At 43.1% G+C, this 57,671-nt stretch carries 51 protein-coding genes, 1 rRNA gene and 1 other annotated feature (1 of these 53 running past the window's edge); of the genes, 48 read left to right on the forward strand and 4 right to left on the reverse strand.

Going from position 1 to position 57,671, the window contains the following annotated elements:
* From ABHC48_RS16750 to ABHC48_RS16770, 5 genes are all read left to right on the forward strand, one after another.
* A 23S ribosomal RNA gene (locus tag ABHC48_RS16750) occupies window positions 1-126 on the forward strand; the annotation flags it as partial.
* Window positions 127-572: 446 nt separating this feature from the next.
* Window positions 573-2,006 carry an MATE family efflux transporter gene (locus tag ABHC48_RS16755; RefSeq protein WP_243284587.1) on the forward strand — a complete coding sequence of 478 codons (1,434 nt, stop codon included), beginning with the start codon at window positions 573-575 and terminating at the stop codon, window positions 2,004-2,006.
* A gap of 93 nt (window positions 2,007-2,099) precedes the next feature.
* Window positions 2,100-3,653 (forward strand): sensor domain-containing diguanylate cyclase, encoded by a 1,554-nt coding sequence (locus ABHC48_RS16760; protein WP_195700224.1) that lies wholly within the window; start codon window positions 2,100-2,102, stop codon window positions 3,651-3,653.
* Window positions 3,654-3,694: 41 nt separating this feature from the next.
* The gene (locus ABHC48_RS16765) at window positions 3,695-3,949 is read left to right on the forward strand and encodes a kinase (protein ID WP_118583324.1); all 255 of its coding nucleotides are present in this window, start codon (window positions 3,695-3,697) and stop codon (window positions 3,947-3,949) included.
* Window positions 3,950-3,957: 8 nt separating this feature from the next.
* Entirely contained in the window at window positions 3,958-4,830 is an 873-nt protein-coding gene (locus ABHC48_RS16770) for an aldose 1-epimerase family protein (RefSeq protein WP_195700225.1), read from the forward strand.
* Here ABHC48_RS16770 and ABHC48_RS16775 read toward each other — a convergent pair.
* On the reverse strand, window positions 4,772-4,960 hold the full coding sequence (locus ABHC48_RS16775; protein WP_308768485.1) for a DUF6783 domain-containing protein: 189 nt from the start codon (window positions 4,958-4,960) through the stop codon (window positions 4,772-4,774). The two genes, ABHC48_RS16770 and ABHC48_RS16775, sit on opposite strands and share 59 nt — an antisense overlap.
* Here ABHC48_RS16775 and ABHC48_RS16780 point away from each other — a divergent pair.
* From ABHC48_RS16780 to ABHC48_RS16825, 10 genes are all read left to right on the forward strand, one after another.
* On the forward strand, window positions 4,925-5,020 hold the full coding sequence (locus tag ABHC48_RS16780; RefSeq protein ID WP_308768486.1) for a DUF6783 domain-containing protein: 96 nt from the start codon (window positions 4,925-4,927) through the stop codon (window positions 5,018-5,020). The two genes, ABHC48_RS16775 and ABHC48_RS16780, sit on opposite strands and share 36 nt — an antisense overlap.
* 29 nt (window positions 5,021-5,049) lie before the next feature.
* Window positions 5,050-5,238 (forward strand): DUF6472 family protein, encoded by a 189-nt coding sequence (locus tag ABHC48_RS16785; RefSeq protein ID WP_118583318.1) that lies wholly within the window; start codon window positions 5,050-5,052, stop codon window positions 5,236-5,238.
* A gap of 42 nt (window positions 5,239-5,280) precedes the next feature.
* Window positions 5,281-5,417: a sequence feature (ribosomal protein L10 leader region), on the forward strand.
* 30 nt (window positions 5,418-5,447) lie between these two features.
* Complete coding sequence (gene rplJ / locus ABHC48_RS16790; protein ID WP_118583316.1) at window positions 5,448-5,960, forward strand: 50S ribosomal protein L10; 513 nt, start codon at window positions 5,448-5,450, stop codon at window positions 5,958-5,960.
* A 67-nt stretch (window positions 5,961-6,027) separates the two neighbouring features.
* A complete protein-coding gene (gene rplL, locus ABHC48_RS16795; protein WP_118583314.1) occupies window positions 6,028-6,399 on the forward strand; it encodes a 50S ribosomal protein L7/L12 in 372 nt (123 codons plus the stop codon).
* A gap of 135 nt (window positions 6,400-6,534) precedes the next feature.
* Window positions 6,535-8,790, forward strand: a complete 2,256-nt coding sequence (locus tag ABHC48_RS16800; RefSeq protein WP_195700226.1) for a right-handed parallel beta-helix repeat-containing protein — start codon at window positions 6,535-6,537, stop codon at window positions 8,788-8,790.
* A 185-nt stretch (window positions 8,791-8,975) separates the two neighbouring features.
* Entirely contained in the window at window positions 8,976-12,830 is a 3,855-nt protein-coding gene (locus ABHC48_RS16805) for a DNA-directed RNA polymerase subunit beta (protein WP_195700227.1), read from the forward strand.
* Window positions 12,831-12,847: 17 nt separating this feature from the next.
* Complete coding sequence (gene rpoC / locus ABHC48_RS16810; RefSeq protein WP_195700228.1) at window positions 12,848-16,573, forward strand: DNA-directed RNA polymerase subunit beta'; 3,726 nt, start codon at window positions 12,848-12,850, stop codon at window positions 16,571-16,573.
* 445 nt (window positions 16,574-17,018) lie between these two features.
* On the forward strand, window positions 17,019-18,758 hold the full coding sequence (locus ABHC48_RS16815) for a serine/threonine-protein kinase (protein WP_187566463.1): 1,740 nt from the start codon (window positions 17,019-17,021) through the stop codon (window positions 18,756-18,758).
* Window positions 18,759-18,826: 68 nt separating this feature from the next.
* On the forward strand, window positions 18,827-19,630 hold the full coding sequence (locus tag ABHC48_RS16820) for a protein phosphatase 2C domain-containing protein (protein ID WP_148463545.1): 804 nt from the start codon (window positions 18,827-18,829) through the stop codon (window positions 19,628-19,630).
* A 60-nt stretch (window positions 19,631-19,690) separates the two neighbouring features.
* Window positions 19,691-20,923, forward strand: coding sequence for a hypothetical protein (locus ABHC48_RS16825; RefSeq protein ID WP_330608542.1), 1,233 nt, complete (start codon window positions 19,691-19,693; stop codon window positions 20,921-20,923).
* 277 nt (window positions 20,924-21,200) lie between these two features.
* Here the strand turns inward: ABHC48_RS16825 and ABHC48_RS16830 are convergent, their stop codons facing one another.
* Both ABHC48_RS16830 and ABHC48_RS16835 read right to left on the reverse strand, forming a co-directional pair.
* Entirely contained in the window at window positions 21,201-22,505 is a 1,305-nt protein-coding gene (locus tag ABHC48_RS16830; RefSeq protein ID WP_319017286.1) for a serine hydrolase, read from the reverse strand.
* Window positions 22,506-22,570: 65 nt separating this feature from the next.
* Window positions 22,571-23,356, reverse strand: coding sequence for an N-acetylmuramoyl-L-alanine amidase (locus tag ABHC48_RS16835; protein ID WP_226855256.1), 786 nt, complete (start codon window positions 23,354-23,356; stop codon window positions 22,571-22,573).
* 682 nt (window positions 23,357-24,038) lie between these two features.
* On the opposite strand from ABHC48_RS16835, the gene rpsL reads away from it, so the two are divergent.
* From rpsL to tuf, 4 genes are all read left to right on the forward strand, one after another.
* Window positions 24,039-24,458: a 30S ribosomal protein S12 gene (gene rpsL / locus ABHC48_RS16840; protein ID WP_117854826.1), complete on the forward strand. Its 420-nt coding sequence runs from the start codon at window positions 24,039-24,041 to the stop codon at window positions 24,456-24,458.
* A gap of 158 nt (window positions 24,459-24,616) precedes the next feature.
* On the forward strand, window positions 24,617-25,087 hold the full coding sequence (gene rpsG, locus ABHC48_RS16845) for a 30S ribosomal protein S7 (RefSeq protein ID WP_207664929.1): 471 nt from the start codon (window positions 24,617-24,619) through the stop codon (window positions 25,085-25,087).
* 17 nt (window positions 25,088-25,104) lie between these two features.
* A complete protein-coding gene (fusA, locus tag ABHC48_RS16850) occupies window positions 25,105-27,228 on the forward strand; it encodes an elongation factor G (protein WP_226837870.1) in 2,124 nt (707 codons plus the stop codon).
* Between the two features lie 155 nt (window positions 27,229-27,383).
* A complete protein-coding gene (gene tuf / locus ABHC48_RS16855) occupies window positions 27,384-28,577 on the forward strand; it encodes an elongation factor Tu (protein WP_117854831.1) in 1,194 nt (397 codons plus the stop codon).
* Window positions 28,578-28,835: 258 nt separating this feature from the next.
* Here tuf and ABHC48_RS16860 read toward each other — a convergent pair whose 3' ends face one another.
* Complete coding sequence (locus ABHC48_RS16860; RefSeq protein WP_015541737.1) at window positions 28,836-29,318, reverse strand: helix-turn-helix transcriptional regulator; 483 nt, start codon at window positions 29,316-29,318, stop codon at window positions 28,836-28,838.
* A gap of 232 nt (window positions 29,319-29,550) precedes the next feature.
* Here ABHC48_RS16860 and ABHC48_RS16865 point away from each other — a divergent pair, with 232 nt between their 5' ends.
* The 29 genes from ABHC48_RS16865 to ABHC48_RS17005 form a co-directional block, all read left to right on the forward strand.
* Window positions 29,551-29,745 carry a hypothetical protein gene (locus ABHC48_RS16865; RefSeq protein ID WP_055258613.1) on the forward strand — a complete coding sequence of 65 codons (195 nt, stop codon included), beginning with the start codon at window positions 29,551-29,553 and terminating at the stop codon, window positions 29,743-29,745.
* A gap of 11 nt (window positions 29,746-29,756) precedes the next feature.
* Window positions 29,757-30,842 carry a site-specific integrase gene (locus tag ABHC48_RS16870; protein ID WP_055258611.1) on the forward strand — a complete coding sequence of 362 codons (1,086 nt, stop codon included), beginning with the start codon at window positions 29,757-29,759 and terminating at the stop codon, window positions 30,840-30,842.
* Window positions 30,843-31,017: 175 nt separating this feature from the next.
* The gene (locus ABHC48_RS16875) at window positions 31,018-32,088 is read left to right on the forward strand and encodes an AAA family ATPase (protein ID WP_081020991.1); all 1,071 of its coding nucleotides are present in this window, start codon (window positions 31,018-31,020) and stop codon (window positions 32,086-32,088) included.
* A gap of 67 nt (window positions 32,089-32,155) precedes the next feature.
* A complete protein-coding gene (locus tag ABHC48_RS16880; protein WP_055258607.1) occupies window positions 32,156-32,395 on the forward strand; it encodes a hypothetical protein in 240 nt (79 codons plus the stop codon).
* Between the two features lie 174 nt (window positions 32,396-32,569).
* A complete protein-coding gene (locus ABHC48_RS16885; RefSeq protein WP_055258605.1) occupies window positions 32,570-32,797 on the forward strand; it encodes a DUF5348 domain-containing protein in 228 nt (75 codons plus the stop codon).
* 235 nt (window positions 32,798-33,032) lie between these two features.
* Window positions 33,033-34,451 (forward strand): plasmid recombination protein, encoded by a 1,419-nt coding sequence (locus ABHC48_RS16890; RefSeq protein ID WP_195700229.1) that lies wholly within the window; start codon window positions 33,033-33,035, stop codon window positions 34,449-34,451.
* A gap of 4 nt (window positions 34,452-34,455) precedes the next feature.
* Entirely contained in the window at window positions 34,456-34,830 is a 375-nt protein-coding gene (locus ABHC48_RS16895; RefSeq protein WP_055258600.1) for a TnpV protein, read from the forward strand.
* A 132-nt stretch (window positions 34,831-34,962) separates the two neighbouring features.
* Entirely contained in the window at window positions 34,963-35,286 is a 324-nt protein-coding gene (locus ABHC48_RS16900) for a PadR family transcriptional regulator (protein WP_055056227.1), read from the forward strand.
* On the forward strand, window positions 35,283-35,870 hold the full coding sequence (locus ABHC48_RS16905; protein ID WP_055056226.1) for a DUF2812 domain-containing protein: 588 nt from the start codon (window positions 35,283-35,285) through the stop codon (window positions 35,868-35,870). Before ABHC48_RS16900 ends, ABHC48_RS16905 begins: the two co-directional genes overlap by 4 nt.
* A gap of 220 nt (window positions 35,871-36,090) precedes the next feature.
* Window positions 36,091-37,146 (forward strand): helix-turn-helix transcriptional regulator, encoded by a 1,056-nt coding sequence (locus ABHC48_RS16910; protein ID WP_055281939.1) that lies wholly within the window; start codon window positions 36,091-36,093, stop codon window positions 37,144-37,146.
* Between the two features lie 965 nt (window positions 37,147-38,111).
* Window positions 38,112-38,456, forward strand: a complete 345-nt coding sequence (locus tag ABHC48_RS16915) for a DUF2116 family Zn-ribbon domain-containing protein (protein ID WP_195409869.1) — start codon at window positions 38,112-38,114, stop codon at window positions 38,454-38,456.
* 55 nt (window positions 38,457-38,511) lie between these two features.
* Window positions 38,512-38,877 carry an SdpI family protein gene (locus ABHC48_RS16920; RefSeq protein WP_243284588.1) on the forward strand — a complete coding sequence of 122 codons (366 nt, stop codon included), beginning with the start codon at window positions 38,512-38,514 and terminating at the stop codon, window positions 38,875-38,877.
* Window positions 38,878-38,929: 52 nt separating this feature from the next.
* Complete coding sequence (locus tag ABHC48_RS16925; protein ID WP_118583292.1) at window positions 38,930-39,118, forward strand: hypothetical protein; 189 nt, start codon at window positions 38,930-38,932, stop codon at window positions 39,116-39,118.
* Window positions 39,119-39,267: 149 nt separating this feature from the next.
* Entirely contained in the window at window positions 39,268-40,278 is a 1,011-nt protein-coding gene (locus ABHC48_RS16930; RefSeq protein WP_173716710.1) for a helix-turn-helix transcriptional regulator, read from the forward strand.
* Between the two features lie 416 nt (window positions 40,279-40,694).
* Window positions 40,695-41,240 carry a hypothetical protein gene (locus ABHC48_RS16935; protein WP_195700230.1) on the forward strand — a complete coding sequence of 182 codons (546 nt, stop codon included), beginning with the start codon at window positions 40,695-40,697 and terminating at the stop codon, window positions 41,238-41,240.
* A 77-nt stretch (window positions 41,241-41,317) separates the two neighbouring features.
* Window positions 41,318-41,737 carry an SseB family protein gene (locus ABHC48_RS16940; protein ID WP_243284589.1) on the forward strand — a complete coding sequence of 140 codons (420 nt, stop codon included), beginning with the start codon at window positions 41,318-41,320 and terminating at the stop codon, window positions 41,735-41,737.
* Between the two features lie 359 nt (window positions 41,738-42,096).
* A complete protein-coding gene (locus ABHC48_RS16945; RefSeq protein WP_195700232.1) occupies window positions 42,097-43,074 on the forward strand; it encodes a DUF2975 domain-containing protein in 978 nt (325 codons plus the stop codon).
* A gap of 149 nt (window positions 43,075-43,223) precedes the next feature.
* Window positions 43,224-43,454 carry a helix-turn-helix domain-containing protein gene (locus tag ABHC48_RS16950; RefSeq protein ID WP_118583284.1) on the forward strand — a complete coding sequence of 77 codons (231 nt, stop codon included), beginning with the start codon at window positions 43,224-43,226 and terminating at the stop codon, window positions 43,452-43,454.
* Entirely contained in the window at window positions 43,444-44,541 is a 1,098-nt protein-coding gene (locus ABHC48_RS16955) for a DUF6783 domain-containing protein (protein WP_195700233.1), read from the forward strand. The genes ABHC48_RS16950 and ABHC48_RS16955 overlap by 11 nt, the downstream gene beginning before the upstream one ends.
* Before the next feature lie 465 nt (window positions 44,542-45,006).
* Window positions 45,007-46,599, forward strand: a complete 1,593-nt coding sequence (locus ABHC48_RS16960) for a peptide ABC transporter substrate-binding protein (RefSeq protein ID WP_226837875.1) — start codon at window positions 45,007-45,009, stop codon at window positions 46,597-46,599.
* 175 nt (window positions 46,600-46,774) lie between these two features.
* Window positions 46,775-47,740 (forward strand): ABC transporter permease, encoded by a 966-nt coding sequence (locus ABHC48_RS16965; RefSeq protein WP_226820525.1) that lies wholly within the window; start codon window positions 46,775-46,777, stop codon window positions 47,738-47,740.
* A 2-nt stretch (window positions 47,741-47,742) separates the two neighbouring features.
* Complete coding sequence (locus ABHC48_RS16970) at window positions 47,743-48,666, forward strand: ABC transporter permease (RefSeq protein ID WP_226815283.1); 924 nt, start codon at window positions 47,743-47,745, stop codon at window positions 48,664-48,666.
* An 8-nt stretch (window positions 48,667-48,674) separates the two neighbouring features.
* The gene (locus ABHC48_RS16975; protein ID WP_118584033.1) at window positions 48,675-49,673 is read left to right on the forward strand and encodes an ABC transporter ATP-binding protein; all 999 of its coding nucleotides are present in this window, start codon (window positions 48,675-48,677) and stop codon (window positions 49,671-49,673) included.
* A complete protein-coding gene (locus tag ABHC48_RS16980) occupies window positions 49,663-50,640 on the forward strand; it encodes an oligopeptide/dipeptide ABC transporter ATP-binding protein (protein WP_148463621.1) in 978 nt (325 codons plus the stop codon). The genes ABHC48_RS16975 and ABHC48_RS16980 overlap by 11 nt, the downstream gene beginning before the upstream one ends.
* A gap of 159 nt (window positions 50,641-50,799) precedes the next feature.
* Window positions 50,800-51,561 carry a DeoR/GlpR family DNA-binding transcription regulator gene (locus ABHC48_RS16985; protein WP_148463620.1) on the forward strand — a complete coding sequence of 254 codons (762 nt, stop codon included), beginning with the start codon at window positions 50,800-50,802 and terminating at the stop codon, window positions 51,559-51,561.
* A 138-nt stretch (window positions 51,562-51,699) separates the two neighbouring features.
* Entirely contained in the window at window positions 51,700-52,446 is a 747-nt protein-coding gene (locus ABHC48_RS16990; protein ID WP_195700234.1) for a copper homeostasis protein CutC, read from the forward strand.
* A 690-nt stretch (window positions 52,447-53,136) separates the two neighbouring features.
* Window positions 53,137-55,686, forward strand: coding sequence for a transglutaminase domain-containing protein (locus tag ABHC48_RS16995; protein WP_195700235.1), 2,550 nt, complete (start codon window positions 53,137-53,139; stop codon window positions 55,684-55,686).
* Window positions 55,683-56,945, forward strand: coding sequence for a M28 family metallopeptidase (locus tag ABHC48_RS17000; RefSeq protein WP_195700236.1), 1,263 nt, complete (start codon window positions 55,683-55,685; stop codon window positions 56,943-56,945). Before ABHC48_RS16995 ends, ABHC48_RS17000 begins: the two co-directional genes overlap by 4 nt.
* Before the next feature lie 24 nt (window positions 56,946-56,969).
* On the forward strand, window positions 56,970-57,671 hold the 5' portion of the coding sequence (locus ABHC48_RS17005; RefSeq protein WP_195380326.1) for an alpha-L-fucosidase. The gene runs 621 nt beyond the window's last position; only the first 702 of its 1,323 coding nucleotides appear in the window; it begins with the start codon at window positions 56,970-56,972; the stop codon falls past the right edge of the window.

The raw sequence follows: 57,671 nt of genomic DNA on the forward strand, positions 1-57,671 counted from the left end.
CTCAAGATGAGATGTCCCATTCGAAAGAAGTAAACCCCCTTGAAGACGACGAGGTAGATAGGGCAGGGGTGGAAGTGTGGTAACACATGGAGCTGACTGTTACTAATAGGGTGAGGGCTTGACCAAGAAATGAGAAAGGCGGTTATAAAGTAACTGCCGGACTCACGCAGAGGTAAAATGATTCCATTAGGATGTAACATGTATGTAGTTTTGAAGGTACAGAACGGAAACGGTAGCCGGTTGGTTATCGTTTTTTTTGTTGTCTTTTCTTTACTTTTACCCTATTTTTTTTCTTTATATTCTGTTAAAATATTTTTTAAATCAATTCATAAAATGATATGAGTGTCAAAAGGTCTTTTGCCACTCATTTGATACTTCGGATTGCGACCCAGCTCCGCTGCTCCCGTAATCCTCCAAATATTCGAAATCCGCTGATTTACTGCGTAAATCGCTACTTTCTCATATTTGGCGTGTCCCAAGTTCAAACACCTTATCGTGCAAGCACGAACGGCTTTTTGACCATTTGACACTGGTATCATAAAATAACAGGTAACAGAATAGGAAGAAATAAGATGAAATCAACTAGAAACAGATCCAGACTGGCAGATCAGGGAACAAAAGAAATGCTGCCAGTTATTTTTTCTCTTGCGTGGCCAACTATGCTGGAACAGCTGATGCAGACTGCAGTACAATATATGGACACTGGTATGGTAGGCGTCCTGGGAACAAGTGCAACGGCCGCTGTTGGAGCTACCAGTACAGTAAACTGGCTGATTGGAAGTACGATTTCTGCGATCAGCATAGGATTTCTGGCATACATATCCCAGTCAATCGGAGCAGGAAAAAAAGAACAGGCAAAAAAAGCTTCAGGACAGGCTGTGCTGACAGTTGTGATCGTAGGAATATTTTTTACAATTCTGACAATGGGACTGAGCCGTAAAGTCCCTGTTTGGATGCAGGTAGATCCTTCTATTCAGAAACTGGCATCCAGCTATTTCCTGATCCTCTATGCACCGATGCTTTTTCGAACTGCGAACATTATTTTTGGAACTGTCCTGAGAGCAGTGGGCGATACCAAAACCCCTATGCAGGTAGGAATTGCCTTTAATGTTATTAACATTGTACTGAACTTTTTTCTTATATATTCCACCAGAACTGTGCTGATTGGTGGAAAAGAACTGGTGATCCCAGGCGCGGGATGGGGCGTTCAAGGTGCAGCAGCTGCGAGTGCTATAGCTTATACCATTGGAGGTATTGCAATTACGGTTAAATTATGGAAGCATACTGATATATCTCCAAAGGGTCAGAGCTTCCTGCCGGATTCTGCAGTTCTGCGCCCTTGTCTGAAGGTGGCTGTTCCAAATATGTTTCAGCGATTTGCCACGTCCCTTGGATATGTGGCATTTGCATCCATGATCAATTCTTTGGGCGAGACTGCAACGGCAGCCCATACTATTGCCAATACAGTAGAATCTGCTTTTTATATTCCAGGATATGGAATGCAGACAGCAGCGGCTACTCTTGCAGGAAATGCTCTTGGGGCCAATGACAATAAAAAACTCAACAGCCTTGCCAAGGCAATTGTGCCGTTGGAAGTGGGACTGATGGTTATTTCCGGAAGTCTGCTGTTTATTTTTGCGCCGATATTGATTAGGCTGTTTTCATCAGATGCGCAGGTTATCCGTCTGGGAAGTACGGTACTTCGTATGGTTGCTGTTTCCGAACCGTTTTATGGTGTACCTATTGTGATCGAGGGCATGATGCAAGGTGTGGGGAAAACAGTAACTCCCTTTATTTTCAATGTAGCGGGAATGTGGGGTGTAAGAATTCTGGGGACTTTTATCTGCATCCATCTTCTTGGACTGGGACTTGTGTCTGCCTGGGGATGCATGATAGGTCACAATATGCTTCTTTTTGTTTTATTCACTTTACATTATTTCAGCGGCAGATGGAACCCTATGAATAAAACAAAAGTATCCTTCCAATACAAGACTTGTAAAAAGTGACCAAAAATCACAAGCTTGACAGCAGAATATATAGGCTTTATACTGAAAAATAACGAATAAAAGCCGTCACGGCTTGGAATGGATGACGTTAATATGGAAAAAAGCGTGAAAGACAATCCTGAATACAAAATGAAACGGCAGGGAATGATCATCGGACTGGTCTGTCTTGCTGTGATGGTTTTTCTGACGATTTTTCTTATGAGCAGATATCGTCAAAGAACAGAGAAGATTTTTACAGAGCTTATGGAGGAATCACTTTTATCCACCCATTCGGAAGCACTGACAGAAATGGAGAATTTCCTGGCTGGTTCAACTGGAGCAGATAAGGTGGAGGAAGCCTGGGAGGCTCTGAACGAGGACGAGGGGAATGTGCTTCACTATGTGTGCAATTCAGATGGGAAAATCCTGGCAGGAGATATGCGGATTTTTGACATTGAATATACGGTGGCGACAGTGCTTCATTCGCAGCATGTGAAAGATAACAGTATTTCCCAGGTGGAAAAGTCCCTTAAAAAGCTGACCTATGGAGCACCCCATATTTTCACGGAGCTTGAGAAAACGGATATCTATCTGGTGGCATCCAAGTTGGAGGGCAGAGACTGTATTCTGTTTTCAGAATATCGTTCCGCCAAAATGAAGAATTATAAAGCAGTGCTCATCAATGGAAACCGCATGATTATTTTTACGCTTCTTGGATGCGCGTTGATCATGCTGCTTTTTACAGTACGATTCTATATGAAACAGCAGAAGAAAGTGATGAAAGGTCAGGCAAGGTACGACATTTTGTCGGAGTTTTCGGACACGGTTCTTTTTGAATATGACTGCCTGGAAAAAACATTGGTATTTACGCCAAATATAACGACTTTATTTGGACTGAAGGAAATCGGTCCGATCAGGCCTTTTGACAGTGACACAGATTTCACAATGGTTCATCCAGGTGATGTGGCGAAGGTAAAGGCACTTCTTTCCACAATTGGTGATAATTCTGATGAGATTGATGATTTTGTAATTCGTTTTAAGGATAAGAACGATAATTATCGTTGGGTGCGATGGATGGGCCGTCTGATACGAGGCCGTCTTGGTACACCACAGGCATTTCTGGGCAAGATTTCTGACGTTCAGAATGAGATGACCAGAGAACAGGATCTTCGTGAAAAAGCCTCTGTTGATGGTCTTACAGGCGCTCTGAACCGCAAGGCTGCAGAGCAGAAAATCAATACGCTTATGCAGGATAAAGAGTGTAAAGGTTACCTGCTTATGCTCGATATTGATGATTTTAAAACGGTAAATGATACAATGGGGCATGCAATAGGTGACCTTGCATTGATTACTTTGGTAAAACTTTTGAAGGAACATTTCCGTAGGGAGGATATTATCGGTCGTCTTGGCGGTGATGAATTTATTGTGTTTATGACAAATACAGAGCTTGCTTCGGCTGTTGAAGCAAAAGGTGCGGAAATTCTTGATATTCTGGCAAAGTCAGAGACTACACCACATTTTACCGTGAGTATAGGAGCGGCGGCTTATCCTGCAGCTGGAAACGACTATGAAAGCCTGTATCTGGCGGCGGATAACGCAATGTATGCTTCAAAGAAATCCGGTAAGAACAGAATTTATGTAGATAATGGTCAGCAGAAAAAAGAATGATCATAAGAGTATCGCTTTGAGACTAAAGGAAGGTGACAAAAATGCGGTTACAGATTGTACAGGATGCATTAAAAAAGAAGAATATCAAATACGAATATACAGAGATTGATGGCTGCGGAAGTCTTGATTTTCTGTTTCGAGGATTGAAATTCCATGTGTGGGAGTATGAGGACCGTGTCTGGGGGGCAGAGACAAATATTTATGAAGCAGGACGCAGTCAGGATATTGAGGGCAACTATGAAGAGGTCATTGCCAGAGAGATTTTATCATGGCCTGATATGATGCCAGGAAGTTGAGGAATGGAATGAAATACGAGATCAGCAATGAATTTCTTAAAGTGAAGGCCGACACAGAAGGTGCTATTTTGTGGTCCGTGACAGATAAGGACGGATTTGAGTATATCTGGCAGGGAGATGACAGATACTGGAATGAGCATGGTGCCAATCTTTTTCCCTATATTGCCAGATTATGGGAGAAATCCTACATATTTCAGGGGAAGACTTATCATATGGACATTCACGGTTTTGCCAAGGATTCTGTTTTCTCCTGTGAGAAAGCAGGGGAGAATGAACTGGTGTTTGCAATGGAAGATACCAGGGAAACTTTGGAACAGTATCCATTTCATTTTCGTTTTGAGATCCGATATCTGCTTGAGAAAAATACTTTAAAAGTTTTCTATTCGGTAAAAAATAAGGATGAGAAAACGATGTATTTTGGAATCGGCGGTCACCCGGGATTTAATATTCCGATGGAAGAGGGACTTTCCTTTGAGGATTATGAATTGGAATTTTCCAGGGCATGTGAGCCGCAGCGCATTCTTTTTTCACAGGAGTGTTTTGTGGAGGGGAAGGAGTCCTATGAACTTTTGGAGGGCAGACGGATTCCTCTTCGTCATAATCTTTTTGATGAAGATGCTATTGTGCTGGAGAAAACCTCTGGAGAGGTTCTGCTTCACAGTACGAAGGGCAAAAAGGCAGTGAAGGTATCTTATGTGGATATGCCTTATGTCGGTTTCTGGCATATGCCCTGCATGGATGCTCCTTATGTTTGCATTGAGCCGTGGTGTTCCCTTCCATCCAGACAGGGAATTACAGAAAATCTGGAGGAACAGAAGAATCTTATTTCACTGGAAGCTGGCAGGGAGTGCCAGATTTCCTGGACCATGGAAATTCTCTAGAGCGTGTCTGAAAAAGGCTTTCTGCAAGATGTGCGTCACAATTTGTGGGAGATTTTGACTGGATGAGGGCGCCGTAGCGGGCTACGGTAACCGAATTCAGGCAAAATCTCCCGCAAAGTGGGGCGTGCAGATTGTGGGAATGATTTTTCAAACACGTTCTAAAACGTGCAGATTGTGGGAATGTTTTTAAATACTCGCAAGGAAGGCAGGGTATGTAATATGAAAAAGAAGCAGGGGGCGAACTGCGAATATTGTGTAAACTATTCTTACGACGATGATTACGAGTGCTATACTTGTGATATGAACCTTGACGAAGATGAGATGTATCGTTTTATTACAGGAACCTATCACGATTGCCCTTATTTCCGCATGGGGGACGAGTACAGAGTAGTAAGAAAACAGATGTAAAAAAATTAAAATTACTATTGACAAATAAAATCGAACGTGGTATTTTATTACAGAACGCTGCCGAAGACAGTAGGTGCCGTAAGGCATAAGGATTAAAACGCCTACCGAGGACTAAGTATTCTTTCGTAAGAATTACGTTAAGCCTTGCTGTCTTACAGTAAGGCTTTTTTTGGCGGTATATCAAATTCTATAAGGAGGTGTACCATTTCATGGCAAAAGTAGAACTGAAACAACCAATCGTAGAAGAAATCGCTAACAATATTAAAGACGCACAGGCTGTTGTTCTTGTTGACTACAGTGGTCTTACAGTTGAGCAGGATACTATTTTACGTAAAGAGTTAAGAGAGTCCGGCGTACAGTACAAGGTTTACAAAAACACTTTAATGCGTCGTGCATTTGAAGGTACTCCATGTGCAGATCTTGACAAGCACTTACATGGAACAAACGCTATTGCAATTTCTGCAACAGACGCTACTGCTCCTGCAAGAATCCTTGCTAAATTTGCAAAACAGTATCCGGCACTTGAGTTAGTAGCTGGTATTGTTGAGGGTAACTACAACGATCAGGCAGGAATCCAGGCACTGTCCCAGATCCCGTCCAGAGAAGAACTTCTTGGCAAACTGCTTGGAAGTATCCAGTCTCCTATTACCAACTTTGCTCGTGTGCTTAATCAGATCGCAGAGCAGAAGGGTGGAGAGGCTGAGGCACCAGCAGCAGAATAATTTAAGTTTCTGTCGCTGAATCGAATCATTGATTCCACAAAAAATTTAAAAATGGAGGAAAATTATAATGGCAAAGTTAACAACAGCTGAGTTTATCGAAGCAATCAAAGAGTTATCTGTATTAGAGTTAAATGATTTAGTAAAAGCTTGCGAGGAAGAGTTCGGTGTATCCGCAGCAGCAGGCGTTGTTGTAGCAGCAGCAGGTGCTGGTGAAGCAGCTGAGGAGAAAGATGAGTTTGACGTAGAGCTTACAGAAGTAGGTCCTAACAAAGTTAAAGTTATCAAAGTTGTTCGTGAGATCACAGGCTTAGGTCTTAAAGAAGCTAAAGAAGTTGTTGATGGTGCTCCGAAAATGGTTAAAGAGGGCGCTTCCAAAGCAGAGGCTGAGGATATCAAAACTAAACTTGAGGCTGAAGGCGCTAAAGTTACTCTTAAATAATTTAGGTGTATTTAAGCGAACCATGCTCCCCGCAGAAGTCTGTCGTGCAGGCCACTGCGGGGATTTTTTTGTGTAACAGGAAATTCTGTTGGAGTTTCCTGCAATCAGGATTCTTTTTGTGCAAGGAGATTCTGAATGAATATAAAAATGTTTTTGACTGTAACATTACTGGGAGTATCTTTATATCTGGGAGGCAGTTCTGTTATATATGCTGAATCAGCAGAAAATGTGACGGAGAATTTTGAAGACAGCTTTTCAGATTGCGATCTTGAGCCAGAAATGGAAGAGGATGAGACTGGCTTCTATGGCGGAACAGCTGAGGTGGGATTTTTTTCAGCAGATGAGTCTGATAATGATTTTGAAGAGGAGCCAGAAGAAGCTCTGCTTACACCTGTACCTTCTGATAATGAACAGCAGATTCTGGCGACTATTCCAGAAGGCGCTGCAGTGGTGACTTTAGATGTGGCTGATGGAAGTGATATTACCGAAACTTTGAATACAGTGCTTCACTTTATGGGGCAGAGAGCTACAGATGAAACTCCTTGTACGGTAATCATTCCTCAGGGAAGCTATCTGATTTCCGGAACTATCCATATGTACAGCAATCTTACTCTTTATGCAGAAGGAGCTGTACTGACGAAATCCTGTACAGATAAGCATGTGGTCCTCAGACTGGGAGATGACATACTTTCTGCCGGAGGTTATGATGGATATCACAATATCACCATTGAAGGCGGAACCTGGGATCTGAATTACCCGGTTGTCGAAGATAAGGAAGGCACAGGCGGTTTTGTAGGCTTCAGGATTGGACATGCCAGACACGTAACTGTGAAGAACGTAACATTTCTAAACAATTTGAAATCTCATTTTCTTGAGCTGGCAGGTACGGAAGATGTAACTGTGACTGGCTGTACATTCCGGGGATATTGGCAGGAATATGAAGGCGGCGGACAGGAATGCATTCAGCTGGATGCATGTCTGGATTATATTTTTCCAGGATATCAGCCCTTTGACGGAGCTGTCTGTGAGAATATCAGGATTACGGATAACGTTTTTGAGGATGTGTTTGCAGGAGTGGGCAGCCACAGCATGATCTACGACAGGCCATACCGGAATATTGTGATTCAGGGGAATACCTTTCGAAATGTGAAAAAGAGAGCTGTCTGGTGCCTGAATTACGTGGATTCTGCTGTGGAGGACAATATAATAGAGAATGCAGGCGGCGGAGTGCTTGTGAGCTGCATGTATTTCCCGAATACCCATCTTATACCGGGAACTGTTGCAGGAATGGAAGGAAACCACCAGAATGCGGGCATTTCCGTGAAAAATAATCAGATTTCTATTTCTTCAGTGAGCCAGATCAATGGAAACATATGGAGAGGATATGGAATTGAAGTCCAGGGAGCCTGGGTAAGTGACAGCTCAAAGGCACAGGCTAAGGGAATTCCGGTAGGTATTTATAAGGAAAACGGTGTTGCGGTAAAGGGAAATATGATCACAGGGACTGGAAATGGAATTCGCCTTTATCTTGCTGATGGCTGTACAGTGGAAGATAATCAGTTGAAGCTGCAAAAAACTGCATCCTTTTCCAACATGGGAATTTATCTGTCTGCTTCTTCTAAAAATGTGATAAAAGATAATCAGGTATCAGGTTGTAAAAATGTAGGAATCTACGCTTATGACGGAGGAAAGCTGGGGACTCCATCCACAGAGAATCAAGTCCTGGATAATGTGATTTCAGGTATCGGCGGCGATGGAATTCTTATGGAAAATGGCTCTGACGGGTGTGAAGTAAGCCGGAACCGTATATCCTCCGGAAAAAAGAACGGAATTGTTCTCTGGGACAGCGAGGGCTGTCAGATCACAGCGAATCAGGTGAAAGGCTGTATGCTGGACGGAATATATGTGGAAAATATTGGAAATGCTGTTATAAAATCTAACAGGATTACGAATGTGAACGGCAGAGGAATCCAAGTGATCGCAAGTCAGACCGGAAAACTTTATGGAAATGCGGTTACTGGCAGCAGAAAATGCGGTTTATATGTAAGCAGGTCAAAGATTTCCGGAAACAAAAAGAACCGTCTGGAGAATAATGGCAGTACTTATGCAATTTATGCGGAAAACAGCACTGGAATCATTTCCGTGAAAATGCCCACTGCGTCTAAGATCACCAGAAAGTCAGTGAAGATCACAGGCAAAGCGGCGGGTGGAAAGAAACTTACAATTTATGCAGTGAGCAGAAACAAGAATAAAAAAATCGGCAGAGGAAGCATCAATTCCCGAAAGAAATATAATATTTCTATCAAAAAACAGAAAAAAGGAACGAAGCTTCTCTTTGTATTATCGGATAAATATGGAAACCTTTCTTATAGTAAGAGAAAAGTAAAATAAATTATAACTATTCAGCAATTACAAATAAAAAAACAAATGAAAAAACAACAGAAAAGTGCTTGACAGGCTTTTTTTGTTGTGCTATAGTGAAGAATGCTATATTATGGCAAGATATGCCTACTATGCTTATGCAGCAGAGCGGGCTGATGTTGTAATAAATAAAATAAAACAGGGGTGAAACGTCAATGGAAAAAAACAGAATTCGTTCTGTAAAAACTGGAAAAAGCATGCGAATGAGCTACCAGAGACAAAAAGAAGTCCTGGAAATGCCGAACTTGATCGAGGTCCAGAAGGATTCTTACCAGTGGTTTCTCGACGAAGGATTGAATGAAGTATTCGACGATATTTCTCCAATCGCAGACTACGGCGGAAAGCTCAGTCTTGAATTCATCGGCTTCACATTTGATGAAAAAGAGGCTAAATACACCATCGAGCAGTGTAAAGAACGTGACGTAACTTATGCCGCACCTTTGAAGGTTCGAGTGAGACTGATTAACAAGGAAACAGATGAGATCAACGAACACGAGATTTTCATGGGAGACCTGCCGATTATGACCGCGACAGGAACTTTCGTCATTAACGGTGCTGAGCGTGTTATTGTCAGCCAGTTAGTACGTTCCCCTGGAATCTATTATGCCATTGCACACGATAAAATCGGTAAGAGACTGTTTTCCTGTACAGTAATTCCTAACAGAGGAGCATGGCTGGAATATGAGACTGACTCCAACGATGTATTCTATGTGCGTGTGGACAGAACCCGTAAGGTTCCGATCACTGTACTGATCCGTGCACTTGGTGTTGGTTCCAATGCAGAGATCATTGATCTGTTTGGCGAAGAGCCGAAGATCCTTGCAAGTTTCACAAAGGATACTTCTACGAATTATGAAGAAGGTCTTCTTGAACTGTATAAGAAAATCCGTCCAGGCGAGCCGCTTGCAGTTGAGAGCGCAGAGAGCCTGATCAATGCGATGTTCTTTGATCCGAGAAGATATGATCTTGCCAAGGTCGGACGTTATAAATTTAATAAGAAACTTCATTTCAATAAACGAATTGTTGGTCATAAGCTGGCTGACGATGTGGTTGAGGGCTCTACAGGAGAAATTCTTGCAGAGGCTGGTACTATCGTAACCAGAGAACTGGCTGATGCCATTCAGAACGCTGCAGTTCCATTTGTATGGATCCAGGGTGAAGAAGACCGCAGAATTAAAGTTCTTTCTAACTTAATGGTAGACATGCATCACTATCTGCCAGAAATTGAGAACCTGGAAGAGCTTGGGGTTACAGAGTTAGTATATTACCCTGTACTCGAAAAAATTCTGGAAGAAAATGACACACTTGAGGACAGAATTGCCGCTATCCGCAGAGATATCCATGACCTGATCCCGAAGCATATTACAAGAGAAGATATTTTTGCTTCTATTAATTACAATATGCATCTGGAATATGGCATTGGAAATGACGACGACATCGACCACTTAGGAAACCGTCGTATCCGTGCGGTTGGTGAACTGCTTCAGAATCAGTACCGTATCGGTCTTTCCAGACTTGAGCGTGTGGTTCGTGAGAGAATGACAACACAGGATGTGGAGAGCATTTCCCCGCAGTCCCTGATCAATATCAAACCTGTAACAGCTGCTGTAAAAGAGTTCTTTGGATCTTCCCAGCTGTCACAGTTCATGGATCAGAACAACCCTCTTGGTGAGCTGACCCATAAGAGACGTCTTTCCGCACTTGGACCTGGCGGTTTGTCACGAGACAGAGCCGGATTCGAGGTTCGAGACGTTCACTATTCCCATTACGGAAGAATGTGCCCGATCGAGACTCCTGAGGGTCCAAACATCGGTCTGATCAACTCCCTTGCCTCTTATGCAAAGCTGAATCAGTACGGATTTGTTGAGGCACCTTACCGTAAGATTGATAAAACTGATCCTATGAATCCGCGTGTAACTGACGAAGTTGTTTACATGACCGCAGATGAAGAGGATAACTACCATGTAGCACAGGCGAATGAGGCACTTGACGCAGAAGGACATTTCGTTCGTAAGAACGTTTCCGGTCGTTATCGTGAAGAGACTCAGGAGTATGAGCGTCAGATGTTTGATTACATGGACGTATCTCCTAAGATGGTATTCTCTGTAGCTACAGCCCTGATTCCATTCCTTCAGAACGACGATGCGAACCGTGCGCTGATGGGATCAAACATGCAGCGTCAGGCTGTTCCGCTTCTTACCACAGAAGCACCAGTTGTTGGTACAGGAATGGAAGCAAAGACAGCTGTTGACTCCGGTGTTTGTGTGGTTGCAAGAAAGTCTGGTACTGTACTTCGCTCCACATCTACCGATATCAGCATCAAGAATGATGATGGAACAAAAGATGATTATCATCTTACCAAATTCATGCGCAGTAACCAGAGCAACTGCTACAACCAGCGTCCGATCGTTAATCAGGGCGAGCACGTTGAAGCAGGTGATGTTATTGCCGATGGTCCGTCTACTTCTCAGGGAGAGCTTGCTCTTGGCAAGAACCCTCTGATCGGATTTATGACCTGGGAAGGTTATAACTACGAGGATGCCGTACTGTTAAGTGAGAAACTTGTACAGAACGATGTTTATACATCTGTTCACATTGAAGAATATGAAGCAGAATCCCGTGATACAAAGCTTGGACCGGAAGAGATCACCCGTGATGTTCCAGGCGTAGGTGATGATGCACTCAAGGATCTTGATGAGCGCGGAATCATTCGTATCGGTGCAGAGGTTCGTGCTGGTGATATCCTTGTTGGTAAGGTTACTCCTAAGGGAGAGACTGAGCTTACAGCAGAGGAGAGACTTCTTCGTGCAATCTTTGGTGAGAAAGCACGCGAGGTTCGTGATACTTCCCTTAAGGTACCACACGGTGAGTATGGTATCGTTGTAGACGCCAAGGTATTCACAAGAGAAAATGGTGATGAGCTGTCTCCAGGAGTTAATCAGTCTGTACGTATCTATATCGCACAGAAGAGAAAAATCTCCGTTGGTGATAAGATGGCTGGTCGTCATGGTAACAAGGGTGTCGTTTCCCGTGTACTTCCGGTTGAGGATATGCCATTCCTTCCGAACGGACGTCCACTGGATATCGTGCTGAACCCGCTGGGTGTACCTTCCCGTATGAACATTGGACAGGTCCTGGAAATTCATTTAAGTCTTGCTGCCAAAGCACTTGGCTTTAATATTTCCACACCGGTATTCGATGGTGCAAACGAGAATGATATCCAGGATACACTGGAACTTGCAAATGACTATGTAAATACAGAAGATTTTGAAAAGTTCCGTGAGAAATACAAAGACATTCTGGCACCTGATGTAATGCAGTATCTGGATGAGAACAAAGCCCACAGAGCATTGTGGAAAGGTGTTCCGATTTCCAGAGATGGTAAAGTACAGCTTCGTGACGGACGTACCGGAGAGTTCTTCGACGGTCCGACCACAATCGGACACATGCATTACCTGAAACTGCATCATCTGGTTGATGATAAGATCCATGCCCGTTCCACAGGTCCTTACTCTCTGGTTACACAGCAGCCACTGGGTGGTAAAGCTCAGTTCGGTGGACAGCGTTTCGGAGAGATGGAGGTTTGGGCTCTGGAGGCATACGGTGCATCCTATACACTCCAGGAAATCCTGACAGTTAAATCCGATGATGTAGTCGGTCGTGTGAAGACTTATGAAGCAATCATCAAGGGTGATAACATCCCTGAGCCTGGTATTCCGGAATCCTTTAAGGTTCTTCTTAAAGAGCTCCAGTCCCTGGCATTGGATGTACGTGTGCTCAAAGATGATCAGACAGAAGTTCAGATCATGGAGAATGTAGATTACGGCGAAACCGATCTTCGTGCAGTTATCGAGGGAGATTCCCGCGGCCACAGAGGAGAGGAATCCTTCAGCAAACATGGCTATACCAAGCAGGAGTTTGACGGAGAGGAACTTGTTGATGTGGACGAGGACGAAGAAGAGGATTATGAATCCGAAATCGACGATTCCTACGATGATATCGAAGAGTAGAAAGGGGAAAAGAATACATGGCAGAATCAACCAATACCAATGAAACATATCAGCCAATGACTTTTGATGCCATTAAAATCGGACTGGCGTCCCCGGAAAAGATCAGAGAGTGGTCAAGAGGTGAGGTTACAAAACCGGAAACCATCAACTACCGTACCTTGAAACCGGAGAAAGACGGACTTTTCTGTGAAAGAATTTTCGGACCAAGCAAGGACTGGGAGTGCCACTGTGGTAAATATAAGAAAATCCGTTATAAAGGTGTTGTCTGCGACCGATGCGGCGTTGAGGTTACCAAGGCTTCCGTTCGTAGAGAGCGTATGGGTCACATTGAGCTTGCTGCTCCTGTTTCCCATATCTGGTATTTCAAGGGTATTCCGTCCCGCATGGGACTTATCCTGGATCTGACTCCAAGAACACTGGAGAAAGTTCTTTACTTTGCAAATTATATTGTACTGGATCCGGCAGATTCCGGACTCCAGTACAAGCAGATCCTTACTGAGAGAGAATATCAGGATGCCCGTGAGTCTTACGGAAATAACTTCCGCGTAGGCATGGGTGCTGAGGCTATCAAAGAGCTCCTTATGGCTATCGACCTTGAGAAGGATTCCGCTGAATTAAAGGCAGAGCTGGTTAAGGCAACAGGCCAGAAGCGTGCAAGGATCATCAAACGTCTTGAGGTTGTTGAATCTTTCCGTGAGTCAGGAAACCGTCCTGAGTGGATGATTCTTGATGTTGTTCCTGTAATCCCGCCAGATCTTCGTCCTATGGTACAGCTGGATGGTGGACGTTTTGCGACATCTGACCTGAATGATCTGTACAGAAGAATCATTAATCGTAATAATCGTCTGAAAAGACTGCTGGAGCTTGGTGCTCCGGATATCATTGTCCGCAATGAGAAACGTATGCTTCAGGAAGCAGTTGATGCCCTGATCGACAATGGTCGTCGTGGCCGTCCGGTTACAGGTCCTGGAAACAGAGCCCTGAAATCCCTTTCTGACATGCTGAAAGGTAAATCCGGACGTTTCCGTCAGAACCTTCTTGGTAAGCGTGTTGACTACTCCGGACGTTCCGTTATCGTTGTTGGACCAGAGCTGAAGATTTATCAGTGCGGTCTGCCAAAAGAGATGGCAATCGAGCTGTTTAAGCCTTTCGTTATGAAAGAACTGGTAGCAAACGGTACCTCTCACAATATTAAGAATGCCAAGAAGATGGTAGAGAAGCTTGAGCCAGCTGTATGGGACGTTCTGGAAGATGTTATCAAAGAACATCCGGTTATGCTGAACCGTGCACCTACACTGCATCGTCTGGGTATCCAGGCGTTTGAGCCGATCCTTGTAGAAGGTAAGGCTATTAAGCTTCATCCGCTTGTTTGTACCGCTTTCAACGCTGACTTCGATGGTGACCAGATGGCTGTCCATCTTCCACTGTCCCAGGAAGCACAGGCAGAGTGCCGTTTCCTGCTTCTGTCTCCGAACAACCTTCTGAAACCTTCTGATGGTGGACCGGTAGCCGTTCCTTCACAGGATATGGTCCTTGGTATTTACTATCTGACACAGGAAAGACCTGGAAATAAGGGAGAAGGAAAGTTCTTCAAGAGCGTAAATGAGGCAATTCTGGCATATGAGAATCAGGTAATTACTCTGCAGTCCAAGATTCTTGTCCGCTGTAGCAAGGTAATGCCGGATGGAAGCACTTTCACAGGCAACGTGCAGTCTACACTGGGACGTTTCCTGTTCAATGAGATCCTGCCACAGGATCTTGGATTTGTTGACAGAAGCATTCCGGGAAATGAGCTTCTTCTTGAGGTTGACTTCCTGGTTGGTAAGAAACAGCTGAAACAGATCCTTGAAAAAGTTATTAATACTCACGGAGCAACCAAGACTGCTGAGGTTCTGGACTCTATCAAAGCTATGGGTTACAAGTATTCTACAAGAGCTGCCATGACTGTATCTATTTCTGATATGACCGTGCCGCCGCAGAAGCCTGAGATGATCAAGGCTGCACAGGATACTGTAGATAAGATCACAAAGAACTATAAACGTGGTCTTATTACTGAGGAAGAGCGTTATAAAGAGGTTGTGGATACCTGGAAGAAGACTGACGATGAGCTTACTCATGCGCTTCTTTCCGGACTTGATAAGTACAACAACATCTTCATGATGGCTGACTCTGGTGCCCGTGGATCTGATAAACAGATCAAACAGCTTGCAGGTATGCGTGGATTGATGGCCGATACAACCGGACATACAATCGAGCTTCCTATCAAGTCAAACTTCCGTGAAGGTCTGGACGTACTGGAATACTTCATGTCCGCTCATGGAGCGCGTAAAGGACTTTCTGATACCGCTCTTCGTACAGCCGATTCCGGTTACCTGACAAGACGTCTTGTTGACGTATCTCAGGATCTGATCGTACGTGAGATGGACTGCTGTGAGAACAGAGCAGAGATTTCCGGTATGTATGTAAAAGGTTTCATGGATGGCAAGGAGGAGATCGAGAGCCTTCAGGATCGTATTACAGGTCGTTTCTCCTGCGAGACCATTAAGAATAAAGAGGGCGAAGTCCTTGTAAAAGCAAACCACATGATTACTCCGAAGCGTGCTGCACGTATCATGAAAGAGGGTGTAGACAACATTACCGGAGGTGCTGTTGAGCAGGTTAAGATCCGTACCATCCTGAGCTGTAAGTGTAAGGTTGGTGTGTGTGCGAAGTGCTATGGCGCAAACATGGCTACCGGTGAGCCGGTACAGGTTGGTGAGTCCATCGGTATCATCGCTGCACAGTCTATCGGTGAGCCAGGTACACAGCTGACTATGCGTACTTTCCATACAGGTGGTGTTGCCGGTGGAGATATCACACAGGGTCTTCCTCGTGTCGAGGAGCTTTTTGAGGCAAGAAAGCCGAAAGGACTTGCTGTTATCACTGAAATCAAGGGTGTTGCTACAATCAATGACACCAAGAAGAAGAGAGAGATCATCGTAACAGATCCGGAGACTGGTGATTCCAAGACTTACCTGATCCCATACGGTTCCCGTATCAAGATCATGGACGGACAGGTTATGGAGGCTGGTGATGAGCTTACAGAAGGTAGTGTAAACCCGCATGATATTCTTCGAATCAAGGGTGTTCGTGCAGTTCAGGATTACATGATCCGTGAGGTTCAGCGTGTATACCGTCTTCAGGGTGTTGAGATCAACGATAAACATATCGAGGTTATCGTTCATCAGATGCTGAAGAAAATCCGTATCGAGGATAACGGAGATTCCGAGTTCCTGCCAGGTACACTTGTTGACTTCCTTGAGTATGAGGAAGTAAATGAGAAGCTGGAAGCTGAGGGCTTACGTCCGGCAGTTGGAAAACAGGGAATGCTTGGTATTACCAAGGCATCTCTGGCAACTGATTCCTTCCTGTCAGCTGCTTCCTTCCAGGAGACCACCAAGGTTCTGACTGAAGCTGCTATTAAGGGTAAGGTTGACCATCTGATCGGTTTGAAAGAGAACGTAATCATCGGTAAACTGATTCCAGCTGGTACAGGCATGAAGTGCTACAGCGATGTAGAGCTTGATACAGGAATGCCGGAAGAGCCAGAAGAAATCGAATTCGATGAAATGGACGACGAGGATCAGGATGTGCTGGATGTAGCGGAAGACTCAGAAGAGCTGGAGACTGCTGAGGAGGCAGATCTTGCAGTGGATGAGGATACATTTGAGGATGAGGATTCTTCTGAAGACAGTGAAGAATAAACTATAAAATATGAAATCCCCCAGGGTGACAGAAATGTTGCTTTGGGGGATTTTTGTGTGACAGAGAATTCTATGGAACTTGCTGTTACACAAAAAAAGTCCAGTCTGGCAGGAACACACTGCAGCAGCAAGGTGAATTTTGCCCGAGACAATCCGCCGTAGGCGAAGGTAAGGGAAAATAGGATTGGTATTTTGTTGTGTGGGAAAAATATGGATAGAGGAAAATACAACCTGATCTATCATTTGTGGTAAGATTCCTGTATAATGTTTTATGTAACTATTCAGAAGGCAATATTCCGCGAGGTGTTTTTGTGGAACGTAGTTCACAGAAAACCCGAGAATAGCGGTGTAAAATCATGCAAGCCATGATTTCTGTGCATCGTGACGGGGAAGACTTGCCAGTCTATTTAAAAAGTCATTACCCATTCGAGGAGGGAGAACATACATGGATAAAGATGTTCCGGTTTCCGTCTGGCCAGAATGGAAACTTGTAGAGAAAATAGGGGAAGGCTCTTTTGGAAAAGTTTATAAAGCGAAGCGGACAGAACGCGGCCGTTCTTTTTACTCCGCCATCAAGATCATATCTATTCCGGGAAGTAAAGGGGAACTGGATAGTGTACGGTCAGAGATGAATAATGAGCAGTCTACCAGAGAATATTTTCGCAATCTGGTAGAGGACTGTGTTCAGGAAATATACACCATGGAGCATTTTTGCGGAAATTCCCATGTGGTTTCATTTGAAGATTTCAAAGTGGTGGAATATTTGGATGAGATCGGCTGGGACATTTCCATAAGAATGGAATATCTTACCAGTTTTATGGATTACTGCACAGGCAAGGAGCTTACTGAGAAGGAAGTGATCAAGCTTGGCTGTGACCTGGCTATGGCATTGATTTATTGCAGAAAATTGAATATTATTCACCGTGATGTGAAACCGGAGAATATTTTTGTGTCCAGATTCGGTGATTTTAAGCTGGGTGACTTTGGAATTGCCAGGGAACAGGCACATACTATGAGCAATATGTCCAAGAAAGGTACCTATTCCTACATGGCACCGGAGATTTACAAGGGTGAGAAGTACGACAGCAGTATTGATATCTATTCCCTTGGAATTGTATTATATAAATTGATGAATCAGAACAGGCTGCCTTTTCTTTCACTGGATAAGCAGTTGATTACATACAGAGATAAAGAGACTGCCCTTGCACGGAGAATGGCAGGGGAGAAAATGCCGGTACCAGTTAATGCCAGTGCTGCTTTTTCCCACATTATACTAAAAGCATGTGCATATGAGCCGGGGAAACGTTACAGGAAACCAGAAGATATGCTGCGGGATTTGGAGAAGCTTCGTCTGGCACCGGTGAATGCAGAGAAAGAGTGGGAGAAGTCCCAGTGGGAGCTGACAAATTCGGCAGAACTTGAGCGGGACCAGAGAAGATATGCCCCTCAGGAGCCGGAAGACCGTATGGAGCGGACCCATGTGGCAGAAGACCCTCAGATTGAGAAAGCTGTCCGGGAAGAAGAGGCACAGCTCAGAAAGCCTGCGAAAAATGCAGTGAAAAATTATGAGAAACAGTCAGTAAATGCCTCTTCCACTAAGCGAAAGAAGCAGCAGAGAAGCGGGTGGGACCAGGAAAGACAGATTTCACCATGGACAGTTTCCCTTATTGTAGTGGCGCTTGCGGCATGCATTATTATTGGTGTTTATATGAAATTAATCCATGATGAGAATCGCAAGGCTCAAAATACGGAGAACGTTATGGAAGTTCTGGAAGCTAATGATAACAGTACTGCTCAAATTGATGAATTTTCTACTTCAATTCAGACAATTAAGGAGCAGGCGAATACAATTGTAAGCGAACTTCCGGACTGCAAGGAAGTTGGCAAGGAAGGCGATCGGCTTCGCTACTATGACAGCAATGGGAAACTGGTAAAAGCGCTGATTTATCCGGAGACATCCGAAGATGGAGTTTATGAGGAGTATTATTACTGGGATGAACGTCTGTTTTTTGCATATGTATGGACTGGTAATAAGAAGGAATTATATTATTATGACAAGCGTGGCAAACTGATCCGCTGGATCGATACAGACGGAACTGTCCACGATAAGGAGAATGACAGTACTGAGTACACCAAGCGTGGCGAGAAATACTGGAAAAATGCGCTGGAGCAGTTAGATGAATGATGATACCGGTCATATAAGAAGTGGCTGTGATTCTTTGGAATATCGACAGACAGACGAAGAGGAATAGAATGACATATCATATTGATTATGCATATACCTGCCATGCAGGGAAAGTGCGACCAAATAACGAGGACAATTTCTGGTGCTGCGGAGAGCACCTTCCAGTGAGTAATCATGGAACAGAAGAAATCCGTACAGGTATCAGGCTTCGGGAGAGCCTTCCGGTAATGGCTGTTTTTGACGGCATGGGAGGGGAGAGCCAGGGGGAAATGGCTGCCTGGCTTGCTTCTGACAGCCTGGAGCATTTTTATAGGGAAAATAAGGGGATGCTTCGTAAAGCACCAGAACTTTTTCTTACGGAAGCCTGTAAGAATATGAATCAGGCTGTATGTGATTATGGTCGGGAACAACGGATCAGTGCCATGGGAACTACTATGGCGATGATTGCTTTTGGAAAAAAAGAAGCGTATATCTGTAATCTGGGAGACAGCAGGATTTATCGGTTTTCCAAGGGGAATTTTTCACAGATTTCCAGAGATCATGTGTTGAAAAGCTGCAGATTTGGGAAAGCACCACTGACTCAGTTTCTGGGAGTGGAGGAGACCGAGATGAAGCTGGAACCTGCCATTGCGGCAGTTCCTTATCAGGATAGGGACCGTTATCTGCTTTGCTCAGACGGGGTAACAGATATGTTATCTGATCGCGAGATTGAAGAAATTATGAAGCTGGAGGACTCAATTCGTGATATTGCCCATGCTCTTTTAACAAGGGTACTGGATAAAGGGGCCAGAGATAATACTACGATCATTCTCTGCGAGGTAAGAGCAGAGAATCGGCCGTTCAAAACCTGGCTTTTGCAGAAGAAGGGATAAATCAGAGGGCAAAATTTTTCACAATTTAAGTAGTTGATTATAGGAAAATGAAGGTGATTTATGATGAAAAATCGTATGCAGGATCTTGATTTTGAACAGACAGTGGCATTTGATTCCGTAAAGGATTTTGAATTTACCAGAAGGGCTGCCCAGAGATTTCGTCAGGTAGTCAGTCTGGATGGATTTGAGGATGAAGATGCTGACGTTATTTTTCATTATTTATATAAAGAGATGGAGCTGGTTTCGTTCGGAGATCATTTGAAGAGATATATCTATGAAAGAGCCGGGATTGAGGAACCGTTTGGAGAAGTGCCCCAGGAGGTATACAGAGATATTGCAGTTGATTCTTTCCGGGAAACCTATACACCCAAGTCTATGAATCCTACTTCAACTAAGCTTCCTGCGTTGGTGAACAACTGGCTTACACAGGCCTCAGTAAAGCGCGAGACTATATTTCTGCTGGGCTTCGGGCTTCGCATGAGCGCGGAGGATGTTTCAGACTTTCTGACAAGGGTGCTGAAGGAGCAGGATTTTGATTTCCATAATCCAGAGGAAGTGATCTACTGGTATTGTTATAGTAAGCAGCTTCCTTACAGCAAGGCAGAGGAATATAAAGAGAATTACAAATCCATGGAACCTGCAGCAGATAAGGGAAAAGTGGCGGAAGTAATCAGCGGCGATTTTACTATAGATACAGAGGAAAAATTGCTGAAATATCTGGCATGCCTGAAAGCTGGCTGGGATGATCCAATGAATGAGAAGAGTCAGGCATTTCAGGAGTTCCTGCGCCTTCTGGAACATGCGAAGCAGATCATTGCGGCCATGTATCAGAAGGATGAGGAGGAGAAAGGCCGGGCTAAGGTCTGGAAACCGGAGAATATTACTCCGTCTGATCTGGAGAAGGTAATCTGCAATGGTATTCCTATCAATAAAATGGGAAATCTGAAAAAAATGTCAGCCTCTATCCTGGCGAAACATTTCAGCCAGAAGAGGTTCAGCAGACAGAGAATTACCAATATTCTGAATCACAAGTTCCCGGTAGAGCGGTTTGATCTTCTTACGCTGGAGTTCTTTATTGTGTCTCAGGAGATGGAGGATGATGATCCCTATGACAGATACCATCATTTCATAGAGGAAGCGCAGAGAATTCTGAAGAAGTGTGGAATGAGCGAGATTTATATTGTGAACCCATACGAATGTTTCCTGCTGATGTGTCTTTTGACGGATTGTCCGCTGGCTGTTTTTTCGGAGATATGGGAAATGTCATATGAAGAGAATGGGAACGAGGAGTAGGTAATTTCTTAATATAGAAATGCGCAGTGTTGTTTGGAGGCACTGCGCATTTTTAATAGCAATGAAATGGGTGTCAAAAGGTCTTTTGACACCCATTTGATACTCGGATTGCTACGCAGCTACGCTGCTCCCGCAATCCTCCAAATATTCGAAATCCGCTGATTTACTGCGTAAATCGCTACTTTCTCATATTTGGCGTGTCCCAAGTTCAAAAGCCTTATCGTGCAAGCACGAACAGCTTTTTGACCTTTTGACACTGGTATCATAGGAATTAAGGTTAATCATTATAGTAGAGATAAATACTGCGGCTAAGCTGTGCAATTGTATTCTGGGCTTCTCCCGGGCTGGAGAGGTTCTGGGAAAGGCAGACGATGACCAGATCGTTTCCACCCTGTGCGTTGTACAGAATTCCGGCATCATTTTCTACATCGGAAAGCTCACCGGTTTTGTTGGCAACGCTGACGCCCTCTGGCAGGGCTGCTGGAATCTTGTTGGTACGTTGCTGTTGTTTCAGAAGGGAATACATTTCTTCTGCATGTAAAAGGCTTGGCGTCTGAGTAGTACCAGAGCAGATCTGGTATATTTCTTTCAGAAATTTTCCACAGTCATAGGCAGAAGTGTAATTATCTCCGAATTCGTTGCTGGCAAGAAGCAGTCGTCCCATGGAAGTATTTGTGTAGCCGTGAGACTGACAGAAACTGTTTACTTTCTGCATACCTGCAGTGCTGTCGCCACTTCCCAGGCAGGAAACCAGACTGTTTGCCGCGTCATTATCACTGACGGTGATCATTGGTGTCAGATAGGAATCCAGGGTGGCAGAACCATACTGCTGGGACAAAGAATCATAATTCTCATATACTGCACCCATAATGAAAAGCTTGATCAGGCTGGCTGCCTGCATTGGGGAATCATTGATCGTAGCCTCTGAGCCGCCTGAAAGGTCACAGATATAAACGCTCCAGGAACCGTTTGAACCAGGAAGCTGGGATTGGATCTGAGTGACCAGAGTATCCATCTTTTCATCGGATTTGTTGTCAAAAGCAGAACTTCCGTGGGAGGGAGAGATGGTGCCATCATCGTCAGAAAGTTCGGGGGTAATAGCAGCCATGGTAGAATCTTTTTTTCCCTGGGAAGTGCCATCTGTTGTCTGAACGGGGGCGGAGCCGGATGACTGGGAAGGACCTACTGGTTCTGCATTGGCAGCAGGAGTCTGATAAGGAACAGTTACTTCCTCCGGAGTTGGAGAAGACTGTACAGAACCTGCACTTTCTCTTTGGGAAGGTCCCTGGACAGAAGAATCATCAGTAGAAGATTCGCTGTCGGAACTTCCATCATCGGAAACAAAGCCGCTCTGGTCGGCGTCATCAGAAGTCTCATCACTAGAGGTAAATCCGGAAGTTTCACCGTCAGTGAAATCTTCAGTCTGGGCTGTTGCTGAACCGTTTTTTGCTGGATTAATACTTCTCTGGCTGTCCTTTCTGAAGAAAGTAAGGTAAAGAATGATAAGAATTAGTAAAGCAGCGACAATGCCAAGAAAAATCAGCAGATAAGAAGATGTTTGTTTCTTTCTATTATTTTTCATAAGTTCTCCTTTCGAATCGATGAAATATCTGGAAGAGACATTATGTTATGGCAATAAATCCAGATTTATTTTTCCGCAAAATATGCATCAATCCCATCAGCGATTCCAGATGCCATTGTGTCCTGAAAATCCGGATTGCTCATTTTCAGATCGTCAGATTCATTGGTCATAAATCCCATTTCCACAATAGTTACCGGAATGGTGCTCCAGTTGATTCCAGTCATATTGTCGGCATATGTTACGCCGCGGTTTTCAAATCCGGTTGCGTCACAGTAGGCATCCAGAATGCACTGGGAAAGGCTGTTGGAATCATCATAGAGCTGGGATACATAAGGATTGGAAGAGGAGGGGGAAATGGTAAGTGCACCGGCAGCAGAGGAAGACTCAGCACCATTGGCGTGGATGCGCACGTAAACATCAGCCCCCTGTCCGGCTACATATTCAGCTCGCTCTTTATTGCTGATGGCAGTATCATTATCAGTTCTGGTGAGAACTGTCTGATAGCCACGGTCTTCCAGAATCTGCTGCAGCTTCAAAGAAACATCCAGATTCAGCTGATATTCATGCAGACCTGAAAAAGTTCCCTGGGTTCCTGTTGAGGCTTTGGCTTTCATTTCTGTGGAACCTGGACCAAGAGGTTCAAGGTCACTCATATCCACATTTGGCCCCTGATGACCGGGATCAATACCAATTATATGTGACTGGACTACAGGCGGTCCCTGAAGCTCATCAGGGGTCTCTGCACAGACAGTGCACAGATTTATAAATCCTGTTCCGGAAAAAATCATGAGGCCAAATACAAAAATCCTGGAGAATCCACTGGATTTAGCCACTGTTTTTGGAAAACGCATATGTATGCTCCTGTTCGTAGTGAATTTTTTACTATTCAGCTGGCAGTATTTCATAAAGTGTGTACCGTGAAGGCACTGAACAGTTCTTTTTTTTCTTATTATAATAATGCGGAGACGTGAATGCAATGTAAAGTTGGGTTTTCACAACTGTTCTTGAAGAACACAAAAAATTGTTCACGCAATTTTGTACATCTGGTTTATGTATATCCCATCTGAATTCATTTACCGCAGTTTGATAATAAGATATGCGTGTCAAAAGGTCTTTTGACACGCATTTAATACCCGGATTGCTACGCAGCTACGCTGCTCCCGCAATCCTCCAAATATTCGAAATCCGCTGATTTACTGCGCAAATCGCTACTTTCTCATATTTGGCGTGTCCCAAGTTCAAAAGCCTTATCGTGCAAGCACGAACAGCTTTTTGACCTTTTGACACTGGTATCATAATAAAATACATTATAATAAGAAGAAACCTATTTATAATTCACCGTGATAAATTGTAAAAACCATGAAAAAATAAGGAAAAATTGCAGAAAAATACCTTGACAGAGATATGCAGACAGGATATAATCAAAAAGCGTGCGAAATAAGGCATTTTTTTCCGCGCTTACTAAGATAATAGCAACCGCAAGGAAACCCCATAGAACAATCTATGGAGAAATAAATCGGGAGGTGAAATGGAATGCCAACATTCAACCAGTTAGTAAGAAAAGGACGCCAGACAGCTGTTAAGAAATCTACAGCTCCGGCTCTGCAGAGAACTTATAACTCTTTAAGAAAGAAAGCAGTTGAGCAGTCTGCACCACAGAAACGTGGCGTTTGCACAGCTGTTAAAACAGCTACTCCTAAGAAGCCTAACTCAGCTCTTAGAAAAATCGCCAGAGTTCGTCTTTCCAACGGAATCGAAGTAACAAGCTACATCCCAGGAGAAGGTCACAACCTTCAGGAGCATAGCGTTGTTCTGATCCGTGGAGGAAGGGTTAAGGACTTACCTGGTACAAGATACCACATCATCAGAGGTACTCTTGATACCGCAGGTGTTGCTAACAGAAAACAGGCCCGTTCCAAATACGGCGCTAAGAGACCGAAAGTTAAAAAATAATCCATCCGTATTGCTGCGGAGACTATAGAGATTTGTACGGTATTCCATATACCCTGTCGGTTGCGGGTTAAATATAGGACCATTACCAGTGCGAACATGCAATAGTTTACTGCGTGAGTACCGATGAGATAATCAGGATGATTAAGGAGGGAAGTAACGTGCCACGTAAAGGACATACTCAGAAAAGAGACGTTCTGGCAGACCCGATGTACAACAATAAAGTTGTTACAAAGCTTATCAATAACATCATGTTAGATGGTAAGAAAGGTGTTGCACAGAAAATTGTTTACGGAGCATTCGCCAGAATGGAAGAAAAATCTGGCAAGCCAGCAATTGAAGTATTTGAAGAGGCAATGAACAACGTAATGCCTCAGCTTGAAGTTAAAGCAAGACGTATCGGTGGAGCTACTTATCAGGTTCCGATCGAGGTAAGAGCTGACAGACGTCAGGCTCTGGCTCTTCGCTGGATCACCATGTTCTCCCGCAAGAGAGGCGAGAAGACCATGGAAGAGAAACTGGCTAACGAGCTTATGGATGCAGCCAATAACACCGGAGCATCTGTAAAGAGGAAAGAAGACATGCATAAGATGGCTGAAGCAAATAAAGCATTTGCTCACTATCGCTTCTAATCAAGGAGGAAAATCCATTGGCTGGAAAAGAAGGTAGAGAATACCCGCTCGAGAGAACCAGAAACATTGGTATTATGGCTCATATCGATGCAGGTAAGACAACTCTTACAGAACGAATTCTGTACTATACAGGTGTCAACTACAAGATTGGTGATACTCATGAAGGTACTGCTACCATGGACTGGATGGAGCAGGAGCAGGAGCGTGGTATCACAATCACATCCGCTGCAACAACATGTCACTGGACACTGGAAGAGAACTGCAAACCGAAGCCAGGCGCTTTGGAGCATCGTATCAACATCATTGATACCCCAGGCCACGTAGACTTTACTGTTGAGGTTGAGCGTTCCCTTCGTGTACTGGATGGCGCTGTCGGCGTATTCTGTGCAAAGGGTGGTGTTGAGCCACAGTCTGAGAACGTTTGGCGTCAGGCTGATACCTACAATGTACCACGTATGGCATTCATCAATAAGATGGACATCCTTGGTGCAAACTTCTACGGCGCAGTAGAGCAGATCAAGACTCGTCTTGGTAAAAATGCAATCTGCCTGCAGCTGCCAATCGGAAAAGAAGATGATTTCAAGGGAATCATTGACTTATTCGAAATGAAAGCTTACATCTACAATGACGAGAAGGGCGATGATATTACTATCACCGATATCCCGGAAGACATGAAAGAGGATGCTGAGCTTTATCATACAGAACTGATCGAGAAAATCTGTGAGCTGGATGACGATCTCATGATGGAATATCTTGAGGGCGAAGAGCCAAGCACAGACAGACTGAAAGCAGCTCTGAGAAAAGGTACATGCGAGTGTACAGCTGTTCCGGTATGCTGCGGTTCTGCATATAGAAACAAAGGTGTTCAGAAACTTCTGGACGCTATCCTGGAGTACATGCCTGCTCCAACAGATATTCCACCAATTGATGGTGTTGACATGGATGGAAACCCGACCGTGAGACATTCTTCTGATGAAGAGCCGTTCTCCGCTCTGGCATTCAAGATCATGACAGACCCATTCGTTGGAAAACTTGCATATTTCCGTGTATATTCAGGAACAATGAATTCCGGATCCTATGTATATAACTCTACAAAGGGCAAAAAAGAGCGTGTTGGCCGTATCCTTCAGATGCATGCTAACAAGCGTATGGAGCTTGATAAGGTTTACTCCGGTGATATTGCTGCAGCTATCGGATTCAAATTCACCACAACTGGTGATACAATCTGTGATGAGCAGCATCCAGTAATCCTCGAGTCCATGGAGTTCCCGGAACCAGTTATCGAGCTGGCTATCGAGCCTAAGACAAAAGCAGGACAGGGCAAACTTGGTGAGGCTCTTGCAAAACTTGCAGAAGAGGATCCGACCTTCCGTGCACATACAGATCAGGAAACAGGACAGACCATTATCGCTGGTATGGGTGAGCTTCACCTTGAGATCATCGTTGACCGTCTTCTTCGTGAGTTCCACGTAGAGGCTAACGTAGGTGCTCCTCAGGTTGCTTACAAAGAGACAATCACCAAGGCTGTTGATGTAGACAGCAAGTATGCTAAACAGTCCGGTGGTCGTGGACAGTATGGTCACTGTAAAGTTAAATTCGAGCCTATGGATGCCAACGGCGAAGAACTGTACAAGTTCGAGTCTACTGTTGTCGGCGGTGCTATTCCGAAGGAATATATCCCGGCTGTAGGAGAAGGTATCGAAGAGGCTATGAAGGCTGGTATCCTTGGTGGATATCCGGTTGTTGGTGTACATGCAAATGTATACGATGGATCTTATCATGAAGTCGATTCTTCTGAGATGGCATTCCACATCGCAGGTTCCCTTGCATTCAAGGATGCTATGCAGAAGGCTTCCCCAATTCTTCTGGAGCCTATCATGAAGGTTGAGGTAACCACACCAGAGGATTACATGGGTGATGTTATCGGTGATATCAACTCCCGTCGTGGTCGTATCGAAGGTATGGATGATATCGGCGGCGGTAAGATGATCCGTGGATTTGTTCCGCTTTCCGAAATGTTCGGATATGCAACAGATCTTCGTTCCAGAACTCAGGGACGTGGTAACTACTCCATGTTCTTTGAGAAATATGAGCCAGTTCCAAAGAGTGTTCAGGAGAAAGTTCTGGCAAAGAAAGACTGATTTAACTACAGGCTGAATCAGGATTTCATATAAAACAATAAAAAGCTTGCAAATATCCTTGGTTTGCAATATAATCAAGGATAGCAAGTTTAAAATCGATATGGCGCTCTATTTTAATAGAGAATGAGCCAACTATTCAAGGAGGACATTTTAAAATGGCAAAGGCTAAGTTTGAGAGAACAAAACCGCATTGTAACATTGGTACCATCGGACACGTTGACCATGGTAAAACAACTTTAACTGCAGCTATCACAAAAGTACTTTCTGAGAGAGTTGCTGGTAACGTAGCTACAGATTTCGCTAACATTGATAAAGCTCCAGAGGAAAGAGAGCGTGGTATCACAATCTCTACAGCACACGTTGAGTATGAGACAGAGCATAGACACTATGCACACGTTGACTGCCCAGGCCATGCTGACTACGTTAAGAACATGATCACTGGTGCAGCTCAGATGGATGGTGCTATCCTTGTTGTTGCTGCTACAGATGGTGTTATGGCTCAGACAAAAGAGCACATCCTTCTTTCCCGTCAGGTAGGTGTTCCTTACATCGTTGTATTCATGAACAAATGTGATATGGTTGACGATGACGAGCTTCTTGAGCTGGTTGAGATGGAGATCCGTGAGCTTCTTTCCGAGTATGACTTCCCAGGAGATGATATCCCGGTAATCAGAGGATCTGCTCTTAAAGCTCTTGAGGATCCGAGCAGCGAGTGGGGCGATAAGATCATGGAGCTTATGGATGCAGTAGATAGCTACATTCCAGACCCACAGCGTGACACAGATAAACCATTCGTTATGCCTGTAGAGGACGTATTCTCCATCACAGGACGTGGAACAGTTGCTACTGGTAGAGTAGAGGCTGGTGTTCTTCACGTATCTGATGAGGTTGAGATCGTTGGTATCAAAGAAGAGACTCGTAAAGTTGTTGTAACTGGTATCGAGATGTTCCGTAAACTTCTTGATGAGGCTCAGGCTGGTGATAACATCGGTGCACTTCTTCGTGGTGTTCAGAGAAACGAGATCGAGCGTGGACAGGTTCTTGCTAAACCAGGAACAATCACATGCCATACAAAATTCACAGCTCAGGTTTACGTTCTGACTAAAGACGAGGGTGGCCGTCATACACCATTCTTCAACAACTATCGTCCACAGTTCTACTTCAGAACAACAGACGTTACAGGTGTTATCAACCTTCCAGAAGGAACAGAGATGTGCATGCCTGGAGATAACATCGAGATGACAATCGAACTGATCCACCCAATCGCTATGAGCCAGGGTCTTACTTTTGCTATCCGTGAAGGTGGACGTACTGTAGGATCAGGACGTGTTGCTACAATCATCGAGTAATACAATCTGAAAATAGATTTGTTATCGCAAGATAACTTGTGTCCAAACGTAAGATACCCCAGAAACCTTGTGTTTCTGGGGTTTTTCTGTACTCTAAGAAAAGAATTGTTTGTAAAATTATCAGATTAGAAACAGTGAAACGTTTATCAGAAAGATGAAATACGGATAAATTTAAAATTGAAAAATCAGTCTAGCGGTGCCAAAACGGTGCCAAAAAGAAACTCCTGCGAATATTTGCTATTCACAGGAGTAATTTTTTTACCAGCCTTTGATCTGTTTGATCTGTTCAGCACGTTCCGGATCACGATGATATTGCAGTTTCAGACGGATCGTTTCCACAACTTCCTGTCTGGCTTCATCATCAAGCTGATAGAACGATGTGAGCAGATTATCTACATCAGGCATACTGTTCTTACCGAAAAGATACATCAACGGGTACATAGAATTTTTTAAATAAGTCTTTACACGGCTTGCGTCTAATGCTCCGTTCAAACCGTCTGGAAGTGTAGGATAAATCTCTTCTTCCTTAATTGTGCCAGAAAATGGACTGGCAGAACATATCTCATTCACATCAATTTGTAATTCATTTGCAAGTCTTAAAGCAAAATCAAATCGAATATTGGAATCTTTTTGAATAATTGAATATAAGGTTGTGGCACTGATTCCGGTTGCCTTTGCAATTTTACGGACATTTGTGCCTTTTTCATCAAGATATTTCTTTAAATTTTTACCGTCACCCATAGAATCCTCCTTTTTCATATATTGCAAAATTACGAAAAACATAAATCTATAGAATATCATAGCACAGACCTGGAATAAAATAAAGAGAAAATAATATACGAAGTTCGTAAAAATATGTTTACGAAATATTGACAATGAAATAAATACATGATATTATCAATTTACGAAAATCGTACAGACATAGAAATACAGTAAACGTATTCTGTATCTGGAGAGGAAAGGAGGATGCAGTATGGCAAGCTACAATTATATGATGAGTGCTGATGAAGTGGCACAGGAATTAAACTGCTCAAAATCTTATGCTTATAAACTGGTGAAAGCTATGAATAAGGAACTGGCTGCACAGGGATATATTACGATGGCTGGAAGAATACCAAAGGCGTTTTGGGCAAAAAAGATGTATGGCTATGAAATAGCAGGAAATTAGGGAGGATTAATATGGCTTACAGAGAAAAAGACACAAAAAAATGGACAGCCCAGTGGTTTGAGACAAATGTTATGGGTGAGAAGAAAAAACGCAGAAAGCGTGGATTTGAAACAAAGCGAGAAGCATTGGAGTTTGAACGAAGTAAAAAGTTGAGCACTGAGCGAAGTATGGATATGAAACTGAGCGATTTTATTGAGATTTATTTTTCAGACAAACAGAATGACCTAAAAGATCGAACAATCAAAAATAAAAGATATATGATGCAACAGCATATCGTTCCATACTTTGGAAATCAGATGATGAGTGAGATCAAGGCTTCACAGATTATTCAGTGGCAGAATGAAATTCAGAAAAAAGGATATTCAGATTCTTATCTGAGAATGATTCAGAATCAGTTGACCAGTCTGTTTACACATGCAGCTAAAATATATGATTTGCCAGTTAATCCATGCAAGAAAGTGAAACGAATGGGAAATTCGGATTCGAGAAGTTTGAACTTCTGGACACTGGACGAGTACAAACAGTTTATACAGACAATGGAGCCGGGAACAAGATATTATCTTATATTTGAGATGCTGTTCTGGACTGGGTGCAGGATTGGGGAGCTGCTTGCGATTACAAAAGCTGATATCAATTTTGAAAAGAATCAGCTTAGTATCAATAAGACTTATTACCGAACAGGAATGCAGGATATTATCACAGAACCAAAAACAAAACAGTCATTTCGAACAATCGAAATTCCAGAATTTTTGAAAGAGGAAATTAAGGAATTTGTAGATGGTCACTACGGAATGCCGGATACAGAAAGATTGTTTCCAGTTGTTCAGGAAGCGGTACAGCATAAGATGAAACGGCAGATTGAACTGGCAGGAGTAAAGAAAATCCGAGTGCATGATCTCAGACACAGTCATGTGGCTTATCTCATTGAGAAAGGTGTAGAACCGTTACTGATCCGGGACAGATTGGGTCATAAAGATATTCGTATCACATTGAATACTTATGGACATCTTTATCCAAATCAGCAGAGGAAGATTGCAAATCTGCTGGATAATGAAAATGCAGTTACCGGATTGGGAGAAGAAAGAGATGAATGTTGAAAAGGCAAAAGAAAAAGCCCAGATAAATAATCTGAGCAAGTTCTCTGATAATCAGATTAACTGATATACCATCTTGGCAGATTCAGTATATCACGAATCGAGAAATACGACAATTCCCGAATATCTGTTCATCAGAGACTTGCCCGGAAGGGCAGGAGGAGATGATGGAATGAATATGAATGAAAAAAACAAAATTAAGAATTGCAGAATAGAACCAAAACTGAAACTGATCAATATGGATTCAGTAGAGGTGGAACAGGTAGAATGGCTGCTTTATCCGTTTATTCCTTATGGAAAAGTGACCATTATACAGGGAGATCCAGGAGAAGGAAAGACAACAATGGTACTTCAGATTATTGCAAAACTGACCAGAGGAGAGCCGATTCTTCCTGTTACTGATACAACAAAAGAAAAACGAAGTGATGAAGTCGGTAGTGAGAATGAAGATCTAGATGCCAAAGATAATATTCAGGAACAGTCTTCTATGTCACCTGTAAATGTGATTTATCAGACAGCGGAAGATGGTCTAGGAGATACTATCAAACCCAGATTACTTGCTGCAGGTGCAGATTGTTCGAGGGTGCTGGTGATTGATGACAGTGACCAGCCACTGACAATGGCAGATGCCAGATTAGAAGAAGCAATCGTGCAGACAAAAGCCAAAATGGTTGTTCTTGATCCGATTCAGGGATTCCTGGGAGCAGAGGTAGACATGCACAGGGCAAATGAGATCAGGCCATTGATGAAGCGTGTCGCAGTGCTGGCAGAAAAATATCATTGTGCAGTCATTTTAATCGGTCATATGAACAAAAACAGTAACGGCAAATCTTCTTATCGAGGACTTGGCTCCATTGATTTTCAGGCTGCTGCAAGAAGTGTCCTGATTGTCGGGCGAGTGAAAGATGAACCAGAAGTAAGAGTGGTATGTCATACGAAGAGTTCTCTTGCACCGGAAGGAACGTCCATTGCATTCAGACTGGATAAGAATAATGGCTTTGAATGGATTGGAGAATATGATATCAGTGCCGATGAACTTCTTAATGGAGACGGCAGAGGGCAGAAAAGTCGGAAAGCAAAAGAATTTCTCCTTGAAATACTGGCAAATGGAGGAATGACTCAAAAGAAAATTGCAGAAGAAGCCGAAACCAGAGGAATAAAAAGTAAAACGTTATGGAATGCCAAACGGGAACTTGAAATTGATTCTGTAAAACGTGGAAAGCAATGGTATTGGATGCTGCCAGAATAAAAATGGAAGATGGCAAGATTACCATTTCTTAAGAAGAGGGAATCTTGCCACCTTGAAAGGAGAACAGATGCAAAATAAAAATGTACAGATTCCATACGAGTTATTTTTTCAACTCCTGCAATATTTTTTGATGGATAACTACGATGGCGAAGAAATAATCCGGTTGGGATTGGAGAAAAAACTGGATGCAATGGTGAATCGTGAAGTGTATAGCAAATCCAAAACAGCACCAACGGAAGAAGAAAGGGAAAAGTTCCGGCAGGAATATCTGGACAGACGGGGAATACCGGAGAACTTTCGATGGTAAAGGTTCTTTCTGACTACTTTATTACAGGAGCGTGTCACGCACCTGTAGATAGCAGACAAGTAGAAAGCTGGTAAGATGTAGCCGGGAGTTTGTTGGTGGAGAAGAGAATTTTCAAAAGGGAGCCCTGATTCAGGGCGTCCCTGCGGAAACGCTAAATGAAAGGAGAATGGCATAATGCGAGAAGGAAGATTAGGATATAACAGTTATAACAAAAGATATGGATTATTATCATCAGATCTATGGATTGATACAGGATTTCACTGTGGAGAATGCCTGGAAGTGTTGCTTGATGATGAATGGGTTCAGACTAGAATGGAAATGAATCCTGCAAGAGAATGGTATCTTGTAGGAACACCGTATTGTGGTGATCTGGAATATATCCGGGCAAGGATACCGGGATAATTCAGCCATACAAGTAACGCAGGAGTGAACCGACCAACGGGAGGAATAGCCCCCGGCAGGGCGCAAGGGTACTTTTGATGGACGGTACGGCTGTCGAAAGTGCTTTTGCGTTACTTTTGACAAAAGTAACAAAACCGCCGTATCCGGCGAAAGTTTCTTAATATCGCTATTACTGGCGTGAATAAAAATTATGTGCCATATCTAGCACTTGATTAGAAAAGAGGTGAGAAACATTATGATAAAACGAACAATTAGCGGTATGATTGGGAAAGGTTCTCTGGCTCATAACAGGAGAGAGTTTTTCGCAGAGAATGTAGACCCAGACAGAGTACAATTAAATATTTGTTACCAGAATGAAAATCTGAAAGAAGTTTACAAAGAGTTATTTGATGATGCTGTGGAGAGATACAATACCGGGAAAAGAAAAGACCGGAAGATTACAAATTACTATGAAAAAATCCGGCAGGGAAAACAGGAAAAGTTGTTCCATGAAGTGATTTTCCAGATTGGAAACCGAGAAGATATGGCTGTTGGAACAGAAGCAGGAAATCTGGCTGTAAACGTACTGGATGAGTATGTAAAAGATTTCCAGAAACGGAATCTGACACTTCGGGTATTTAGTTGCTATTTGCATCAGGATGAGGCTACTCCACATCTTCATATTGACTTTATTCCTTATGTGACGGGCTGGAAAGGAAAAGGAATGGATACCAGAGTTTCGCTGAAACAGGCATTAAAAGGTCTTGGATTTCAAGGTGGAAATAAGCATGATACGGAGCTGAATCAGTGGATAAATCATGAAAAAGAAGTACTGGCAGAGATTGCAAGGCAGTATGGAATTGAATGGGAACAGAAAGGTACTCATGAGGAACATCTGGATGTCTATAACTTCAAGAAAAAAGAACGGAAAAAGGAAGTACAGGAATTGGAGCAGGAAAAAGAGCATCTAACTGCTGAAAAAGAAGAATTAACAGCACAAATTGCAGAATCCAGAGCAGATATCCAGAATTTAAAAGACGATAAGGAACAGGCAATCAAGGCGAAGCAAGAAGCAGAACAAAAGGCAGGGAGCGCAGAAAAAGAACTAAAAAGCCTGGAAGATCGCAGAGAACAGCTACAACCGATTATGGATAGTGTGAGCAAAGAAATCAAAGAATATGGAACAGTTAAAATGTTACTGCCGGAGGCGGGCACGCTAGAACGGGCAGTAACCTATCGAGACAAAAAAATTAAACCACTGTTTCTTCAAATAAAGAATAAGGTTGCTGTAATGGCGGCTCAGGTTAAAGAACTCACGAAAGAGGTGGAAGGGTGGAAGAAAAAATATCAAAAGGTGAAACAGAAATATAATGCTATTCAGAGAGAACTGGATGATATACGTAAAGACAATCAGAAATTGTCAGAAGAAAAAGATATATTACAAGGTGTTTCTGATAGGTATGATCGTGTTGTGCGTGTTCTTGGAATAGAAACTGTAGATACAGCAGTACAGCAGGATATTCAAAACGAGAAAGTCCTGGAAGAAAAGCGACGGATGGAGCAAATGCCGAAGGGAAATATTCATAAAAGATTGGCATGGGGAATGAAAAAAAGCGAGATGGAGAATCAGCAGCGTAAGAAAACTAAATCAAAAAACAGAGAAATGGAGAGATAAGATTATGGAAACACACATTTATGATGAAAAGAACGGATTAAGCTATACTTTGCATGGAGATTATTATTTGCCGAATTTGGTATTGAATGAAGAAAAACCGATATATGGGAAATATGGAATGCTGCGAAAACAGTTTCTGAAGGAACACAGATTAGCAAAATATCAATATTTGTTGTTGACTGGAAAGCTGACGGAACACCTGAATCAGATTGATCAGGAGAGCAGAGAACAGGTGGAAATGCTTATGGAACAGATGGCAGAAAAACAGGGTGTAACTGAAGAATTAAAGGTACAGAACCAGACGAAGTGGGTTAGGCTGATGAATAATATAAAAGCCAGTGCAGAAGAAATGGTGTTGAGAGAAATACTTTATATATAAGTATTGGTTGTAAAGGACTGAACAGGAAAAGTATAATACTATCCGGCTTATTAAGATTTATTTCACATCTCTTGATTTTTATTACGGTTACTGATATAGTTATTACAGTAACCGTAATAAAGAGGGGATGCTATGAGGGATAATGTGAAAAGTGGTGCACTCACAGAAGTGACATTCTATATTTTGCTTTCACTCTATTCACCTAAACACGGATATGCTGTCATGCAGTTCATTGAAGAAAAAACAGGTGGGCGGCTTTCATTGGGAGCAGGCACTTTATATGGTGCATTAAATTCAATGCAGGAAAAGGGATGGATTGAGCTTTTCGGAGATAGTGAAGGTAGAAAAAAAGAGTATCTTATCACTGTAAAAGGAAAGGAGATAGCTGAAAAAGAACTTATCAGACTTCGTGAACTTGTAGGTATTGCAAGCGGAATTGTAGGAGGTACATTATGAGCAAAAAGTGTTATCGTTTTTTTGGCGGGCTATTGACGGTACAGAAAAACTGGCTGAATAAGATGGCTGAAAAAGGTTATCGCCTTATTCGAACGGGAAAATTACTCTATGAATTTGAAAAATGTAAGCCAGGTCAAGTTCAATATTGCGTGGAGTTTATAGGACAAAAATCAAAAGCTAATGCTGAAGATTACCATGATTTCTTGGAAGAAATGGGATATTCCGTATTCTATAAAAATATCAATCTTAATTATTCTGTTGGTAAAGTTCGCTGGCGTCCGTGGGCTGAAATTGGCGGTCGTATTGCAACAAACACTACAACATTTAACAGGGAATTGCTGATTGTAGAAAAAGAAAATGATGGAAAACCTTTTGAACTTCATACGTCCTATGAAGATAGGGCAAATTATTACAGTAATTTGCGAAATCCCTGGCTTTTATTAATGCTTATGCTCGTGGCATTTGCTACCGTAAATCGGTCTGTTATTTTAGGCATAGTTGCTGTGATTTTTCTAATCCCTGTCATTATATACCAGTTGCAAATTATGAAAAATAGGCATGAAGCGAAGATGAAGGAGTGGTGATTCAGGATAACAAGGTTGGTTTAGCTGATGCAATGTAATGCACTGTCGTTTGAGGGTTAGTAGCCCGTTCTTAAATTTGTGGGCAGTTTGTTGCTGATGATATAAATATTAGAGAAAATTAATTGAAAGTTAAAAAAAGAAAGTAATAAGTAAACAAAGGCTCAATTGTAAACATGTATTGGGAACGCTATAATGGAAATAAGGACAGGAGGTGCGAACAATGCGTATTGGTGAGCAGATAAAAAACTATCGAAAAACTGAGGGATTAACACAAGAACAGGTGGCAAATTATCTGGGTGTTTCTACTCCTGCGGTAAATAAATGGGAAAAGGGAAATACATATCCGGATATCTCATTACTTCCAGCTTTGGCACGATTATTGAAAATTGATATGAATGAATTGTTTTCGTTTCGTGAAGAATTGACCGAAAAAGAGATTGGACAATTTGTGAATGAACTTTCGGAAGTTTCATTGGACAGCTTTACAGAGGCTTTCGAGATGGCATCTCGTAAAATACAGGAGTATCCTCATTGCGACTTATTAATATATACGATCGCAACCGTTCTGAACGGATCTTTGACTTTGTCAGATCTTAATGGCGAAGAACGAATGGAATATAATACAGCTATTATTGAGTGGCTGGAACGAACAGCAGACAGTCAGGATGAAAGAGTGAGAAATTCAAGCGTTTTTATACTTGCAACAAAATATGTCCAAATGGAGAAATATGAAGAAGCAAATGCCCTTTTGAAAAAAATTCCTGATACTGTAATTGATGCAACGATTATGAAAACAAGTGTATTAGCACATCAGGAAGGAACAGACACTGCTGCGTTATTCCTGGAAGGGAAACTGCTACAGGCAGTTGTCAATATTCAAAGCTACTTGTATAAGTTAATTGAAATGGAAGAAGAAACAGGAAATCATGATAAAGCAGAGAGAATTGCTGAGATTACAGATCACATGATATCGTTGTTTGGACTATGGAATTACGGCAACACAGTGCCATATCTGCTGATTGCTGGATATCGAAAAGATGTAGAAAAATGTGTTCAGTTAATTAAGCAATTATTAAGTGAATCACAGAAGCCTTGGAATATGACACAATCCCCTTTGTATTACAGGTATGAAGATACTGCACAGGGAAAAGCCTTTTCGGGAGTTGGAAAAAATTTTGTTCGTGAATTGTATTCGGAAATTGAAAATAAGAAAGAGTATGAATTCTTGAGAGGGAATAAGGAACTCGAATTAATTTTTGAGGAACACTTGAAATAGGTTGTAAAAATGTATGGAAATAGATATAGTTGAGAAAGAAGAAAATTTTTGACATTTCCACGGATGCGTGCTAATATGATTATAGAAAAAGAGTGCTACCGATAGACGGTTAGTCCGTTTTACTATTTAGAATATCATCAAAGATAACCGCTTAGTTTACCAGACCAGGGCGGTTATTTTTGTGGTTTATGATTATCTTTGCCTAATGTATATCCGATACTAAAGCAGGTTAAGCCGAAGCTCACTACTGCTATGAAGTCAATAATACTCATTGGCTTAGCCCTCCTTTCCAATGGATTCCTTTACAGGTTTCTATGTAATCAGAGGGTCACAGTCCCTCTGGAGAAGGACTAACCGCCTACCGTTATGGTAGCACCCATGTTTCGATTATAACAGTTAAAAATTACCGGTGCAATATAAAGTTGGTAGAGAAGTATCTAGTATCTACAGAAGAAAATCGGTTTGAGTATTCTCCGGTGCCAAAACGGTGCCAAGAAATCAGGCAAATCAAAATAGGTGGTGCAATTCAGCCGTTTTTCACTGTATTTTGGAGAGAAAACCATAAAAAATATGAGGTAAAACGGGATTAAAGTATCGTGAAGGTGGACGTACTGTTGGATCAGGACGTGTTGCTACAGTTATCGAGTAATCACTGACTACAGATAATTATATAAATTTGGTATCGTAAGATACCGTGTGTCCAAACGTAAGATACCCCGGAACCGTAAGGTTTCCGGGGTTTTTCTGTATTCTAAGAAAAGAATTGTTCGTAAATTTATCAGATTAGAAATAGCGAAACATTTATCAGTAAGATGAAATACGGATAGATTTAAAATTGAAAAAAAGATCGCTTTTTCTGTTTTGTGTATATTGAAATAGTATTTTAAAATAAATTATGGTAGAATAAAGTAAAGACAAATCGAGAGCTTTTGGATAAAATTTTGCAAATTATCGAGGAAGTTGCTATGAAAAAATGTAGATATTGTGGCAAAGAATTAGATAGTAATTTGGAATTTTGTAGCAGTGAGTGCGAAAACAGCTATAGAAAGATAATTGAAAAAGATAGACATAAAATTAAGTATTTTATTTCGGGCATTATTTTAGGGTTTTTAGCTATGTTTTATGGTGTTGTGTCAAGCCGCAACTGCATGATTGGAAGTGGAATTATAGTAATGGGGGTCACTGTTGTTTTGCTTCCATTTACTACTCCAGAAACAACTGCTTTATTTGGAAATAAAAAGGCGAGATTTATCGGAAGAATATTAGGTATGATACTTATAGCGGTTGGAATATGGATAGGGTTTATTTGATGACAGCTTCAGTTTTTGGAGCAAGTTAATCAGAAGTTGAGAGGAGGTCTCTGTAATGTTTATATTTTTATCCGTGTGTTCACTTTTAGTATCGTTATCTATGATTATATTGGGATATATGTGGAAAGGTAAGCCTCCTAAAGATCGGCAGGGGAGTTCGGGATATCGAACTACTATGTCAAGGATGAATGATGAAACATGGAGATATGCACACAGGTGTTGGGGCTGGATAAACTTTGTTTTAGGAATCATCCTGGTGATACTATCGATTTTTATTTTGATTTTAACGAAAGATGATACAAACTTTGAAATGATTTCTGTTTATTTGGTGTTTTTACAATTAGGAATTATGGTGCTTACAATTATTCCGACAGAATTTTTGCTGCATAAACATTTTACAAAGCAAGGAATGAAAAAATAGCTAACTTCCGATTGGCGGAAAAGAAAGCGGTATTTGGAGGAGTTTCTTATTTATGAAAAAAGGAATAAACAAACCAATCTTATTTTATATTGCATCAGTTCTGTTTTTCATAGCGTCAGCTATTGGCTTTACGAGTGGAAATGAAAATTCTATGGCTATAGTATGGTTATGTCTTGGTTCCTCATTTCTTTGTCTAGGTTCGACGCATAAGAAAAAGGAAAACAATACAGATGATAAATAATTTCATGCTTGTATTGCTGGAAAATCGGGATTCATCGAGTCCTTTTGTGATTTGCAACTGCTGGTTGACAGATTTACAGCCTGAAATGGTGGAATGCAAACAGCAAAACTGTTATATTTAGCTCATAAAATCTGCAAAAGGAGAAAAAAATGATTTTAGCTGATAAGATTACAGAGGAAAGAAAAAAGAATGGATGGTCACAGGAAGAACTAGCCAATCAGTTGGGCGTATCCAGACAGGCAGTATCTAAGTGGGAAAGTGCAGGAGCTGTTCCGGATTTGCAAAGAATTTTACAGATGTCGGAGCTTTTTGGTGTCAGTACAGATTATCTATTAAAAGATGAAATGAAAGCAGAAAATATCACCTATCACGAAAGTACTGAAAGCTATGCAGAACCATTGAAAAAAGTAACTATGGAGAATGCAAATGAATTTCTTGACATGAAAAGAAATGGATCCAAAGTAGTGGCAAATGCAACAAGTATGTGTATCTCAAGTCCAATATTACTGATTGTTCTTGAGACAATGGCAGAAGATGGCGTATTTCATGTTTCAGAATCTCTGGCAACAGTATTTGGATGTGTTTTTTTGCTTGGAATGGTTGCAGCAGCCGTCTTTTTGTTTATTACATATGGAATGCGTGAATCTCATATGGAACATTTTGAAAAAGAATGCTTTGAAACAGAGTATGGTGTATCTGGAATGGTACGAGAAAAAAAAGATTTCTATGAACCGATTTTTATCAGAGGAACAGCTGTTGGGGTAGTGCTTTGTATACTGGCAGTGATTCCGACAATTATTGCCGAAGCCATGGAAGCGTCTGACTATTACTGTGGCCTTTCCGTTGGATTGCTGCTATTCATACTTGCAATAGGAGTAAATCTGTTGATTCGTGTTGGGATGGTAAAAAGCAGTTACGATACCCTTCTTCAGGAAGGCGAATATACAAAAGAAGAAAAACTGTTTAAGAAAAAGACGGACACGTTTTCTGGTGTATATTGGTGCTTGACTACAGCGATTTACCTTGCATGGAGCTTCTGGACGATGAGCTGGGATATTACATGGATTGTATGGCCGGTTGCAGGTGTTTTATTTGCAGCATTGCTTGGTGTGGTGAAAATGGTGTTAAAGAATGGCAGTGAAACTCAGCACTATATTTAAAATGGAATTAAGTTTATTTTCCGCATATTATACTCATCCAGAAATTCCAGTTCGCGTTGGTGGCTATTTCTAATAGAAAAAGAACTTTTTGACATTTACACAGCTGCGTGATAATATGATTATAGAAAAAGAGTGCTACCGATAGACGGTTAGTCCGATATATGATGTGACAAAAATTGCCGCCTAGTTTACCAGACCGGGGTGGCTATTTTTGTGGCTTATTATTATCCTTGCCAAAGATATATCCAAGACCAAAGCAGGTTAAGCTGAAGCAGTAATGCTATTTCAGGAAATTCAGGCGGTTACCATATGATATGGATTGCGGGAATGTATTGTATGGAATGCTCCGTGGATATTATAGTTGGGAACTTTTGCCCCTAACATTATAAAAATTGATTATGGAGGTAAATACCAAGATGAAACTTGATGAATTTACAGGAATGATGACAGGACATTTTGATAACAAAGAGCAGTTTGATAAGATGCAGGCGGAAGGGAAAACATATCCATATGCCGAGCATGTAAATACAATCTGCAATGACAAAATAAAAAATCTTCCGGAGGATTTCAATGGCAGATTTGTTGTTGAAGAAAGCTACTATGAAACGAATGGAAAACGTCATGCATCACCACATCTTTTTCTTATTACAGAAACAGAACAGGGAATTTTACTTTCCTCTTATGAAATTCCAGAAGGAGAAGATAAGAAGATATTTTCATACGCATCCATGAAGAAGGTTGATTACGCGGAACTGAAAAAATCCGAAAAATTCACTCCTGCACTTTACCATGAAAAGGACGGAATCTGGGAAGGTGGCAGTATAAGCCAGTTCTCGCCGGTAATGATATTTAAACTTTGGGAAAAATTTTCCGATCGTTGTCTGGAAGTATCTGAAAGTATGGAAGTTAACGGGAAGAGAACTTTTGGATATGATGAACCAATCATTTATAAAAGGGTATAATCAAAGAGCGGCAGATTACAGAAAGCCTTTTTCAAACACGCTCTAATACAGAAATTAGCTCAATGGAGAGTAATGATATGGATAAAACAGATGAAGGTTTACTTGGAAATGAGAAAATCGAGGATGCAATCGCGGCACTTCAGCAGCAGCCAACGCAAGAATTGCTGGCTCATGCACTGACCGTGGTACGAAGACGCATGCGTGAAAACGGTCAGGTAATCATCGCCGTAGAGCCAAACGGGGCAGCTGGTCAGATGAAATTACAGGCAGTAAAAACCTCCGACGGAAAGAACTGGTGGGCGGTTTTTACCAGCTTCGACGAAGAATTGAAAGGCGGCAAAAGTGTTATGTCAACCTTTATGACAGACATTGGAAAATTACTTGAGACAGCGCTGTCCGAGGAAGAAATCAGCGGCGTGATTATCAATCCCTGGAACCGGACATTGATGCTGGACAAGACATTGATTCGGATCGTGCTTGGAGATGTGATACAGTAAGTTACTGAAAAAGAGAAGAGGAACTGCACCTCCTGAGAGACGGCAAAGACCATATTGCAGGAATGATTTTTCAAACACGCTTTAGTGTGTACAGAATAGGTTTGTGTGAAAAATGCCAGGTAAGAAAATAAAAACGTTTCTTCTGTCCATTGGATAGAGCAGAGCGTGGAAATTCTGCCTGGCAATTTTTTTATTGTTAAAATTATTGACAAACGATAATTTTAAGCTATAATTAAATCATAAATTATCGTTTCTCAATAATTCTTATAAACCAGTTAGAGAAATCTATAGTAAAGGATTAAATAGTTTAATCCAGCACGATAGCGGATTTTCTCGATATCGGCAAAAGGAGGTTCCCCATGAAAGAAAGACATTTATTTACCCTCTTATCTGTGGAAGCGGCCGCCTGCGTCCTGTTCTGTATTTTACAGCGCAGCTTATCCGGTCTGTTTTCCACCTTGATCGCATTCCCTTTTGAGCAGATCGGAGCTGGCCTGCGGGTTCTGTCGCTGTCTGGGGCTGTAGGAAATGTGGTCGCAATCATCTTATACATGCTGTTGGGACTTATCCCTGCTGGAATTTGGGGATTCCTGCACTGGCGCAAGAAATCAGAACCCCTGGATATCATGCTTCTGGTTATCAGCGCTCTTCTTTTTGTAACCCTATACTACATGATCAATCCGGGACTTTTGTCCACCGGAGTGCCAGGCACCGGGAAATGGTCCCTGGGAAGTACCTTCTATTCCGTCCTTCTGGGTTACCTGCTTATCCGTATTTTGCTTCATTATAAAAATGCAGGAACGGAGAAACTGCAAAAGGGGCTTTGGTTCCTTCTTGGCACTGTGAGCGTGGTATTGATGTATGGCATCTTTGGACAGGAGCTGGGAGGGCTGCTTCAGAATCTGGAAACGGTACAGAAGGGAAATACAGGCATAGAGCTAAGCGACGGTTTTATTACTTTTTCCAACCTTACCCCTACTTATGTTTTCCTGTTCCTCAACTTTGCAGTCCGTATTCTGCCATATGTACTGAATATTATAGTTGTTTTCCTGGCGAGAAGGCTTCTGGCTGCAATGAAGGAAGACCTGTATCAGGAAGAGAGTGTAAAACTGGCGGAAAAACTTTCCCACTTTTGCGTGTGGACCTTAGCATCCACTATTGGGCTGGGTGCGGTATTTAACCTACTACAATTGTTTTTCCAGAGCAGCCTTTATCAGATTGAGTATGTGGTGGCGGTCCCGGTATTTTCCCTGGCCTTTGTGCTGGCAGTGCTGTTGTTTGCAAAGTATATAAGGGAAATGCAGAGGCTGAAAGAGGATAATGACCTGTTTATTTAAGCGTATGGAGATATATAAATGATAGCCGGACTGCAAGTGTCTTGATTCGTTATATAGGAAGAAGCAAGGGTATTCAGGTAACGACTCTTAATTTAATATCATTGACTATTTAATATGGAGCAATTTGCAATAATGAAAGGAAATGATTTATGGCAATAAAAGTATGCCTTGAAGACGTATTGAAAGAGCGGGGAATGACGTCCAAGGAATTGTGCAGCCTGGTAAACATCACAGAAGCCAACCTGTCCGTCCTCAGAAGCGGAAAGGCCAAGGGCGTGCGGTTCCACACCATTAACCGGATCTGTTATTTCCTGCAATGCGATGTTGGCGATATCTTAAAATTTGATGGAAATCTGGAGGAGGACGAAAATGAAGATTAGGAAATCAAAATATCACCAAAAATCGGTTAAGGTGGTCCATTGCGGTGCTCTCATCTGGAGAAAATTTTCCACAAATTGTGACGCACATCTTGCAGAAAGATTTTTGAAGGGACGGGAGAACAATCATCTGTTAAAAAGTTTGTTCAAATTATCGGTTATTTTCATGGCCTTTACAGCCAGCGGCTGTACTCTTGCAGTCCCAGAAGCCGGCACAGATGGAAACGGTGACCGCCTGATCGGCGCCTTTATCACCTCCGAATATCTGGACCTATATGATATGGAAGGCTATCTGAACGACCATGCCGCCTCCCTTATGAACAACAGCAGTATCACCATAGGAAATGACAGCCGTTATGAGGGGAAACTTGTGGCAACTGTGGATAAAGAAGGTGCCCAGTCTTCTTCTGAGTGGAAAATTTCCTTTGGAGACATAAAAGGAGAATACATTTTAATGCCAGTGACCGAAGATGAGGATGGAAATACATCTGTAGGAAATCTTTGCTCCGACGGAGTAGGAGATCCGTATTTGAACTACAACGTTACCGATGATGGAGAAACACAGGAAATCAGCGCCACTGTTTACCAGGTCTCTGGCAAGTCAGAACACACCCAGTATGTAAATCCGGTTTTCCAGAAAGAAAACGGGGAAATTTATGCCATGGCTGGAAACGGCTATTCCAACGGTGTGGGAGGCTCAGAAGGAAACACTATGGCAGCTACCCTTTCCGGTGAAACTACTACAGTGGAAAATGGAAAGACTAAGACAGAAGGCTGTAAAGTGACGGTTCAGTTTGCCACTATGTACAAGCCAGTGCGGACCATCATTTACCAGATGAATGAGGCGAATCAGGTATTGAAACAGACTGCCTATAAGCCATCTGAGGTGCCGGATAGCTTGAGGGTAGAAGCAGACACTGCCTATATTCTGGCGGAAATTAGAAAGGAAGATACTTCAGGCAAAATGGTGACAACCAGGACAATCCTGAATTTGAATTCGTCAGAGGATGAGGAAACGCAGTACCTGGAGACTTGGTATCCCCTGGATAATGGGCTGATCAGCAAAAAAGATGTAGAGATTGAATATTGAATAAAAATGCCAGGAAAATTAACCTGGCATTTTTTGCGTAATAGGAAATTTCGTTGGAATTTATTATTTATTTTTTACTCGTTTTTCCTCGAAAAAAGCAGAATTTGTACAAAATAAATACATAATTCATACAAAACCAATTCCAAACAATAAAAAGCAATAAAGAATAATAAAAAAACAATTGACAACACTACAACACTTTGCTATACTAAAATTACCAAAAAGAGGTGGGCAAAGAGAACATTTTTTATTTATGCAAAGGCGCATGAAACTACATCGTGACTAAGTTGCTAAATAGAAAATGTTTTTTTGCTATAAAGGCATCGACACCAGAATTTTATAAAATATTTTCTAAAAAATGTCCTGCTTTTATAAGAAAACACCTGCGGCAGCAGGCGCTTCCGCTTTCCGAAAAGGCTTACTACCGTACCGGCATTAAGGACGGATAAGAAAGGAGAAAAAACTATGAAAATGATGAAAGCAGCAGTAGCACTTGGAATGGCACTTACCATGACTGTTACAGGTGCATCAGCAGTATTTGCAGAGGGAGAGACACTCAGCGTTGCTACTGATTTCGAGATCAAGACTCTGGTACCGTGGGCTGCATCCGAGGAGAATGCATTCCTGGTACTGAACCAGGCAGAAGAGGGACTGTTCCGTATGGACGAGAACAACCAGCCTCAGCCAGCTCTTTGCGATACTTATGAGGTATCCGATGACAAGCTTACATACACCTTCCACTTAAGAGACGGAATCCAGTGGAGTAATGGTGAGCCTGTAACAGCAGCAGATTTCGTATATGCATGGCTGAAACAGATGAGCGCAGACGCAACAAACGGCTACAGCTTCATTATGACAGACTACATCGTAAATGGTCAGGAGTATAATGAGGGAAGCGTTGAGGCTTCTGAGGTAGGCGTTAAGGCTGTTGACGATCAGACACTGGAAGTTCAGCTGAAGAGCCCGACACCATACTTCCTGAACCTTACTACAATGGATATGTTCTTCCCGGTTAACGAAGCATTCTGTGAAGAGCAGGGCACAAACTTCGCTCTTTCCCCAGACAGCATGCTCTACTGCGGACCGTACGTGATCACAGATTATGATCCGGCTGTAGGCGTTACTTTCGCTAAGAACGACAATTACTGGGATAAAGACAACGTAGCAATCGAAGATGCACAGGTTCGTGTAATCAAAGATGCTGCAGCTGCATTAAGCGCATATCAGGCTGGCGAGCTTTCCCAGGTTAAACTTGATTCTGCAAACGTAGTAGCATACAAGGATGATCCGGAATTCTCCCAGGAGATCGACTTCCGTACAAGCTATGTACAGTTCAACCTTACAGATGACGTAATGAGCAATGTAAATATGAGAAAAGCTATTTCTCTTGCTATGAACAGAAGCGCTCTTACAGATAACATTCTTGCTGATGGTTCTGCACCAGGATTTGGTCTTGTAGCAGACGGCATGAGCGGTGATGGAGAGAAGACATTCCGTGAGCTGAACGGAGATGTTTCCCCATATGATCCGGAGCAGGCAAAAGAGTACTACGACAAAGCAGTTGAGGAGCTTGGAAGCGCACCTTCAGAGGTTACTCTTCTTGTAGCTGATGACTCTGTATCCAAATCCGTTGCAACATTTATCCAGAGTGAGCTTGTTACAACACTTGGTCTGAACGTAGTAATCGATACCAAGACTGTACAGGGACGTGGAGAGCTGATGGATGCCAACAACTATCAGTTTGCTGTAACAGCATGGGGTGCTGACTATGATGACGCTATGACATACCTTGATCTGTGGACAAACGGAACTCCATACCGTGGAAACTACAACGATGCAGATTACAATGCACTGATTTCTGATGCCAAGACTCAGACAGACGATGCAGCTCGTCTTGATGACATGCTGAAAGCTGAGAAGAAGCTGGTTGAGGAAGACGCAGTTGTTGCTCCTGTATACCACAGAGGTTCCGCTGTTCTGACAAAATCCAATGTCAAGAACCTGATCAGCCATCCGATCGGTGTTCCGCTTGAGTTCAAGTACGCTTCCTTCGAATAATCTCTTATTCAGGTGATTGTTGGATATAAACTGGCAGCGAAACAGATCTCAGAGGTTTGCTTCAAATTCAAGTAATATTCCTTAAGGAATAAGTAACGGACCGTATACAGCAGTGGCTTACACAGCCGGTATACGGTCTGTTTTTCACAGAAAGAAAAGGAGTACTGTTCACTACGTGCACAGTAACAGAAAAGGTGATGTCATGCTGAAATATGTATTAAAGCGATTGGGGTACATTCTGGTTACCTTGTGGGTAATTGTAACCTGTACCTTTTTCATGATGAAAAATCTTCCAGGTACACCTTTTGATGCTGAGCGTTTTAGTATTATGACACCTCAGCAGCAGGAACGTGTGCTGGAAATGTATGGATTAAATGATTCTCTTCCAATGCAGTATGTGAAATATATTAAGAACATGCTGAAAGGAGACCTGGGTACTTCCTTTACTTATGTAAATCAGGACGTTTCCAAGGTTATCACAGGTCGTCTCGGACCATCTGCGCTGATTGGTATCCAGGCAGTACTGATCGGACTTGCAATCGGATTAATTTTAGGAATCCTGGCTGCCTGGAAGCACAATAGCGGAATTGATTACTTTACTATGATATTGGCAGTGCTTGGAGTCTCGGTGCCGAACTTTGTCGCCGCAGCCCTTCTTCAGTATTACATAGGTCTGAAATGGGGCGCTCTCCCGGTTGGATTCTGGACTGGCTGGAATTGTTCCGTATTGCCGTCCATTGCGCTTTCGTTCAGTGCAACAGCTATGGTTGCCCGTTTTATGCGTACCGAAATGCTGGATGTACTGGATCAGGATTACATCGTAACTGCAAGAGCCAAGGGGCTGAGCCAGATGAAAGTCCTTATGCGTCATGCAGTCCGCAACTCCATTCTTCCAGTTGTAACTATTTTAGGACCAATCGTAGTAAACCTTATGACAGGATCTCTTGCTGTAGAGAACATCTTCAGTATTCCTGGTATCGGAAGCCTTTTCGTAGACTGTATCAAGGCCAATGATTATCCGGTGATCATGGGTATTACTATTTTCTATGCCGCATTCTATATGCTGATTGTACTGCTTGTTGACCTGGCTTATTCTCTTATTGATCCGAGAATTCGTCTTGCCAAAGGAAAGGAGAGCTGATCGTGGACAAATCAAAAATTGACCGCAGCATGTATCAGAAAGCGAAAGTAGAAGCCTCTGAAAAAGAGCACATCGCAGCTCCTGCTTCCACTATGCTGGCTGACGCATGGATCCGTCTGAAAAAAAACAAGGCAGCAGTTGTAGCATTATTTATTTTGATCGGAATTATCCTGCTTGCCATTTTTGCACCGATCTTCAGTAAATATTCATTTAGAGACACTGATTATAACAATGTATATGGACTTCCAAGTGCAGCACACATTTTTGGTGCTGACCAGTTTGGACGTGACCTGTGGGTACGTACCTGGATGGGAACCCGAATTTCCCTTATGATCGCACTGGTAGCTGCAATCCTGGATCTGGTTGTAGGTGTTCTTTACGGTGCTGTTTCCGCTCTTTTCGGGGGAAAGGTAGACGCTGTTATGCAGCGTATTATTGAGGTACTGGTTGGAATCCCAAGCCTTATCATTGTAATCCTTTTCCTGATGGCATTCCCGGCTGGTGTAGGAACTATTATCGCTGCACTTTCCATTACCGGATGGGTAAACATGGCCAGACTGGTTCGTGCCGAGATCCTGAAACTGAAGAATCAGGAATTCGTACTTGCTTCTCAGGTTCTTGGAACCAGCAAATTCAACATTATTATGAAGGATCTGATCCCGAACACAGTCAGCGTTATCGTAATCAACGTGATGTTCACAATCCCAAGCGCTATCTTTACCGAGGCATTCTTAAGCTTCATTGGTATTGGTCTGGCAGAGCCGCAGGCTTCCCTTGGTGTATTGATCAACGGTGGTTATCAGGTACTGCGAATGTATCCACATGTACTGATTTTCCCGGCAATTGTTATCGTACTGATTATGGTATGCTTCAGTATTCTGGGCGACGGACTTCGTGATGCCCTTGATCCGCAGATGAGAAAGTAGGTACAGCTATGGGAAAAATATTAGAAGTTAAGAATCTTACAGTCCACATCAAGACGCACAAGGGCGTTGTCCAGGCTGTGCGCGGCGTGGATTTTTACCTGAATGAGCAGGAGACACTTGCGGTAGTAGGAGAGTCCGGTTCCGGAAAATCCATTACCATGAAAGGTGTTATGGGAATCCTCCCAAAGAATGGAAAAGTAGTAGAAGGAAGCGTAATGTTTCAGGGAAATGATCTGACCAAATATTCAGAACGTCAGATGCAGCAGGTGCGCGGAAGCGAGATTGCCATGATCTTCCAGGATCCCATGACTTCCCTGAACCCGACCATGAAGGTTGGAAAACAGATCGAGGAAATGCTGAAAGAGCACCGCAAGGAGATGAGTAAAGCCGACCGTAAGACAAGAGCCATTGAGCTTCTTTCCCTGGTTGGAATCTCCAATCCGGAGGCACGTTACGACCAGTATCCGCACCAGCTGTCCGGTGGTATGAGACAGCGAGTTGTCATCGCCATTGCACTGGCCTGTGATCCCAAGGTGCTGATCGCAGATGAGCCGACCACAGCCCTTGATGTAACGATCCAGGCACAGATTCTGGATCTGATGCGCGATCTTCAGAAAAAGATCAAAACATCCATTATCATCATTACCCATAACCTTGGTGTTGTGGCAAATATTGCAGACCGTGTTGCTGTTATGTATGGCGGAAAATTAGTTGAGACAGGAGATGTGGAAGATATTTTCCACAACCCATGTCACGAATATACAAAAGGCCTTCTTCGTTCTATTCCAAAAGCACACGAAAAAGGCGGTGAGCTTCAGGCAATCCCGGGAACTCCTCCGGATCTTATGGAGCCTCCGGTTGGATGTCCTTTTGCGGCAAGATGTAAGGAGACAATGATCGTCTGCCAGAAATACATGCCGGATTATACCGATTGCGGCAAGAATCATAAGTCAGCATGCTGGATGCTTGACGAGATGGCACAGGAGGTAAACTCTGATGAAAAATGATGAAAAGCAGGTACTTCTTGATGTTAAGAACCTGAAGAAATACTTTAATGTTGGAAATAAAAAGATCCTGAAAGCAGTTGATGACATTTCCCTTCAGATTTATAAAGGAGAGACTCTTGGTCTGGTTGGAGAGTCTGGATGTGGTAAATCTACCTTCGGAAGAACTGTTATCCATCTGTATGATCCTACAGATGGTACGGTAACCTTCGATGGAACGAAAATTGACAAGAATCTGGATACAAAGCAGAGACATGAACTTTGCAGAAGAATGCAGATGATTTTCCAGGATCCATATGCATCCCTGAACCCGCGAAGAAAAATTCTGGATATTGTAGCAGAGGGAATTGATGCTCACGGTCTTGCTGCCAATAAAAAAGAACGTGATGCCAAGGTCATTGAGCTTCTGGAAACCGTTGGTCTTCAGGCAGAGCACGCAGATCGTTTCCCTCATGAGTTTTCCGGTGGACAGCGCCAGCGTGTTGGTATTGCACGTGCACTTGCAGTAAATCCGGATTTTATTGTATGCGATGAGCCCATTTCTGCTTTGGACGTTTCCATCCAGGCACAGGTTATCAACCTTCTGGAGCAGCTTCAGAGAGAGCGTGGGCTGACTTACCTGTTTATTGCACACGACCTTTCCATGGTGAAGCACATCAGTGACCGTATTGGTGTTATGTACCTGGGATCTCTTGTTGAGCTTGCTGACAGTGAGGAGCTTTTCGAGAACCCAATGCATCCTTATACCAAGGCTCTTCTTTCTGCAATCCCGATCCCGGATCCGGATATTGAGAAGAACCGTCAGAGAATCATGCTTGAGGGTACACTTCCGAACCCCATTGATCTTGGCGAGGAGTGTAAGTTCTGCAGCCGTTGTCCTGTTTGCAAGGATAGCTGCCATAAGAGCCAGCCGAAGCTTGTTGAGGTAAAACCGGGACATTTTGTTGCCTGCAGCCAGTGCGCAGAGTAATATTTTACAGGCAGATTTGGTATCCATTCAAAAGAATGGAAAGCTAAAAGCCTGTCTGTTATATGAAATGTATAGTACTATATAAGTTATGTTAACCGCTTGAAAGAGCGGGAGATGGGCTTTTGATAAATAAGGCAGCAGAAAACAGGAGGAAGAAGGATGTTCATTGAGGAACGGCAGATAGCCATCGAGAAAGTCCTTCGGGAACAGGGAAAAGTCCGGACCAGGGAGCTGAGCGAAATGTTCCAGGTCACAGAGGACTGCATCCGTAAAGATCTGAAAACTCTTGAGAATGCCGGCAAATTAAAAAGAACTTACGGTGGTGCGATTCTTTCCCAGGATTACCCGCTGGAAAGAGATGTTATCGACAGAAGAAATTATCATGTGGACAGGAAGATGGTGATCGCGGCTAAGGCCATGACGCTGATCAAGGAGCGGGAAGCGATTTTTCTTGATATATCCACAACCAATATTGAGCTTGCCAAGCTTCTTGCGAAATCGAAAATGCAGCTTACCGTAGTGAGCAACATGATCGATATTTTACAGCTGCTTGCGCAAAATCCCAAGATCACAGCCATTGGAACCGGTGGAATCATGTATCCTACAGTAAATGGATTCCTTGGTTCTGCAGCAATCCAGGTGATCCGGCAGTACAGCTTTGACCGGGCATTTATGGGAAGTTGCGGAATTGATATGATGGATCACACCGTCACGACTCTTGGAGTGGAGGACGGATTGACCAAGAAGGCTGCAATTGAAAGCAGCCGTCATAAATATGCCGTGATGGAGCGGGAGAAATTTTATTTTAATGAATCTTATAAATTTACACAGCTTGATGAACTGGACGGAATCATCACAGATGAATTCCCAGATCAGTCGGTGCAGGATATGCTGGATTCCCTTGGTGTAACGCTCTATTAAGAAACGGCAGCTCGGGAATGCAGCAACAAAGTGACAAGACCGGCGGGCATGGGAATAATTTGTGAAATTATCAGAATGCAAAGTATTGTGATAGCTGCAATGTGATAGTATCAGGCTGGGTGAAAGGAAAAAGAGGATATGAGCAAATTTACTTTGGAGGTTTGTGCAGATTCTGTGGAATCTGTACTTGCCGCTGAGAAAGGCGGAGCAGATCGGATCGAGCTTTGCGGAAATGTGGTGATTGGAGGAACAACTCCATCAGAGAGTCTTTTCCGCGAGATCCGCAGGTATAGTAATATTAAGATCCATGCACTGATCCGTCCAAGATTTGGGGATTTTTGTTATACTGAATATGAATTTGATATTATTCGTTCAGAAGTGAGAAGATTCCGGGAGCTGGGTGCCCAGGGAGTTGTGATCGGTATGCTAAGACCGGATGGCTCCCTGGATATGGAGCATCTGGCACAGCTTATGGAGGAAGCGAAGGGGATGTCTGTAACTTTGCACAGGGCTTTTGACGTGTGCAGGGATCCAATGGAGGCACTGGAGCAGGTCATTTCTCTTGGTTTTAATACCATTCTCACATCTGGACAGAAGAATAACTGTGTGGATGGATCGCCGCTGCTTGCAGAGCTGGTGGAAAAGAGTGCCGGTCGTATTCACATTATGGCTGGTGCAGGAGTGAATGCAGACGTGATCGCTCCAATCTATGAGAAAACCGGAATCACAGATTATCATATGACGGGCAAGGTTTTGCTGGACAGTGAGATGAAGTACCGCAAAGAGGGCGTGAGTATGGGACTGCCTTCTTTGAGTGAGTATGAGATTTTCCGCACCAGTGAAGCTGAGGTGAAAAAGGCCCGGGAAGTTTTAGCAAGGCTTTAGAGCTTTAGGCGCTCTTTCACAAAATGGGATTGTTTTCGTGAAAGGGCGTTTTTGCTATTTAATTGGTTGGTCGTTATCCCGTACGCGATTTCACAATGTATATTCACCGCCGCGCGTCGCAACGTTCCGGCAAGCTAATGACTAACTACGACTAAGACGCTCAGGAAAGCCTTCGCGCCTAAGTCTCCGTAAGTCATGGATCTCGCCTCCACTAAAACCGCTCCTGAAATGCGCGGCTTGCGAATATACATTGCAAAATCGCTGGTTACTGGAAAGGGAAGAAAGAAACAGTAACGACAACAACGGGGGTGGGGTGAAGTAGTTGGTATCCCGCAACTATATTGTTTTTTCTAATCTATCGTTGTCAAGAAAGTATAGGGAAACCAATCACTCCCCCTCCCCCTTCGTTAAAAGTTCTTACTAACCAGCAAGTCCCAGCCAGTACACAGCATTTGGGCAATGTGTATTACTCCAGCGAGCCATTGCAGGCGCGTTTTTAGCGCAGATGAAATCCAGCGCTTACGAAGACTTATGCGTGAGGGCTCTCCCGAACGCATTAGTCGCAGTTAGCGATTAGTTCATCGGAGCGTTGCGCCGGCGAGTGAGTAATACACATTGTCCAAATGCGTCCGCATTGAAGAACTTTTAATCAACTAAATAGCAATTTTCTTAAAGTAGGAGGATGAATAGATGTTTCTTCAGAACAGTCAGAGGAAGATTGAAGAAGAATTTTTGAAATTAACAGAGAAGCTTGGGGCGGACAGGGAGCCGCTGAAGACGATTTGTGAGAAGCTGGATGGATGCGGCAGAGATCTGGGGCTGGCGATGAAGTATTTGTATGTGACAGCGCCTTATAGTGATCTTGTGAATTATTCTTTTGAGGAGATTCAGGATTTCGCAAGCCATGGGCTGTTTCTTTATAACACGCTGGAGCGTGTGAAAGAGCTGCCGGAGGAGATGTTTTTGAATTATATTTTGGATCACAGAGTGAATGAAGAAGAGGTACTCCCATGTCGAAGCTTTTTCTGGAATGAATTAAAGGATAGAATTGAAGGAAAAAATGCGAAAGATGCGGCAATTGAGGTAAATTACTGGTGTGCGGAGGAAGCTACTTATCATAGTGGTGATGACCGTACACTTCCGGCACTTACGGTATATCGAAGAGGTTACGGCCGCTGCGGTGAGGAGTCTGTTTTTCTGGTAAATGCACTTCGGAGTGTGGGAATTCCAGCGCGGCAGGTGTATGTACCAAGGTGGTCTCACTGTGATGACAACCACGCATGGGTGGAACTTTGGTGTGACGGAAAATGGTATTTCACAGGCGCTTGTGAGCCGCTTATGATCCTGAATAAGGGGTGGTTTACCAATGCTTCTTCAAGAGCCATGATGGTGCATTCCCGCCTGTTTGATCTTTTCCCGGCAGAGGGTGAGGATGTGATCGGAAAAGAAGGCGCAGCGGTTATGCTGAACCAGACTGCGCGTTATGCCAGGGTGAAAACAGTTTCTGTAAAAGTGACAGATAAAGAGGGCGCAGCTGTAAAGGGCGCTCAGGTGCAGTTTCTGGTATTGAATATGGGAGAGTATTTTCCCATTGCAAAGGCAGAGACAGACGAAGATGGAACCGTTTCTTTAGTGACTGGTTTGGGAAGTGTAAGAGTTCTGGCGTTCCTTCCGGGAATGGAAGGATTTGCACAGGCAGATCTGGATACCAGAGCGCAGGATGAGATTTCCCTGATTCTTACTGGTGAGACTGTGGAAGCTGAGGATTGGAGAGCTGTAGATGTAATTGCTCCAGTTGACACCCCGGTGAACCCGGACATGCCTACCCCGGAGCAGAAAGCAGAAGGAACCAGACGACTGAATGAAGCAAACAAGATCCGCAAAGAAAAGAAAGAGAACTGGGTAAACCCGGAACTGACCGCTTTTCTTGCAAGAGAAGACGAGAAAGAACTTCGTCAGGAAATAGTGGATGTGCTTTCAGAGAAGGATCATACAGACTGTGTTTGCAGTGTGTTGGAAGAGCATCTGGAATATGGAAAGAGGTATGCGAAGGAATTTAAAACAAAGTCTGGTGCTAAGGAATGTGGTGAAAAAGAAATGGATGGCACCCCAGGTGCTGAGAATGGCTATAATCTCTATATCAATTATGTATTAAATCCCCGTGTGGAGGACGAGCTTCTTCGTCCGTACCGAAAGGGCATTCTCTCCTTCTTCACAGAAGAGCAGAAAGCAGACTTCCGCGCAAATCCGGCAGAGATCTGGAATTATATCCAGGCGCATATCACCGCCTACCCGGATAACGAGCGCGAGACCGTAATGGAAACTCCATACGAATGCCTGGTATCCGGAATTGGTACCGAGCGTTCCCAGAAGGTACTTTTTGTGGCAATCGCCCGTACACTGGGAATTCCGGCAAGATTGAATCCAGATAATAAGGTAATGGAATATTGGGTAAAAGACCTGTTTGTTCCCGTTTTGAAACAGCAGGAGGGTGGCGCAGTTCTAATACTGAAAAAAGAGGAAGATGCTGTATGGAACTACTATCAGAACTGGACCATGGGACGTCTGGTTGGAAATGAATATGTTTCCCTGAATCTTACAGGCAGAAGCTGGGATGGGGATAACTTGAAGCTTGCACTTATTCCAGGAACCTACCGGATCATCACCACCAACCGTCTTCCTAACGGAAATCAGTTTGCATGGGAGAAAACATTTACGATAAAAGAAGGCGGACAGAGAGAAGAAACCTTGCGTCTCCGCGAAGCTCAGCTTGGCGATATGCTGGAGCGTATTTCCCTTCCGGAGTTTGAAGTAAAAGATTCTACCGAAAACACAGTAACCTGCGCTGAGTTAACCAAAGGCGGCAAGAAAATTCTCATGTGGCTGGAAGAGAGCCGGGAGCCTACGGAACATATTTTGAACGAAATGCTGGAACATGCAGAAAAATTCCACGAATTTGAAAATTCCATCTCTTTCATGATTCGTACTCCGGAAGCCAAGCAGGATCCTCTTCTGGGAAAAGTGCTGAAGATGTTCCCAAAGGTTTCCATCTATTACGATTCCTTTGAGGAAAACATCGAACTTCTGGGAAGAAGAATGTACGTTGATCCGGACAAGCTTCCGCTGATCCTGGTAACAAATGGCGAGTCTGTAGGGATTTATGCAACCAGCGGATATAATGTAGGAACTGGCGATATGCTGATCCGTATTATGGAAGAAGTGCCGGAGGCGCAAGTATGAGTAAATACACAGAAATTCACCCAGATGGACAACGTGCATACCAGTTTGTAGCTGACACGGCTTACGTCCGTGAATCCGGCACAAAGGGGGAGCACAAAGCAGCGGAATACATTTTGAAGGAAGCGGAGCAGGCAGCAGCCCAGCTTGGAAAGCCCGCCTACATCCAGACACCCCGCATGGAATTTTTTCAGTGTCCGGATTTTCAGCAGAAAAAGGCAGAGCTGGTAATCTGCCAGCCTTATAAGAAGGCTTATCCGGTGCGTGCCTACCTGAATGGCGCCTGTACCCCGGAAGAAGGCATCACCGCACCATTTCTCTTCGTGGGAAAGGGTGACGACATCAGTCTTTCCAAGGCAAAAGGGGCAGTTGTGCTGGTCTGCGATCCTATTCGTGAAGATATGATAAATAAAATAAAAGCAGCAGGTGCACTTGGCTTTGTAACCGTATGCGGCACGCCGCTGGATCAGGGGGAAGACCGGATTCCAACCCAGTACCGCCGCAAGGCAGGTGATCTTCCAGGCGTATCTGTCCATTACCTGGATGCAGTGGAAATCGTGGAGAAACAGGCTTCCCAGTGCTGCCTGAACATTCAGCAGAGCGAGATTTCCCGCAATTCCGCTAATGTGGCAGTACGCATTCTGGGAACTGATTTTCCAGAAGAAATCGTTACGGTAACAGCTCACTATGATTCTGTTCCGGAAGGTCCTGGTGCATATGACAATATGTCTGGCGGCGCCATGGTGATGGAAGCTTTCCATCATTTCGCAGAGCACAGACCAGCCAGAACTATGGAGTTCATCTGGTTTGGCTCCGAGGAAAAAGGTCTGGTTGGAAGCCAGAATTATGTGAAATCCCATGAAGGAGAAATGAGCAGCCATGTGTTTAATCTGAATGTAGACCTGGCAGGGCAGCTCCTGGGAGGAAACGTTCTGGGAGTAACTGCAGATCCGACTGTCTGTGCAGAACTGAAAAATCTCATGGAAGAAAATCAGCTGGGTGTTACCATCAAAAATCAGGTCTGGGCCAGCGATTCCAATACTTTCGCATGGAAAGGTGTGCCAGCGCTTACCTTAAACCGTGACGGCTTTGGCATGCATACAAGACACGATACAGTAGAATATATATCTCCTCGCGCACTGGAAGAAGGGGCGAAAACTCTCTGCACAGCAGCTGCATGGGTGGCAAACGAGCCAGAGCTTTCCTTTGAACGGGAAATTCCAGAGGATATGAAGAGAGAACTGGAAAAGTATTTTGCCTAATGTTACAGGAAAGGACATTATAAAATGAACAAAGTAATCGAAGAAAGAACAAAACGTACCGAATGGTACCGTGACGCCCGTTTCGGCATGTTTATTCACTGGGGACTTTATGCAATCCCTGCCAGAGGAGAATGGGTGCGCAGCATGGAGCAGATTCCACATGAGGACTACTGCCATCTCACAGAAGAGTTCACAGCTGAGAATTACAACCCAAGAGAGTGGGCGCGTCTTGCGAAAAAGGCGGGCATGAAATATGCTGTGCTCACAGCCAAACACCACGACGGCTTTTGCCTTTTTGACACCAAACTTACTGACTACAACTCCATGAACGCAGCCTGCCACAAAGACCTGGTAAAAGAGTTCCTGGAGGCATTCCGTGCAGAAGGAATCAAAGTAGGTCTGTATTTTTCTATTATAGACTGGCGCCACCCGGATTTCCCACACTATGGGGATATGCACCATCCAATGCGCAACCATCCGGAATGCTCCAATGAAAACCGCGATTTCGACCGCTATCTGGAATTTATGTTTGGGCAGATCAAAGAGCTTCTTACCAATTATGGTAAGCTGGATCTGATGTGGTTCGACTTCTCCTACGGCGATATGAAGTGCGACAAATGGAAAGCCCAGGAGCTGATTTCCATGGTGCGTTCCATCCAGCCCTGGCTGATCATTGATAACCGTCTGGAGGGCAGTGCTGAGGATTCCGGTTCTATCCTTACTGCA

Source organism: Ruminococcus sp. 1001136sp1 (genome assembly GCF_039841815.1).
Classification (GTDB): Bacteria; Bacillota; Clostridia; order Lachnospirales; family Lachnospiraceae; genus Blautia_A; species Blautia_A faecis.

Bases quoted from the DNA above. Each gene is read 5' to 3' on its own strand.
- ABHC48_RS16755 (WP_243284587.1), top strand. From the start codon at position 573: ATGAAATCAACTAGAAACAGATCCAGACTGGCAGATCAGGGAACAAAA.
- ABHC48_RS16760 (WP_195700224.1), top strand. From the start codon at position 2,100: ATGGAAAAAAGCGTGAAAGACAATCCTGAATACAAAATGAAACGGCAG.
- ABHC48_RS16765 (WP_118583324.1), top strand. From the start codon at position 3,695: ATGCGGTTACAGATTGTACAGGATGCATTAAAAAAGAAGAATATCAAA.
- ABHC48_RS16770 (WP_195700225.1), top strand. From the start codon at position 3,958: ATGAAATACGAGATCAGCAATGAATTTCTTAAAGTGAAGGCCGACACA.
- ABHC48_RS16785 (WP_118583318.1), top strand. From the start codon at position 5,050: ATGAAAAAGAAGCAGGGGGCGAACTGCGAATATTGTGTAAACTATTCT.
- rplJ (WP_118583316.1), top strand. From the start codon at position 5,448: ATGGCAAAAGTAGAACTGAAACAACCAATCGTAGAAGAAATCGCTAAC.
- rplL (WP_118583314.1), top strand. From the start codon at position 6,028: ATGGCAAAGTTAACAACAGCTGAGTTTATCGAAGCAATCAAAGAGTTA.
- ABHC48_RS16800 (WP_195700226.1), top strand. From the start codon at position 6,535: ATGAATATAAAAATGTTTTTGACTGTAACATTACTGGGAGTATCTTTA.
- ABHC48_RS16805 (WP_195700227.1), top strand. From the start codon at position 8,976: ATGGAAAAAAACAGAATTCGTTCTGTAAAAACTGGAAAAAGCATGCGA.
- rpoC (WP_195700228.1), top strand. From the start codon at position 12,848: ATGGCAGAATCAACCAATACCAATGAAACATATCAGCCAATGACTTTT.
- ABHC48_RS16815 (WP_187566463.1), top strand. From the start codon at position 17,019: ATGGATAAAGATGTTCCGGTTTCCGTCTGGCCAGAATGGAAACTTGTA.
- ABHC48_RS16820 (WP_148463545.1), top strand. From the start codon at position 18,827: ATGACATATCATATTGATTATGCATATACCTGCCATGCAGGGAAAGTG.
- ABHC48_RS16825 (WP_330608542.1), top strand. From the start codon at position 19,691: ATGATGAAAAATCGTATGCAGGATCTTGATTTTGAACAGACAGTGGCA.
- ABHC48_RS16830 (WP_319017286.1), bottom strand. From the start codon at position 22,505: ATGAAAAATAATAGAAAGAAACAAACATCTTCTTATCTGCTGATTTTT.
- ABHC48_RS16835 (WP_226855256.1), bottom strand. From the start codon at position 23,356: ATGCGTTTTCCAAAAACAGTGGCTAAATCCAGTGGATTCTCCAGGATT.
- rpsL (WP_117854826.1), top strand. From the start codon at position 24,039: ATGCCAACATTCAACCAGTTAGTAAGAAAAGGACGCCAGACAGCTGTT.
- tuf (WP_117854831.1), top strand. From the start codon at position 27,384: ATGGCAAAGGCTAAGTTTGAGAGAACAAAACCGCATTGTAACATTGGT.
- ABHC48_RS16860 (WP_015541737.1), bottom strand. From the start codon at position 29,318: ATGGGTGACGGTAAAAATTTAAAGAAATATCTTGATGAAAAAGGCACA.
- ABHC48_RS16865 (WP_055258613.1), top strand. From the start codon at position 29,551: ATGGCAAGCTACAATTATATGATGAGTGCTGATGAAGTGGCACAGGAA.
- ABHC48_RS16870 (WP_055258611.1), top strand. From the start codon at position 29,757: ATGGCTTACAGAGAAAAAGACACAAAAAAATGGACAGCCCAGTGGTTT.
- ABHC48_RS16875 (WP_081020991.1), top strand. From the start codon at position 31,018: ATGAATGAAAAAAACAAAATTAAGAATTGCAGAATAGAACCAAAACTG.
- ABHC48_RS16880 (WP_055258607.1), top strand. From the start codon at position 32,156: ATGCAAAATAAAAATGTACAGATTCCATACGAGTTATTTTTTCAACTC.
- ABHC48_RS16885 (WP_055258605.1), top strand. From the start codon at position 32,570: ATGCGAGAAGGAAGATTAGGATATAACAGTTATAACAAAAGATATGGA.
- ABHC48_RS16890 (WP_195700229.1), top strand. From the start codon at position 33,033: ATGATAAAACGAACAATTAGCGGTATGATTGGGAAAGGTTCTCTGGCT.
- ABHC48_RS16895 (WP_055258600.1), top strand. From the start codon at position 34,456: ATGGAAACACACATTTATGATGAAAAGAACGGATTAAGCTATACTTTG.
- ABHC48_RS16900 (WP_055056227.1), top strand. From the start codon at position 34,963: ATGAGGGATAATGTGAAAAGTGGTGCACTCACAGAAGTGACATTCTAT.
- ABHC48_RS16905 (WP_055056226.1), top strand. From the start codon at position 35,283: ATGAGCAAAAAGTGTTATCGTTTTTTTGGCGGGCTATTGACGGTACAG.
- ABHC48_RS16910 (WP_055281939.1), top strand. From the start codon at position 36,091: ATGCGTATTGGTGAGCAGATAAAAAACTATCGAAAAACTGAGGGATTA.
- ABHC48_RS16915 (WP_195409869.1), top strand. From the start codon at position 38,112: ATGAAAAAATGTAGATATTGTGGCAAAGAATTAGATAGTAATTTGGAA.
- ABHC48_RS16920 (WP_243284588.1), top strand. From the start codon at position 38,512: ATGTTTATATTTTTATCCGTGTGTTCACTTTTAGTATCGTTATCTATG.
- ABHC48_RS16925 (WP_118583292.1), top strand. From the start codon at position 38,930: ATGAAAAAAGGAATAAACAAACCAATCTTATTTTATATTGCATCAGTT.
- ABHC48_RS16930 (WP_173716710.1), top strand. From the start codon at position 39,268: ATGATTTTAGCTGATAAGATTACAGAGGAAAGAAAAAAGAATGGATGG.
- ABHC48_RS16935 (WP_195700230.1), top strand. From the start codon at position 40,695: ATGAAACTTGATGAATTTACAGGAATGATGACAGGACATTTTGATAAC.
- ABHC48_RS16940 (WP_243284589.1), top strand. From the start codon at position 41,318: ATGGATAAAACAGATGAAGGTTTACTTGGAAATGAGAAAATCGAGGAT.
- ABHC48_RS16945 (WP_195700232.1), top strand. From the start codon at position 42,097: ATGAAAGAAAGACATTTATTTACCCTCTTATCTGTGGAAGCGGCCGCC.
- ABHC48_RS16950 (WP_118583284.1), top strand. From the start codon at position 43,224: ATGGCAATAAAAGTATGCCTTGAAGACGTATTGAAAGAGCGGGGAATG.
- ABHC48_RS16955 (WP_195700233.1), top strand. From the start codon at position 43,444: ATGAAGATTAGGAAATCAAAATATCACCAAAAATCGGTTAAGGTGGTC.
- ABHC48_RS16960 (WP_226837875.1), top strand. From the start codon at position 45,007: ATGAAAATGATGAAAGCAGCAGTAGCACTTGGAATGGCACTTACCATG.
- ABHC48_RS16975 (WP_118584033.1), top strand. From the start codon at position 48,675: ATGGGAAAAATATTAGAAGTTAAGAATCTTACAGTCCACATCAAGACG.
- ABHC48_RS16980 (WP_148463621.1), top strand. From the start codon at position 49,663: ATGAAAAATGATGAAAAGCAGGTACTTCTTGATGTTAAGAACCTGAAG.
- ABHC48_RS16985 (WP_148463620.1), top strand. From the start codon at position 50,800: ATGTTCATTGAGGAACGGCAGATAGCCATCGAGAAAGTCCTTCGGGAA.
- ABHC48_RS16990 (WP_195700234.1), top strand. From the start codon at position 51,700: ATGAGCAAATTTACTTTGGAGGTTTGTGCAGATTCTGTGGAATCTGTA.
- ABHC48_RS16995 (WP_195700235.1), top strand. From the start codon at position 53,137: ATGTTTCTTCAGAACAGTCAGAGGAAGATTGAAGAAGAATTTTTGAAA.
- ABHC48_RS17000 (WP_195700236.1), top strand. From the start codon at position 55,683: ATGAGTAAATACACAGAAATTCACCCAGATGGACAACGTGCATACCAG.